The following is a 57,671-nucleotide window of genomic DNA, read 5'->3' on the forward strand; positions in this document are numbered from 1 at the left end:
GTTGGCGTTCGGACGAAGCGAGTTTGATCGCGTCGCGAATTCTCTTGTAGGTTCCGCAGCGGCAAATGTTGCCTGCCATCGCAGCATCGATGTCGGCGTCGTCGGGGCGAGGCGTCGCGGCAAGCAGCGCGGCGGCCGACATGACCTGTCCGGATTGGCAATAGCCGCATTGGACGACCTCAAGATCGAGCCAAGCCTTCTGCACCTTCGCGCCGACGGGAGTCACGCCTATGCCTTCGATGGTGGTCACGGCGCGCTCGCCGAGTTCGCCGATCGATAGCAGGCATGAGCGAACAGCCTTCCCGTCGACATGCACCGTGCAGGCGCCGCACAACGCTGCGCCACATCCGAACTTAGTACCCGTCATGCCCAGAACGTCCCTGAGGACCCAGAGAAGCGGCATCTCGTCCGGCACATCTACGGACTTCCGTTCGCCGTTTAAGTTCAATACCGTCGTCATTCTCACCTCGGTCGTGTATTAGGTCGGGAAAACGTGGATCCCGCCGTTTCCGGCTGCGTGTATCTCGCCAGTCGCAGATTTCGTATGCATAGAAGCCAGGCGATCCGCTGCCCGCAACCATCCACATGTATGATGCACGATGGGGGTGGCTCACTTCGCGCGACGATCCGACGTGCAGTTCGATGTCGTCCTCGACCGAAAGGCCTTGTCGCAGAGCGTTAGCTGCTGGTGAAAGACGACAAGGTATCGGCGGTCGCGGCCGGGTCCTCGACGGCGAGCCAATGCCTGGATTCCGGGATGACGTTCAACGTGACGTTAAGGTACTGGGGTCAAGTCGCTTACGGAGACTAGGCCCGGTCCCTCGATGTCGAGGGCAGCGCGGACCGTGGGCCTGCTACCGACGATATTGAGGAAGCGTGCAAGTCTCGGAAACTCATCGATCGAAATCTTGAAGAAGCGGGTCCAACTTGCGATGACGAAGAGATATGCGTCCGCAGCGGTGAACACTTGTCCTGTTAGAAATGGTCCTGTGAGCTCCCTTTCCACGAAGCCGAGCCTGCTTCGGATACGTTCGATCACCAAATCGCGCATCCCTGCGTCGATGTTCGGCCAGTACAGCGGCACGAAGCTCTTGTGCAGTTCGGCGGCCACGAAGCTCTGCCATTCGATCACCCGATAGCGGTCCATGGTGCCAGCGGCCGGCATGAGATCGTATCGCCCGGCAAGATCGCAGACGTATTGTGCGATGACCATGTTTTCTGTCAGCCGCCCGCCATCGTTCAATTCAAGGAGAGGCACCATACCCCGCGATGCGACAGATCGGTAGTCGGAGCCGTCGGCTCGTGTCTTTATGGTGACGTTCACGACCTCCAGATCGAACGGCTTTCCTATCTCGCGTAGGAGAATGTGGACCGAGAGGGAACTCGCCCCCGGATGAGTGTAAAGCTTCATTTGGAAAGCCCTTTCGGCCTACTGCGTTAGAACGAAGTGATGACGCTTCGTGCGACGGCGCCGCGCTTCAGATCCTCGTACGCCTGGTTGATCTCGCTGATGTTGATCGTGCGCGAGATCAGATCGTCGAGGTTGAAGCGGCCCTGCAGGTAGAGATCGGCGTACATCGGAACGTCGTGTTTGATGTTGCTGGAGCCCATGAAGACCCCCTGCAGCTTCACCTGACGGACGATGACGTCGAGGCCCTGAAGCGCCATTTCCATTCCCGGCCGGTGCAGTCCGATGAGATAGGCGCCGCCTCCTACCCGGGCCATCTGAACCGCCTGTTGCGATGTCGGTACAAGCCCGATGACTTCGAAGGCATGGTCCACGCCGCCGCCGGACAGCTTGCGCACCGTTGCGACTGCGTCGCCTGCTGAGGGGTTGACGAAGTGTGTCGCACCGAACTTGAGGGCCAGAGCTTCTTTTTCAGGCTGGAGATCGATAGCGATGATCTGCTCCGCGCCGGCCAGCTTGGCTCCCGAAATGGCGTTCAACCCGACCCCGCCGACGCCGATCACGACCACTCTGTCACCTGGCCGCATGCCAGCCGTGTTGATCGCGGCTCCGGCTCCGGTGATGACGCTGCAGCCCAGAAGCGACGCCTGGGGAAACGGCAGCTCCTTGGGAACGCGGACCAACTGGTTTTCGTGAATCAGAGCGTATTCGGCAAAGCCGGCTGTCCCAAATCCCGTTGTGACGGGCTGGCCGTTTCTCGTGATGCGTTGACCCTCAGCCGCGGGCCGAAGCGTTTCGTTCGGGCTATCACACTGGAAGCTTCGCCCTCCGATGCAGGGGCGGCAATGGCCGCAAGTCTGGATCAGCGACCCCACTACGTGGTCGCCCACGGCGAAATCATGCACTTCCGGTCCCACTTCCCGGACGATGCCGGCGACCTCGTGGCCCAACACTGCCGGAAGCGGCGTTCCATAATTTGCCTCGGCCAGATGGAGATCCGAATGGCAGAGCCCGCAAGCCTTGACCTCTACCAACACCTCTCGATGCAACGGCTTGCCGATCTCGAGCTCTTCGATATCGAACTTGCCGCTGAAGCTGTTCAGTACTGCCGCCTTCATTTGATGATCCTTCGAGCTGCGCAACGCTACGAGAGCGTTCTGTGGGCTTGAAGGTGGCGTAGGCTCAAGTGTCGCCCACCGATATCTATACAGGCGTATGATGTGACCCAAGCGGTCGGCGGCATTGATGCGCCGCGCCCCGCCCCGCCTATACACGAGTATGGTTCCACTGCGGACGTAGATCGAACAGAGTGAATGTGTCGATCACCGCAGACAGAACATCACGGATGGCAGTGCGGCGGTCGCAACAGTGCCGCTCTAACGGAAGAACAGCCATGTCCTCGGAAATATCGAACGCTCGTTACGCCGATCCCGAGAATCCAGCCCTTCCGAAAATCGACTTCAACCTCGACATCGCGAGGGTCGCGCTGGTGGTGACGGACCCGCAGATCGACTTCCTTAGTCCTGACGGCGCAACGTGGGCCGTATTCCAGGAAAGCATCACCGAACAGCGGACCGTGCCGAATCTGCGCAGGTTGTTCGTCGCGGCGAAGGAGGCTGATATTCCAGTCGTCATCTCGCCGCACTACTACTATCCTCACGACCATAAATGGGACTTCACGGCGCCCGGCGAGGCGCTGATGCACAAGCTTCGGATGTTCAACCGGCGCGATCCGCTCTCGCTCGAAGGGTTCGCTTGTTCGGGAGCGGACTGGTTACCGGAGTTCAAGGATCTCATAGATGACGGCAAGACCATAGTGTGCTCGCCGCATAAGATCGCCGGCCCCCAAACGAACGATACGATCTTCCAGCTGCGCAAGAAGAAGGTGGACCAGGTGATACTTGCCGGAATGGCCGCGAATTTCTGCGTCGAATCTCACCTGCGTGATTTCGTCGAGCATGGATTAGAAGTCGCGGTCGTTAGAGATGCGACAGCTGGAAGCAAGATTCCCGAAGGCGACGCGTACGCGGCCGCCCTTCTAAATTTTCGATGGCTTGCCAATGCTTTGCTGACGACCGATGAGGTGGTCGCGACGCTCGGCACGATGAAGGCTGCCGCCGTATAGGAAAGCGATCGGAGGCGGCGAACGGAGCGGGGTGGCCGATCGGATCCCGCGCAGATCGATGGAGCTGTAGAGGACATCGTGCACGGATATCCTGTTGGCTACACGCGAATTACCGCCGCCATGGCGGAAATCATGAACATTCCAACGGGAATTGCGCCGGGGATGCGAAACAGCAAAGCTTGAAAGGAAAACGATGACTGATGAGGCAGAGGATCGCGGCTCTGGACCGCATTTCAATCGGCGCGAACTCGTGGTCGGTGCCGCGATTGCAGGCGCAACTTTGGCGATTCTGCCCGGCAAATCGTGGGCAGCGGATAAAACTTCGAGACACTCACAAGGAGTAAGACGTATGGGCACGATCAAGGTCAAAGATGGCACAGAGATTTTCTTCAAGGACTGGGGTCCGAAGGACGCTCAACCGATAGTCTTCCACCACGGTTGGCCGCTGAGCTCGGACGATTGGGATACCCAGATGCTGTTTTTTCTGAGCAAAGGGTATCGGGTTATCGCGCATGATCGTCGTGGTCACGGCCGGTCTACGCAGACCGACCTTGGCACGGACATGAACACGTACGCAGCCGACGTCGCGGAACTCGCGGCCCAACTCGACCTCAAGAAAGCGGTCCATATCGGGCATTCGACTGGTGGCGGCGAAGTCGCGCGCTACGTCGCGAGACATGGCAAAGGTCGCGTGGCAAAGGCCGTTCTCGTCTCCGCCGTGCCGCCGGTGATGGTAAAAAGTGCTCAGAATCCGGGTGGCACTCCAATGGAGGTGTTCGATGGTCTCCGCGATTCTCTGGCGAAGAACAGGGCGCAATTCTACCTCGATGTTGCGAGCGGCCCTTTCTACGGCTTCAACCGAGAAGGCGCCAAGGTCTTTCCTGGCACGATCCAGAACTGGTGGCGTCAAGGCATGATCGGCGCGGCAAAGGCCCACTACGACTGCATCAAGGTATTCTCGGAGACCGACTTCACTGACGACCTGAAGGCGATCGCCGTACCGACGCTGATCATGCACGGCGACGATGATCAGATCGTGCCGGTGGACGATGCTGCGCCGCTCTCGGCTAAGCTGGTGAAGGGCGCCGAGCTCAAAATCTACAAGGGATACCCCCACGGCATGCTCACCACCCACGCCGACGTCTTAAATCCCGATCTCCTCGCCTTCATTCGCAAGTAGGCGCTGAGGATCGTTAGGGGGCCCGACTGTCGCGTCGGCGCAAACTGCCGCTACTGGATGGAGAATCCACCACATCGGTCGATTCTCCATCTTAGGCTCGGAAGACAGAAGCATCGAAGACGGGTCTATCCCGACACGGGCGGCGTCGTATTGCGGTCGGCGCCGGGGTTACGGCGGCTGCCGGAAGGCCAATGCCGATGCCGCGATCTGACGTACAGGATCGAAAGTATGCACAAGGGGTCGATAGCGCTGATAGTTGCTCTGACTGTACTGCTCATCGCCGCCGTATGGTACGCGCTGGAGGGGCTTCTCCTCGCCGGCGCCCCGATGCCACGCGAGGGATATGTCGCGATGGCCGTCGGTGTTGTATTTTCCTTCGTCGTCGGCGCCGGACTGATGGCGTTGCTGTTCATCAGTAGTCGACGTGGGTACGACGAACCGCCGCGAATCGAATCGGATCCAGAATAGATACGGCTGCCCGGCCAGCTCACAACTTTTCTATGAAGGCAGCGGCGGTCGAAGCGGACCGATCATGGGCGACGCCCGCGCATCGCCGAACAGCATTCGAACGATCTAGCGAATATAGACCTCCGTATGATTCCGCGACGCAACGGCTTCCGCGATGTTGCGATAGATAATTCGATGATGCCGAACGTAGAGGAAGTGATGACATATTCGACGGATAGGATGACCGCGACCGAAGCGCTCGCGCAGGCTGAAGCGGCTCGGTTAAGCCTCGCGCGTATCATGGCCGTCGCGGGCCACGATCTGAAGCAGCCTCTGCAGATAGCGGTCATGTCGATTGAACGCGCAATGAGCGACACGTTGGGGCAGGTCGCCCAAAGGCGTTTGTCGATGGCGCTTGACGCGCTCTGTCGCTTGGACACTGAATTGAGCGAGTTGGCAAGGTCATCACAGATCGACCGGTCGTCTGATCAATCGATCGAAAAAGTGGCGCTCGGGACGCTGCTTTCCGATCTCGAAGACGATTGGTTTGAATACGCGTCGAGCCGGGATATCGCTTTCTACGTCGAGCCAAGCGCGCTCGATGTTCGCAGCAATCAGGCCATGCTTCGGACCATCCTGCGCAATCTCGTCGGAAACGCGATCAAATTCTCGCCATCTGGATCCTGTGTCGGAGTCAATTGCCGCATCGGCGTCAACGAGGTGACGATTGAGATCAGCGACGAAGGATGCGGAATCCCAGAGCTCGAGTTATCGCGGATATTCGAGGTGTTCGCCCGCGGCGAACGCTCTCACCACACGTGCGGTCTTGGCCTCGGATTGTACATCGTTCGGGAGACCGCGGATATTCTCAAGCATCCGGTGACGGTCAGATCGATACAGGGAGAAGGTTCGACGTTCTCGGTAACCATACCCCTGATGGAGAACTGATCGATCCTACGGGCCGGCCGCGGGGGTGCGGTGGCACGTCTGCGAGCGGGTTCTGGATAGTCGTCAGTTCGTCATCACGGCAGACTTCGATTCCCGGAACGTCTGATCATCCATCGGCTCTTCGCGAAGCAGCGGCAGCACGATGTCGAATACGGCACCTCCCTGCGGATGGTTCGCTCCGGTCAATGTCCCACCGTGGGCTTCGACGATAGTTTTGCAGATCGCCAAGCCTATTCCCATCCCCTCGCGCTTGGTAGTGAAGAACGGATTAAAGAGTTTCGCCAGATGTTCCACATCGATGCCAGAGCCGGTGTCCCTCACGCTGAGATTCACTTCATCCAATTTCGCTGAATAGATCGATATCCTGAGTTCGCGAGTGGCGAGCGGCGACCGCGTCATCGCGTGCACGCCGTTAGTGAGAAGATTCACGATGACCTGCTGCAGCTCCACTCTGTCGCAGAGCACGGTCGAATCTGTACGTCCGAGATCCGTCCGCACGACGACGCCGGCCTCGGTCAGTTCCCGCTCGAGGAGGTTCACCGAGCCGGCCAATACCTCCCGAAGATCGATAGGCTCTGGATGTCGCTTGTGGTGCTTAAGCTGCTCGCGGGTGCGTTGGACGATATCGGCGGCTCTCATGCCGTCTTTTATGGCCCGCTCGGCGGCCCGGGTGGCCGCGTCTATGTTGGGAGGCGAGTGGGCGAGCCAGCGAACGCAGGCCTGCGCGCTCATCACCATGGCGCCGATCGGTTGGTTCACTTCATGCGCGATGGAGGCCGAAACGGCCCCGACGGTAGAGATACGGCCCGCGCGCGCGAGTTCGGCCTGCGCGTTCAGCATGGCCTCCTTGGCAGCTTCGCGTTCGGTGACGTCGATCATCGCACAGGCGACGCGATCGAACGATGCGGCTCCTTCGGGTACCGCGATGAAAAGGATCGCGGTGACCTTCCTTCCGTCGGCCCTCGTCAACGTGACCTGCCTCTCGAATGCCCCGCCACCCTCGGGCATCTTCAGCAGTATGTCCGCTACGACCGACGGGTCCTCCGCCAGATAGCGGTCGATGGGACCTAGGGGCTCATGTTTCGAGGAACAGCCGAGAAGTCTCACCGCCGCGTCGTTGACGTCCCGTATCTCGATCAATCTAGCGATGTCCGTGAGGATCGCCAGGTGCTTCCGGCCCCGTCTCATCATGTCCTTGGCGCCGTTCGCATTGATGTCCATCAAGCGCTCGTAGGCGCGAGACAGATCGAGCTCGCATAGCGAGACGTGGGTCTGCTCGAAGATCGATCGATAGCGCCGCTCGCTCAAGGCCAGATCGCTCGACGTCTGCCGCCGCAGGCTGATGTCGAAGGCTATGAGGCTCACACCGCCGGTAATGGCGAGATAGAAGCCGACCGCCGTCAATCCGCTACTGTCGGCAAGTGCCTGGGAGATGACCGGAGAAAAGGCGCCGCCGAGGATTCCGCCGATGTTGAAGGCGAAAGAAGTTCCCGAGTAGCGAACGCGAGGCGGAAATAGATTGGGAAGCCACGCGCCGAGAGGACCATTGACGAAGCCCATGACGAGCAGGGAAAACGCCAGGAACGCGAAGATGACCAGTAAGGAGCCGCTGCCGAGCATCGGAGCCAGAAGAATCCCCGACAGGATCGTCCCAAGGCAGCCAACGATCAGAATCTTTGCGGGGTTCAACCTGTCCGAAAGCCAGCTCGCCACGACGATGGCTCCGGCCATGAAGAAGATCGCTCCCAATTCGATCAGCAGAAAGGTAGAGCGGGAGTAGCCGAGAACGGATGTTCCGTATCCTAGCGCGAACGCCGTCGCCGTATAGTAGAGCGAAAAGCAGGCGACCACGCCGAACGTCCCCGTCAGAACTTGGCTCGAGTGGTTGCGCATCAACTCCAGAAGTGGAACGCGCGCGGGTTGTGCTTCGGTGAGCGAAGCGGTGAACTCCTGAGTCTCCATCAGATTCGTCCGGACCCAGAGGCCGATCAGCACGAGAAGGACGCTTGCCAGAAACGGTATGCGCCAACCCCAATTTTGGAATTGGTCCGGCGTCAGAACAATGGTCAGCGTAAGGAACATTCCGTTCGCCAGAACGAAGCCCACAGGCGCTCCGAGAGGAGCGAACATGGCATAACGTGCGCGCCATCCGGCCGGTGCGTTTTCGAGCGCGAGTAGGGCAGCGCCGGTCCATTCGCCGCCTAGTGCGAGGCCTTGTCCGAAGCGTAGAACGCAGAGCAGAAACGGCGCAGGCCAGCCAACGACTTGAAACGTGGGGAGGAAGGCTATCGATGCCGTTGAGGCTCCCATCAGAAGGAGCGATGCGACGAGTGTCGTTTTACGCCCGACGCGATCGCCGAAGTGACCGAACACCGCTCCACCGAGTGGCCTGGCGAAGAAGGCCACCCCGAAGCTGGCGTAAGCGCCAATCAGTTCGGCCGACGGAACCGATGCCGGAAAAAACAAGGGACCGAAGATAAGGCTGGCCGCGGTCGCATAGATGTAGAAGTCATAGAATTCTACCGTCGTTCCGACCAGACTCGCGAGGAGCACCCGGGTCGTGGTTTGGCCCGGTGGGTTTGACGGCGCTGTCATTGTTCTGCCCCAGTCGGCCTCGGCCGCGTAGCGGTGGATCGGATCCCGCCCGCGGCAGCGGTTGCGCGAAAGGCCTGTCTGGCTGACGGACCATCCCGTTGTTGGCCGGTGCTGCCCGTCGATCATAGTGACCGCTGTGATGGGGGGACCCCATACCCACGTATAGTGTCGCCTTCTCGGGGTGCTCTTGTAAGTCGTTGGCAAGCTCGCTCTGCAATCCTGGAAAGCCCCTGGCGGCCGGGCAATCACGGGAAACGCCGCACTTATGACGAAAGAGTCCAAGACCGATCCGAACTCCGATCCTCTGGTGATCATCGTCGACGACGACGAAGGCGTCCGCGAAGGGCTTCGGGATCTTCTAGGGTCCGCTCACATAGAAACACTGGTGTTCGAGTCGACGGCGTCTCTTCTGTCCGCCGCTCTGCCCGATCGACCGGGCTGCCTGGTCCTCGATGTTCGTCTGCCCGGGCTCAGCGGCCTCGAGTTGCAGGTCAAGATGACGGAAATGGGCAGCGAAGTGCCGATCATCTTCATGACCGGACATGGCGACGTGCCAATGAGCGTGAAAGCGATGAAGGCGGGGGCGCTCGACTTCCTGACAAAGCCCTTCCGGGACCAGGACATGATCGATGCGGTTGAGAATGCGATCAGCCGGGACCGGGCGCGCAGGCTGCTCGGCGAAGGCTTGTCCGAAATCAAGGCACTGGCGGGCACGCTTACCCCTCGGGAGACCGAAGTCATGGCTGAGGTCGTCAAGGGACTCCTCAACAAGCAGATAGCCTTCAACCTCGGGATCAGCGAAATCACGGTGAAGATCCACCGTGGAAACGTGATGAGGAAGATGAGGGCGACGTCGGTCGCCGATCTCGTCCGGAAGACTGAGGCCATCAAGATCTAGGAACGGGTCAATTACGGCTATCGCATTGCGGGGCCGGATCAATCCGCGGAATATGAACCGCCGTAAAAATTCACTTTGCGGTGGCAGTCGCGGATAAAATTCGCTTCTCGAAGCGACGGTCAAAAAAGGCCTTCCTCGACCAACTGGCTGGCCCGGCGATCCCTTCTTCGTTCCAGTTCAGGCCGGCTTTTGCCGATAACACGATTGTATGATTACCTTCGGCGCAGCCTTCCCCCACATCTTCTTTGTAAGAAGTGCCAATCTACGGCGCGGAAGGAGGAAGAGTGTCAGATCCCAAGAAACCCGTGGCGATCGTGGACGACGACGAGGATATCCTCGATGCGACGTCCAGTTTCCTCGGAGCTGTGGGGTACGAAACGATTCTTTTCAGTTCTGCCGAAGCTTTCCTCGCCTATGATCGTAAATCACAGTTCCTCTGCCTGCTTACCGACGTAAATATGCCGGGAATGAGCGGACTAGAATTGCAGGCCATCGTTCGGGCGACATTGCCGATGCTACCGATCTTCATCATGACGGCACTTTCGGACGACAATGTCAGAAAACGGGCAATCGACGGCGGCGCGAAGGGGATTCTCCGAAAGCCTGTCAACGGAGATGACCTTATCCGCTGCCTTGAAGGGGCGTAAAAGACACCGCCGATGTGCTTTTGCGTTGTTGCGTGCGCCCATTTGCGGAAGACCACTTTCATGAGCCGGAACGACTTAGCCAGCACTCCGTGACGAGATGCGAGACGGCGCAAAGACCGTAGCGGTAGATCTCAGACCGGCGATTCAGCACACCTATACCTTGTGAGGTCGGCACGGAGACCGTTGGCAACCTAGTGACTGCGCTCGGCGGTTTTCTCAGAGCCCGACGCGATGTCCTGGCTTCTACGGGGCTGTCTGCCGTCCGGGGCGACAGCGAGCTTCACGAGCGGCGATCACCAGACGGCTCGGATTGGCAGTGCATCTGGCTCGGAATGGCAGGTAGGACCGGACGACTCTTGAGGCGCCCGATCCTACCTTTAGTTCAGCAATCTTCGACGCCAGTCTTGGGCCCACCTTCGTATCGGCACGCGAGTGGCTTTCTCGCCGATGGTCTCTTTACCGACGCCTGTGCATCGAACAACCACGACGAATCCAGTCTGGCCGACGATGATGGCGTGTACCTCGTGTCCGACATCGTGAGGCCGGCGTTGGCAGCAGATGACGTAGCAAGAGGCATTGCGATCATTGCGACACGGACGATAAGTGCTGCTCGATTTTTCATTGTACTTCCATTCTCTCCAGCGCGATGCGATATGCGATCGCTGTCCTGATGGATCTGATAATAATGGAAGCTCCGACCTTCGCCATCGGCCCATGGTTTGGGAAGTCACATACCAAGACATGATCCGACGGTAACGTTTCTTGCCAAGCTTTAACGTGGATATGAACTAGCCTTCGCCATCCACTACCGATCGTCCGATCTATGAAGCCTTCGCCACTAGATGGCGAACCCACACGAATTATGATGGACGTCTCGAATCGGAATCTCCGTCCATGCATAGTTGCGGATGATAACGTGCTGGTGATCGAGGATGTGCCGTCTCTTGAAGTTCTTACGAGATGGCATTGTCCTATAGTTGTTTACGGTCGTTTCCGACGATGCTCTTTCGATAGCCCTGCCGTTATAGGCAGGGCTTTTTCATTGTGCATTCGATCATGCCGTTCCGGTGCATGAGATATCCCGGAGACCCGCGACTAGTTCCTCGTGTGGTGCCGTTCCGCATACATACCCCACACCTCTGTATGATCCACAGACCTTCGGAAAGCTGCCAAACCGATCACCTAGACGGTCGCGACATCGCGCGCAGTCGCGTTAACGATCATTCGGTGGGCAAGTAAAGGATCGCAAAATGTCTCAAGACCTTCCGACAATCGGAACAGTCACTACGGTCGATGTCGATGGCCTCGAAGTAAGAACGGCGCGAGGCGGGTCGAATGTCGGTGCACCGATATTGCTGACGAGCCCGTGGCCCGAAAGCATCTACGCGTTCCGAGATGTACTTCCCGGACTCGCCGAGGCGGGCCCTTTTGTTGCGCTTGACCTACCTGGCTTCGGAGTCTCGCAAGGACGGGAAGACCTCATGTCGCCGAAGGCGATGGCCAGCTTCATCATCAAATTCACAGAGCAGTTCGGAATGACGAACATGCACGCGGTCGGACCCGACATCGGCGCCCTGGCATTGCTCTTCGCTGCCGCGGACCGTCCCGACCTGTTCAAGAGTCTCGTCGTCGGCAGCGGCGCGACGAGCGTGGAACTTGCAGCTGGCGGGTTGGTAGATTTGATCGCCTCGCCGCGCGGGGCATTTCGCGATGCCGAGGGCGGCGATCTAGGTGTCGGGTTCGTGAAGGGGGCCGCCGCTCGACCGACTCCGTCCCCGGTCATGGAGGACTATCGCCGCTCGTCGGCAGGCACGCGCTTCGAGGAGGCGACGAATTTCGTCAGGGCATACAACAGTGAACTACCCGAGCTCAAAACGCTCCTTCCGACGATCAGCACGCCCGTTCTGGTGCTTGCCGGACGCCGTGATGCGGTCGTGCCACCGGCCAACGGACAGCTGCTGAAAGATCTATTGCCCCACAGCAAGTATGTGCTGCTCGAAGGAGGGCATCTGATCTGGGAGGATGCGGCGGACGAGTACGCTTCCGAAATCTTCGACTGGGTAGCTCATGGCCACCGTGACGTATGAGTGAGCCCCGTCTGCACAATTCCTTGAAAAACGTCGTCAGCAAAGGATCTCCCAGATGACACAGCAATTCGTAACCGTCCCGAACCTCTACGTCGTCGCCTGCGATGGCGTGAAATATGCCTACAGGAAGCTCGAAAAGCCGGGATCGACCCCACTGGTGTTCCTTCAGCACTTCACCGGAACCATGGACGCTTGGGACCCGAGTGTCGTCGACGCGCTCGCGAAAAATCGCACCGTCATCGTGTTTGACAATGCGGGCGTCGGAGCGTCAGGCGGCAGTACGCCCGACACCGTCGAGCAGATGACTGTCGATGCGGAGAACTTCATCCAAGCTCTCGGCCTCGGCGAGGTCGATCTGATGGGTTTTTCCTTAGGTGGCTTCATCGCCCAACTCATGGCCACGCGGGACAAGGTGCCCGTCCGAAAGGTCGTTTCGGCGGGGAGCGCCCCCCAGGGCGGTGAGGAGCATTTGATGAAGGTCGTGGCCGATGCATTCTCCAAGAATGCCCCCGATGTCCGTCTCCCCCTCTTCTTCACCCCAACCGCGAAGAGCCAGGCGGCGGGGCAAGCGTTCATAACCCGTGCAGCTTTCCGAAAGGAAGAACGGGATCCGGAAAGCGGAGAAGAGATCAGCAACGCCCAGGCCAAGGCGATCATCGGTTGGTGCGCCAATAAGGCGGAAGGCAATGCCATGCTCAAGCAGATACGCCAGCCGACGCTGATCGTTCATGGAAGCGACGACACGATGTTTCCAGGGATCAACGCCTACGAGATGTTCAAGAACATGACCGACGCGACCCTGATCATGTATCCGGACTCGGGCCACGGCGCTCTGTTTCAATACTCGAGCGCCTTCTCGTCTCACGTCGACCTCTTTCTCGCAGCCTAACGCCAACGCAAAGCACAGGAATTCAAAAATGGACACCTTAGCAAAGAAGATCGTCGACGCGCACGGAAGCCTCGACGAATGGCATAAGTTCACCAGCCTGACGGCGAAGCTGGAACAGGGCGGCGCGCTCTGGGGATTGAAGGGCCATGGCGGCAAGTTGGATGAGACGTCGGTAACCGTCGGGTTGAAGGAGGAATGGGCGTCTCATTCTCCGTTCGGACCGTTCGACAAAGTCTCGATCTTCCGCCCCGATAGCGTGATCCTGGAAGATGGCGAGGGCCAGGTGCTCGAGGAACTAAAGCATCCCAGGGCTTCCTTCGCCGGTCACTCCTTGGAAACTCCGTGGACCGAACCTCAGCTGGCGTATTTCGCGGGTTTGGCGATGTGGACCTATCTCAACATGCCCTTCATTCTGGCTCGTCCGGGCGTCGTCACGAAGTCGCTCCCGGACTGGAACGAGAATGGCGAGACCTGGCGGCGCCTACAGGTGACGTTCCCACCTGACATCGCGACCCACAGTAACGTGCAGACCCTTTACGTCGACGCCGATGGACTTCTCAAACGTCACGACTACGACGTGGAAATCGCCGGGAATACGCCGGGCGCTCACTACGTATCCGAGTACGTCGAGGTGCAGGGCTTCAAGTTTCCCACCTCACGAAAGATATTTCCTCGCGGTCCAGACGGAAAGTCGTTGCCTGCACCGCTGGTGGTCTCAATCGATCTCTCTGACATCAAGCTCGTCTAACATCTGACCGTATTCTCGTTGGCGTCGCTCCAGCCGGCAACGAGTCGACGGCTGCGTCCTACGATCTTCTGCAGCAGAACCGCTCGCCGATTAGCGGTTCTTCGAGACGCATGGGGCGACCCGACGCAACGAAGGACGGGCACAGAGTTCCGCTTCGAATTCAAAACACATCGACCGAGCGCACGGGCGGCCGGTCTTCAATCAATCATCGTACTATCTGAGGAAGTGATATGTCGCAGTCCACCCGCTTCGTGGAAACGTCCCATGGTAAACTCGCCTACCGCGTCGCAGGTCCCGCTGGCGGCGTTCCGATCTTGCTTGCCAACCGTTTCCGGGGAACGTTGGATGATTGGGATCCCGCCTTCATTGATGCGTTGGCGCAGAACCGGACGGTCGTGGCGTTCGATAGCGCAGGTATTGGCCGCTCCAAAGGTGAGGTGCCCGGTTCGATATCCGGGATGGCCGATGTCGCCGCAGACCTGGTGAAAGTTCTAGGACTCGGCAAGGTCGATCTGCTCGGCTGGTCGTTGGGAGGCATCGTCGCTCAGACCGTCGCGCTGGATCACCCTCAGATCGTACGGCGTCTCATCGTGGCGGGATCGAGCCCGGGCGGCGTTAAGGATGGACCCCAGCAGCATTCAAGAGTACCCGAGGTGATGTCGCACCCTGTCAACGGGGAAGAGGACTTCCTTTTCCTATTTTTTCCGGAGACCGAAACAGCCCGCGCCGCCGGCAGAGCATACTTCAAGCGCGTCGCCGAAGTGTCCGACCGTGGTCCCGCCGTCACCGCGTCGTCTTTCATGAATCAGATCAAGGCGTTCAGCGCGTGGGAGGGAGTGCGCGAGCGCCTTCCCGAGTTGAAGATTCCGGTGCTCGTTGCCAACGGTCAGCACGACGTGATGATCCCCGCATACAGGTCGTACGTCCTTGCGCAGGAAGTCCTGGATGGAAAGCTCATTCTTTATCCAGATGCTGGTCACGCCTTCCTCTTTCAATACGCCGAAGATTTCGCCTTGGAGATTGAGCGCTTTCTTTCCTGATGAGAAGGTCGCCGGTGGTACGCAAAAGCGAGCCGCCGCCCGTAGGCGTTCTCAAATCTCCAGTCTCCATGCACCGTGAGCCGCGGAAGTTACCTCCGACGCCAATCCTCGCACGTGTAGCTCGCGAAGAGTTATAATTGTGTGGTGATCGGCGGCGGGCTTCGGCTTCCCCCGAAAAGTGCCCAAAGGCCGTCTCGGCGCGCACGAAGGACCCGGGAATAGAGTATGCTTCAAGCAATAGAACTTTCGATGTTTCGCGCGGGCGCGCCTCTTATCTGCTCTATGAAGTTTTTGACCGCAGGAGATGCTTCGTCCGACCGGAATAAGGCCGCCACTTCTGAATGGATCGGTTCACCGGGGATTTCGCGGAAGGTAACGCCCGGCAGACGAAGAACGTCGCATGCCACCGTTGGAATGACCGAGATCCCGGCCCTTAATGAAACCTGCGTGAGCACCGAAAAGAGGCTTCCCGGCGCTGCGACGACACGCGGTGCGAAGCCGCCCCGCCGCGCTAATTCATAGGTCCCGGCGGTTTGTTCGGGTGTGATGAACGTCTCGCTTTCGAGTTGCTGCAGTCGAAGCGTATCCGCCACGCTCGCATGTCGGTGACCAGTCGGCAGCGCCAAGCAGAAACGATCGCGCATCAGGACATGAAGGCGCAGCGACTTAGGTATCCTCATTGGCAAGCGAACGAATCCGATGTCGACCTGACTGTCGGTTATCAGCCTTGGCAGCGTCTCCATAGGGACTTCACGGGCATTAAGATCCACGCCCTGCCAAGCCGCCAGGAATTGCCATGTTTGTTCCTGAAGTACTCCCGCATAGGCCGCAGATCCCACGTAGCCAATTTCGACCCGACCAACCTCGCCGCGCCCAGCTCTCTGACCGATACTTACCGCTTTCGCATGCTGTTCGAGCACCTTGCGCGCCTCACACAAGAATAACTCGCCCGCTGACGTCAGCGCCACCGAGCGCTTCGTGCGGGCGAAGAGGCGTGCCGACAGTGTCCGTTCGATCTCCTGAATCTGCACTGTCAGCGTGGGTGCAGCGATGTTCAGCCGCTCGGCCGCCCGCGCGAAATGAAGCTCCTCCGCAAGGACGACGAAGTATCGAAGGTGTCTCAATTCCATCTTGATGGCCTCGCGATTATATTAGTTAAAACCTAATAATGGTACAAAACGCCAGCAATGACGTAAATTCAAATCAGACCTAGAAGGATGGCGATGTACGTCTAAAGGAGCCCGCCCATGCAGCGATCACAGCTATCCGTCATTTCTGCTGTCGTTTTTGCGATGTCCCTCGCAAGTGTACCCGCACGCGCTATCGAGCTTCCGACACGCCCCGTCCTCACTCTCGAGGCGGCAAGAACCGTGGCCGCCGCTGCGGAATCGAAAGCCAAAATGGAAGGTTGGCCCTGCGTGATTTCAATTACTGACGATGCAGGACTGCCAATTTTGCTCACGCGAATGGACAATGCAGCCGTGCCGGCGGGTGTCGAACTCGCTCCGGGAAAGGCTCGGACCGCAGCGCTCTTTCGCCGCGAGAGCGGCGCCCTTGAAGACGCCGTCAACGGCAAACGGCCAGCTGCAATCACCGCGCGCGGCTTTGTTCTAATGCGGGGGGGCGTCCCTATCGTCGTCGGAGGCCGGATCGTCGGCGCCATCGGTGTATCCGCGGATACGCCAGACCACGACGAGCAGATCGCAAAAGCGGGCTCCGTCGCGCTGAGTCAATGACCGATCTGGCTCCAGGCCGCCGGGTCGCCAATCCGTCTTTCATTCTGCTCACGGCGTCCACGGGATGCGCCCTGACAGTGCTCGACACCAATGTTGTCGCGATCATTCTTCCAACGATCGCGCGCGACTTCCGGGCGAGCTTCGCCGATGTCGAGTGGGTGATCAGCACCTATGTGCTGTGCTTTGCATCGCTCCTCTTGCCCGCAGGCGCGATCGCCGATCGGTTCGGGCGGCGACGGATATTCCTCATTGGAATTGCGGCTTTCGCTGCCTCGTCCGTCTTGTGCGGGGTGGCGCTGTCCGCGAAGGCGCTTTACCTCGCACGGGCGCTTCAGGGAGCGAGCGCCGCTTTCCTACTGGCGCCCGCCTTGGCGATCATCGGACATGCCTTTCACGCCGAGGATGAACGTAACCGCGCTTGGGGCATCTGGGGCGCCTTCATGGGCTTCACCATGGTGCTTGCGCCCGTTATCGGAGGGTTAATCGCCTTAAACCTGGGCTGGCGATGGGCATTCCACATCAACGTCCCGATCTGCATCCTATTGGTGACCGCAGCAGCCCTGCTTATCGAGGAGTCGAGCGACGCCCAGGCACGCCGCCTGGACCCGGCGGGAATCGTGTTCTTCACCGCGTCGATGTTCGGCCTGACCTAGGCCTCGTTTTGGTAGGTGTCGGCAACGCGGTGACAGCCGCTGGAGCGCATTTCGGTGCTTGGTCGAACGTCATGATCGGCATGTTGGTGCTGGGAAGCGGCGGCGGTCTTCTTAACGGCGAAACGCAAAAGGCGATCATGAGCGTCGGGCCGCGCGAGCGCGCTGGCATGGCGTCCAGGATCAGCACGACCTCGCGATTTTCCGGAATCCTGCTGGGCTTTGCAGCGCTCAGCGGCATTCTTTCGACAGTGATCCGCCGCCAGTTCGCCGGTCAAAGTCCAGCGATTGGCGACGCGGTCGTAGCTGGATATCTCCCAAATGCTGTTGCGGCACTTACTGGTTCGGCGCGCGACACTGCGATCGAGCACGCAAGGATCGCGTTTTCCCATGGCTTCTCAACCGCGCTACTAGCCGCAGCCATTTTCGCCTTACTCTCATCGCTTGTGATTTACCGGCTGATGCGCGACGCGAGTTCTTAGCTTTGCATCTGGGCCAATCGAAAGTGATCGACCGGTAATGGCGGATAGTGTTGAAAAACTCCAAAAATTGTGAGGCTCGGAAAATCTCGCAAATGCCTCCAGACCAAGATTTTTGCTTCACAGTGCTCGCAGATTCGACACAAGCAACCGTGTTTTTGTGGTTGACGTGCTACCTCAAATAGCTACGAATAAAAACGCACCGGTGGTCCGAAGAATTTTCAGCAATGAAGAATTAGAGTTTTCAACACTATCAGCGCAAAACGCACGGCGGATGCGGGTTGATGATCGCGCGATCGGCGTTGCTAACTTCTCGCCGTGAAGGACGCACGCTGGTAAGTGCTCTTCACAGAGCGTGAGCCACTAACGGGTGGCCGCTTTCAGACTTTACAGCCGCGAAGAAACAGGGAAGCGCAGGTCCGCACGCGGACCTCGATTTCTTTCCGTGACGGTAGCGGCACGCCGCCAAAGATAGCCGCGCGCTGCGGCGCCGAGGCCAGCATACCGATCAGCATGCCTGCGGCCTCGTCGACATCGTCGAGCGCAATGAAACCGCGGTCGTGCTGAATGCGTAGCCAGTCCGAGAGAGAATTCGCGGTGCGCTGCATGCCGTTGCGATAGAACGCGCCGGCTAGATTCGACGACTGGCCAGCCTCCTGCAAAACCATTCGTTGCATGGAGACGACCTCCTCATCCAGCGTTAGGTCAGCGCAGACCATCAGCACGCCGCGCAATGCGCTCTCGATATCGTCATGTGCGACAGTGCGAAGGTTGACCTCAGTCAGGAGGTGCTCTAGCCGGTCGGACACCATGCCCTCGAACAGCGCGACCTTGCTGGGGATCAGCCGGTAAAGCGTCTTGGTCGAAACACCGGCGGCGCGCGCCACCATCTCCATGCTGGTGGCCGCAAAGCCGCTGCCGGCGAATTCATGCCGGGCGGCCTCATAGATCACCTTGCGGGTTTCCGTGTCGGGCCGGCGTTGTGGCCGCCCACGGTCGCGCCGATCATCGATTTCAGCCATGCTTTTATATGATATCTGTCATTCTATTGACTGTTTCAGGATGCACCCCAATTTGGAAAATATCAAGTTTCCTAAATGGCCGGTGGCGAGCTTTTACCACAGGCAGAAGACCTGGAGCGCGCGCCATGAACAGCCATTCCCCGTCATTTCCCGTCGATAGCCCGGTCCCCCGAGACGCCGCCGAGTCGCTGCTACCGGGCGCACCCGGCAAGGTGCGCCCAGATGAATCGACCGCCGCTCCTCCAGCCGCGCAAAAATCCAGCCTCCGCAAGCTGCTGATGATGGGAGCCGCCGTCGCTGTGATTGGCGGGGCTGCATGGTACGGCTGGGATTACTGGAGCGTCGGCCAGTATCTGGTCTCGACCGATGACGCCTACGTCAAGGCCGACAACACCACCGTCGCCCCCAAGGTCTCGGGCTACCTGCATGAGGTGCTGGTCGGCGACAACGAACGAGTGAAAGCCGGGCAGATCGTGGCGCGAATCGACGATCGCGATTTTAAGGTCGCGCTCGATCAGGCCGATGCCGACGTCGTCGCCGCGCAGGCCGCCATCGCCAGCAAGCAGGCGCAGCTCGACGTGCAGCAGGCCGTCATCAACGCCGCCAAAGCCACCCTCGACGTCGACAAGGCCGCGCTGACCTTCGCCGCGCAGGACAGCAAGCGTTACAGCGATCTCGCCGCCAATGGCTCAGGCAGTCTGCAGAACGCGCAGCAAGCGCAGTCACGCATCGCCAGCGCGCAGGCAGTGCTGGCGCGCGACGCCGCCAACCTCACCTCGGCGGAAAAACAGGTCGATCTGCTCAATGCCGAGATCGTGCAGGCCAGCGCCACCCGCGCACGCGCCGTCGCCGTGCAAAGCCAGGCGCAGCTCAACCTCAGCTATACGGCGATCGCGGCGCCGGTCGATGGCGTCGTCGGCAACCGCTCGCTTCGCACCGGACAGTATGTGCAGGCGGGAACGCAATTGATGTCGGTGGTGCCAATCGATGGCGCCTATATCGTTGGCAACTACAAGGAGACGCAGCTCACCGACGTGCGCAAGGGCCAGGCCGTCGACATCGAGGTCGACATGTTTCCAGGCCATACGGTGCATGGCCATGTCGACAGCATCGCTCCCGCCAGCGGACAGGAATTCGCACTGCTGCCGCCGGACAATGCCACCGGCAACTTCACCAAGGTCGTGCAGCGCATCCCGGTGAAGATCGTGCTCGACGGCGGCAACGATGCACCCGTCGAATTGCGGCCGGGTATGTCGGTGATCCCCACCATCGCCACCCACGGCACCTCGCGCGTCAAGCCAGCCGCGGCAACATCCAATAACTCCAACAAGACCGCAGCAAAGGTTTCGGGAGCAACATGCCATGTCAAAACCAGTCCCTACGGCCTCAATCTCCGCGTTTCCAACATCTAGCCCCGCCGCGGTCGATCCCAATCGCGCCAACCTGACCACATGGATCGCCGTGCTTGCCGCCATGATCGGCTCGTTCATGGCGATCCTAAATATCCAGATCACCAATGCCTCGCTGCTCAATATCGAGGGCGGCATTGGCACCGGGGTGGACAACGGCTCGTGGATCTCGACCTCTTACCTGATAGGCGAGATCGTCGTCATTCCACTGACCGACTATCTCAGCCGGGTGTTCTCGTTCCGCATCTACATGCTGGCCAGTGCGACAGCCTTCGCGCTGTTCTCGGTCGCCTGCGCCTTTACCCACGACCTGCCATCGATGATCGCGATGCGCGGCCTGCAGGGCTTTGCCGGCGGCGTGCTGATCCCGATGGCCTTCACGCTGGTGCTGACCAAGCTGCCGAAGCCGCAGCAGCCGGTCGGGCTGGCGATCTTCGCGCTGTCGGTGACTTTCGCCCCCGCGATCGGCCCGACCATCGGCGGCTATCTCACCGAGAATTACGGCTGGCAGAAGATCTTCTTCGTCAACGTGCTGCCGACCATCGTGATGGTCACCGCACTAGCCTTCACACTGGAGAAAAAGCCGATGCAACTCGGCCTACTCAGGGAGGGCGACTGGGCCGGCATCTTCACCATGGCCGTCGGACTGTCGGCGCTTCAGACCGTGCTCGAGGAAGGCAACAAGGACGACTGGTTCGCATCGCCCTTCATCCTGCGCCTCGCGATGGTGGCGCTGGTCAGCCTGGCTGCATTCGTCTGGATCGAGCTCACCGTCGAAAAGCCGCTGATCCGCCTGCGGCTGTTGAAGGGCCGCAACTTCGGCGTCGGCACCGTCGCCATGACCCTGCTCGGCTTCGCGCTGTTCGGATCGGTCTATATCCTGCCGGCCTATCTCGGCCAGGCGCAGGGCTACAATGCCGAACAGATCGGATCCGTGATGGCATGGACCGGGCTCCCCCAACTGATCCTGATTCCGCTAGTGCCGCAGCTGATGAAGCGCTTTGACACCCGCTACATCGCCGTCCTTGGCCTCGCGATCTTTGCTTATAGCTGTTTCATGAACACTGCGATGTCGCCCGACTATGCCGGCGATCAACTTTGGATCCCAAATATCGTACGCGCCATCGGCCAGGCCATGGTGCTGACGCCGCTGACCTCCGTGACCACCGGTGATATTGCTCCGCAGGATGTAGCGGCTGCCTCGGGCATCAGTAACATGCTACGCAATCTCGGCGGCGCCATCGGCACCGCGGTGCTGGCCACCGTGATCACCAAGCGCGAGCAATTTCACTCCAACATCATCGGTCAGTCCGTGACGCTCGGCCGCGAAGAGATTCGAAACCGGATCGGCCAGATGACCAGCTACTTCACGGCGCACGGCGTGCCCGACCCGGCTGCCGCCCGCGAACAATCGATCATCGCGCTCGGCAAGGCGGTGAAGCATCAGGCGCTGGTGATGGCTTTCAGCGACACATTTGCGGTGCTTGGCGTGATGCTGGCGCTTGCGGCTGCCGCCGTTCTGCTGACACGTAAGGTGAGGGGAAGTGGCGCTGGCGCGCATTGAACAGACTTCAAGGTCGTGCCATCGGCCAGACCGCGCCCGCTACAGCAGCCTCACCCATTTATGTGATGCCGGCCATCTGATCATAGCGTACTTGCCGAACCAACTGGCAAAGTCGACTTCCAAGCCCTTCCGGTCAGGCCCGGCGTGTCTTTCAAGCGCGCGACCCGGCAGGCATCATCGCCGGTGTGGCGCCGCAGCTGGTCGAGGCGAAAGAAGCCTACTTGCGGAAGTTAGATCCGGTCCGTGCAGTCGTCTGCGTCAGAAAGGATTTGGATGGAGCATTTCTTGACGAAGTCATGATGCGGCTCAAGCCGGAACCGGAAAGATTGCGTGCCTAGGCCCGCGCGATGCCACGCAACTAAAAGTCCGCTTTCAAATGATTAGAACTAATCTGCCATCGATCCTGATTTTAGGACTAAAAGCCTGGTGCGCGAGGCCGCCCGTTGGTCACGTGACGACTAACCGAGGTGAATGCAAACCATTCCCATCTGCAAATTCTTCAGCGCCTGCATCCCTATGAAATGCAGACGTTACTTCAGCTCGACTTATCTAGCGCAGTCCCTACGGTAGAAGCAGAGACTTCAAACAATTGCGCCTGCGGCTTCCTCGCCGAGAAAGCCATGAAGCGCGGCGACAACCTGCGCACCTTCGCCGATCGCCCCGCCCACCCGTTTGACGGAGCCGGAGCGCACGTCGCCGACGGCGAAAATGCCCGCCACCGACGTCTCGAGTGTCTGCACGGTGCGTCCATGCACGGGGAGACCCGTCGTGACGAAGCCCGCGCGATCGAGCGTGACACCGCAATCCTGCAGCCAATTAGTCGCTGGATCAGCGCCGACGAAGAGAAACAAATTACGGATTTCGGAAGTGGTCTCCTCTCCCGAAAGGCGGCTGCGTGTGGTAACCTTCGCAAGAGCAGCATCGGTGTCTCCTCCTAGAGAGACGACCTCCGTGTTGAAGACCAACTCGATGTTCGGCGTCGCTTCGATACGCTCGATCAGGTATCGCGACATGCTCGCGGCAAGTCCACCGCTCCGGATCACCATGAGAACCTTCCGTGCGAATCCAGAAAGAAAGACCGCGGCTTGCCCGGCCGAGTTGCCGCCTCCGACCAAGACGACTTCTTGCTCAGAGCACAACCTCGCCTCAATGGGAGAAGCCCAATACCAGACGCCTCGTCCCTCGTAATCACTCAGACGTTCAATCTCGGGATGACGATAGCGGGCGCCGCTGGCCACGACGACAGATTTCGCGCGCAAGACCTCGCCGTCATCGAGTCCCAATTTGAAGGTGCCGTCCGTCCTGGAGCAATCGAGCGATTTCACTGTGACGGGGATCAGGATGTCCGCCCCGAATTTTTGCGCCTGATTGAACGCTCGCGCTGTCAGCGCCATTCCGGAAATGCCTGTCGGAAATCCGAGATAGTTCTCGATCCGCGCGCTCGCTCCGGCTTGCCCGCCGAAGGCCCGGGAGTCGCACACCGCGACCGTCAAGCCTTCCGAGGCCGCGTACACCGCCGTCGCTAGCCCAGCCGGACCGCCACCGACAATGGCGACGTCGTAGAGCTTCTCCTTTGCGTATCGGACGATCATGCCAAGGGCATGTGCAATTTCCGATAGCGAGGGATTCCGTAAAACCGAACCGTCCGGAACGACGACCAGCGGCAGATCATTCGGCGAGGGCGTGTAGCGTGCGACGAGATCGGATGCGTCCTTATCAAGGGTAGGGTCCAGCAAATGATGGGGATGGCCATTTCTGGTCAGAAATCCCTGTAGTCTGATCACATCCCTGGAATTGGCGGGACCGATCAGCGCCGGACCGCCCACGGCGCCCTGAATGAGGTTCACGCGACGGAGGATAAGCGCGCGCATGATGCGCTCGCCAAGATCCGCCTCCGCGATCAGCAGCGCCCGCAACCGCTCTGGTGGGATGACGATAGTCTCGACATCTCCTTCGGCATGTCCGTCGATTAGCGCAGCCCTACCCGAAAGTTGTCCGATCTCGGCGACGAATTGTCCGATCCCCTGGTCGGTGACCGGCGTGACGTTGCCGAAGCCGTCCCTTTTGGTGATCGCGACATGACCCGACAGAACGACGAACATGCCAAGCCCGGGCTTTCCGGTCTCGAACAGTAAGTCTCCGTCGGCATAGCGTCGTATCTCGCCGAAGCGCCTCATACGCTCGATTTCCGGGCCGGTTAGAGTTGGAAATGTCTGGTCGTGACGCGGCAACCTGGTGCTCAGCGGCTTCGACGGAACTGATCCTTGCGCTTTTGACGACATTTCTTCCCGATTCTCCGACGCCGCTAACTACCCCAGCAACAGGAGAGTGCGGTCCACTCCGGGAGTTTTGAATCATACGAGTGTCTAGGTTGGCAAAATTGATCGCCGGGCTCTGGTTGCCGTAGTTTGAACTCGCAGTAGTCGGTCGACCGTAAATCCAGTTTAGACGTGTGTGTTTTCGTGCGACGTACTGCGCAACAGTCCCCAAAATCAGATGTAACGGAATGGTGCTCTAAACCACGACGCCGCGGCAGATGACCGCCGCGACGCCAGGGAGGCGATATTCCAAAGGGTCGCCTCCTGTGCGCCCCTTTGCTGCGCCGCATACGTCAGACGTTGATTTTTGCCAGTTTGCGGAGCAGCGCCATTTCTGTCTTCGAGATCAGATGGGCGCCGGTTCCCGTCATCGCCTTGACGCGGTCGTTTTCATAAATGAGACCAAATTCGCGAAGCTCGCGATTATTAGAAATTCTCGAAACGATCTGCCGAACGGCCAGGCGATCCTGATTGCTGAGCTTGCTGTCGTTATCGCGAGAACCCTGCCAAACGTCACCGGCGATAATCGCGTCGATCTCAACGCCCCAGAGTCGGGGTGCTGCCGCTTTGACTATTTGCAACTGTCGCAATGCATCAAGACCCTCTTCGACGGTCTGCATCATGAGGAACCGATCAGAAGCTTCCGGAATTCTGGAAACGATTATGTTGATGCTTTGCGCGCGCGTGCTCTTCGGCTTTCGACCATGTAAGGAGCCACTTGCTTCGGTTTGACGAGCGTCGAGATAAAGTTTGAGATTTGGATCGGCCCGCAATGTTGTTTCATGAGGGCCCGGCCAAAGCTTCTCCCCTTCAACACGCCGACGGAGCTTGACGTATTCGCCTACGGTTCGTGAATTTATTCTCGGTGGTCTGAGTTCGAATTGCGTGCCGTCGTCGCCCGCCTTCCGAGCGAATGTCGCCGCTGCGCCCGAAGCAATATCGTCGCATGCAATCTTCAAACGTCTCAGCGTTTCTAGCGTTCGCTGTCCCCGCTCACTCTCCTGCGCTGCAGCCACCAGTCGCGACATGATCTCCGTCGACGCTTGCGTCTTCTCACCGCGGCTAACCATGGGCTTCATGCTCCAGAACCGAAGATTCGGGCGTCGCAAGCGAAAGCGCCTCGTCAAGGTTACATAACGACGGTACATCCTCAAACAGAAGGTGACCTTCCAGTATCTCCTGTAGTTGACCGTGACTGCTCGAACCCGCAATCAGCCAGTTGCCGAATGCGTCAAATGCCCTTTTGCTTTTGTCCGAAGAAATCGCGAGGAGTAAGTCCTCGCGTTTGTTCATTAACAAGAGTCGGTAGAGTTGATTGTCGCGTTTTTCTTCTGTGCCGATTGGTAGATCTATCTGCATTTCGGGATGCGTACGAGCGAAAACCACAAGGTTATTCTCCAGTTCGAACTGGTGCACGATTCGAAATTGAGCACCGGCATGCTGCTGATCAAATTCCGAAGACTGCGAAATGAGCGTATACACTGAACGTTCGGTGTCGGGATTTGCATCCAGAATCCCTTCGCACAGCTTCAAGGTCTTGCTCTCCGAGGCCCACTCTGCCCATAGAGAGTCTCGAAGTTCACGCTCCCGCCTTGCCTGTGCTCGCAGATGCGCAACCGGCTTGCCGTTGTCCTCCGCCTGATCGGCTTCAGCATTTAAGCGCACCTCGATTTCTTGCGAGTACTTGGCCTCCAGCATCAGCGCATTCACTCTGCTTCCCAGACCATTCAGAAACTTTGGACCTGTAACGCGAAAGCGGCATCGTGAGCATGCTCGTGGACGAAAAACAGGCGCGTGTCGCCCTGCGGAAATTCTTTTCCCGCCGATGCTGCAATCCCCACCTGGACAAAGGCCATGGGCAAAAACATCGGTCGGCGCGGCTCTCGAGGAACGGTGTTCTTGCAGCAATGTGCGCCCAATCGGATCGTCGGCGTCCGGTGATTCTACCGCTTCATCCAATATCTCCTTTGCGAGAGGATCTGGCGAGGCGGCTGTTTCCCCTCGCTTGGTATACCCACTGTTCAATGCTTTATGGATTTCGCTGTACCGGACCTGTCGATAATACCAGGTCATTACGAGGGCGGAATGGCCGACAAGCGCTTGGATATATTCGATTGGTACTCCGGCCTCGTGTAGCACCGTCACCGTAGTCACGCGTATCGAGTGAATATCGAAGACCGGGTTGCCTCCGCGAATGAGCGGATACGGATAGCCTAGCTCTCGCTCGACAATAGGCTCGCAATGCACAAGAAGGTCGTGCCAGTAGTTCGCGACAATGAAGTCGGACACCGGTTGGTGCATATCGTAGTCCGGGTTACGGAAGAGTGGGAAGACGGTCGGAAAAGGTCTGCTGCCTGTATAATTCGCGCTGAGGTCGATCTCCTTCGCGAGGATGGGGCTCTGTATCGGATTGTAGGTTGCTTGTAGGATGGCGATGCGTTCAACATTTGCCGCGATTATTGGGTCGATCCAAGGAACGTCAAATGGATCGCCCGTTTTATTCGTGTTGACGAACATTCCAAGTTCGCGGCGACGTCCTCCTTTTTCCGAAAACTCGAAGAGCCGTATAAATCCTTGTCGTCGAGCGACGGTCGCGGTAGGCGCTGAGTTAGGCTTGTGCATTTTAGTTGATTGATCGACGATCTCCATATCGCCCTCACCAGAATCGAGCCAGCGCGCTTGATACTTGCGCATCCCGCTATGGAGGATGATGTCAATAATGACGGGGGCGAGAGGGAAGAACACGCTCTCATAGATGCCAGTGTGCCGGTTCTTGCACATCTTGAAATGTGGCTTTCTGCGCGTTCCGAGTTCTCGAGCGAACTGGAAGTCATTCCGTCTGTTTTCTCTGACGATGATGTCCATCACTTCTCTGTCGAGCGGTCGCCGAGTCGTCTTTCCGTGTCGAGCCGGTGCCTCTCCCGCGCGATCCATATCGACGTCAAATGGATTCGGCGTCTGGTCGTGAAAATGATCTCGGATTGCGGCTAGCTGAAACGCGTGTGCCATAGTCGAAGGTGCACGGTATGCATTACCCTTTTTCGATTCCGAAAAATGTCTTGCTAGAAAGTTCACATATGTACTGCTGTTGGGCTTCCTGTCGTTAATATGTCTCGATCGAACGACTTCGCGAAAAGATTTTGGTGCATCCTGCTCGCCAAGATGAAGCATGAAGATAAGCCACGTATTAAGCTCTTCCATTTGATTTTTAACGGACTTCGTTCCGAATAGCGGCAGAAGCTCCCGAAACGATTCCGCCCAGTCCCTAATGAAGAGCGGAACCTGACGTACCGTGTGCCCGATGCACCTTTCTACAAGTTTAGTGTTCCGATTTGACGGATTCTCACACCACTCAAATGCGACCACGCCGGTCTTCGCGGTACGGCGCCTTCCGAGAAAGTGAGGAGCCGTCGCCTGCTCGGCAGCCACGAGCCCATGATATTCGCACAAGAGGCGATAAAGGTGGTTGGTGGAAGCTGATCGGAGTTCACCAGACGTGCGATGGGTTTGTGCCCACCTCTTAAAGTAGACCAGCGGCCACTCAACGAGCCCATGTCCTTGGAAGGCTGTGGAAGACTGCGCGATCGTAAGATACACATTCAAAATGTTCGCCGCAGATGTACTGCGCGATGCTTCCATGCGGCTCCAAACAAGATTACCTATTTCCCAGTATCGAGACGGCACTGCCATCCAGCAAGCGACAGGCCGAATCTTTTTTGGATATAGATTCAGAATGTCTGTGATGTGGGATACCGGCTGTAGCCACACGCCTTCTGTAGATAGGTACTGAGAGAACCATGCCCATCCAAAAATGCGGCCGTGACCTTCGCCACTTTCTATTCTAGTTTTCTGCTCATTGAAGAACGCCTCAGTACAACGTGCGATCGTTTCGAGAGCATCAGGCGACGATGTTTCAGTAGCAAGATACTTATCGATCTCCAAATCTCCGACGAGGCTTGATTGATGGAGCTTCAACACATCGTCAAGACAGCAGTTTGCTGACAGAATCTCGGAAATTAAATGCTTCCGGTCGGTCTCTTCGAGTGCATTTAGGATGCCGTCCAAGTTCCGAATATTTTTGCGGGGCTTTCCGTGTGGAGTTTTTGGCGGAACTGCGCGTATGGCGATGAGTCCCTGAATAACGGCGTTTGGTCTAAAGTATGTAAATCGGTCCGAGCCTAATTCTCGGACCAAACCCAACTCGAGGGTCGGGAACCTCCTGATAGTATGAATTGATAGGTCAAGTTTACCGAAGCTGCTCATTGCATCTGTTGCGCTCCTGGTCAGAAGAGAGATCAAAAGTGCACGAAATTTCTTGTTGAAGTCGTGCCAGGCGCCGCGCAGCTGTTTCATTGAAATGGGACGCAACTGGACATATGTAGTTGTACTAAGGTTTGCGCTGTGACCTGATTCATCAGGGTTCCGCTGCAGGTTTGTATCGTTCGCGAATTCGACAATAGAGGTCATTCTTTGTCTACCCTTGCGTAGGCGGATTCCAAGGCTTCTCTCATTTCGGTCGTGTGCCCTCCGGAATAGTCCTGCTGGCTGCTGATGCTCTTGTGGTGCATCATCACTTGAATGAATTCGGCAGGCAATTTTAGTACGTTCTTCAACGTCTCTTTATAGTAGTGCCTCAAACCGTGAATATGACGTCCACTCAGATGCGGCTCGAGGCCCACTCGACGGCACGCGCGGTCGAACGCCTTTGTAAGATTGCTGTACTTCTGCGGTTCGCCGAGCATCTTTCGATCGGTGAGATTGATAAAAAGATAGGGGTGCTGTTGAGCCGCGGTCATGTGGCGGCGCATGGCCAGAGTTTTGACGATCTCTTGAAGGAAAACGTGAGACGGTTGGCGGAATGACCAATAGACCCACGATGCACGCAGTGCGACATTCGTCTCCAGCATACTCTTCCAGCCTGCTCGAAGGGGATGCTTGGGTGGGTAGTGCGAACGTGGAATCAGTCCGTATTTCTTCGCTAGGTAGTCGATACGCCTTAGCGACGTGTCATCGAAAATTCCTGTGAACCGAGAATCTGCCGGGTCGGCGAGAACAACGAGTGGCGCCTTCTGAGTATCGCCGTTGGCAAACTCGCTTATCATGGTGCCAGGCATGACGTCGCAGCACCAGAGGTTCAGAGCTTCGCTAACTCGAATTCCGCCGTAGGCAAGCAGTATCCACAATGCTTTGAAAGCCGGGTTTCGTTCTGCACTAATAATGAGATCGACTTCATCCCGAGGCATCGTTTGACCCGCAGAGGAGCGTCTTGGGAGTGGATTTGCTCGTTCGACAACCAACGGCTTCGCGTGAGGCGCGGCTCCCATCAACTTCCTCCAGCGCTCTCGTTGGCCACGCAAATGGATAAAGAAATCACGCTTCCCCAAAACGGTAAAATCGGGAAATGTTTTGAGACGACCTCTCAATGGGATGAGTGGGATCGTTTCATAGCGGCGATGACAGAACCGAAGATAATCGATGATGGTGCTAAACTCAGTCTCAGCAGTTTTTCTACGAACCGGGAGCCATTGCGGAGTCTCCATATCGAGTTCATCGATGCGATCGCCGACCCGAAACGCTACATAGTTCCAAACAACCATTTGAAGATCATCTGCGGTGAGGGGAATCTGACTGTAAGCGATGGTTGAGAACTGATAGAGCCTACCGATCGTGCGTAAGGCGGCGTGAACGTTCTGAATTTTTGACTCAAGAAGGTCGAGTGCCCATGCGGCTGGCTCCCGAGGAACGTCTACTCGTCCGTCTGGAGTACGAATTATTAGCAGGGGTCGATTGAATGGCGGTTGCTTTGCTTTCGCATTGAGGACGACGAAGGTCGGGATTCCTATTTCGATGTCATCAATGGTCGGAGGAGGTTCGGGGCGTAAACAGTCATGGTCAGTCATGCGACTATCCAGTTAGCGATGGGTCATCGCCAACAAAGTCTGTTCGCTGCAGAAGGGCAAGATGCGCTAACGTGAGCGTTGGGCTGTCGTTTCTTGAATGAACGACTAGATTACGTACTACAGGGAACAGCAAAGGACTGCTTCGAGAACATCCGCCCGAACGAAAGGATTCGATTTGAGAATCAGCGTCCGATGAAATTGTGGATAACAGCTGCGGTGAACCGGGGAAGCTATCGAAGCGGAGCAGAAATCCCGCACCAGGCGACTGGTAGTCGCCGGTCGCCACGAATCGTGGGGCTCGGGTGGCCCTGCAATTTGTCCGAGCCCGTAAGCCGCCGTTAGCGCGCCAAGGAGTTGCGACACCGGTGTTTGCTGCAGCGATCACCTGGCGGACCGCTCTCGCGCCCTACTACGTCGAACTCGGGCTTGATCCGACGGGTGCTCCGCCGACTTCGAACCGAGCCCCCTTTGGCGAAGATTTCTGCGCCATCGTTGAGGAAATCCGGCCCGAGGTCGTCAGTTTCCATTTTGGCTTGCCCGACGAGGATTTACTCAAGCGTGTGAGCGCGACGGGCGCACGAGTCATATCATCCGCGACGACCGTTGCCGAAGCTGTTTGGTCGAGCAGCGCGATGTCGATGCTGTCATTGCGATGGGTCTGGAAGCCGATGGGCATCGTGGCAACTTCCTTACGGATCGGATGGCAACGCAGGTTGGCACTTTCGCGCTGGTCCCTCAAATTGTCGATGCCGTAAATGTGCCGGTTATTGCAGCAGGCGGCATCGCGGACCACAGGGGATTTGCTGCAGCCATGGCCCTCGGTGCATCTGCAGTGCAAAATGATCGCGAACAAAAAGACCGGACATGCTGCCGAGGTTCAAAGCGAGAGGGCTCAAGGATTCGGCTTTGCCGTCGAGGCAAAGATCGAGGAGACGTGGCCCCAGTTGGGGGAACGTCGGTAGGCACAGCAGAAGTGCCGATTTGATGGAAGTTCGCGTTGTGGGTGCAAAGTTTTATGTTCGGCTTTTCGAGTCCGGGAATTTCATCGGGCGTGGTATATCGGGATAGATTCTGCGTGCGCGTCGATAATGCTGACGACCTTTTTTTCGAGCGGAAGGTTTGACTTTTCTTGCGCCCAAATCTGCTTAAAGCGCTCGACGGTTTCGGTCGCAGTATCGAGAACCAGCTTCTCGGGGATCATCGCCTTTGCGGCAAGATGCCTTAGCTCGTCGCGAGTGAAGTCAACCATCTTCTTTGTGCGCGAGTAGTTCAACGCCATCTTGTCGTCTGGAATATAGGGTATCGTGGAGAGAAGGTCGTACGCAGGCGATAGAGCGGGTGTGCGCTTGTCGGAGTAGATCAAGGACCAGTTTTTGAGGTGCATGTCGGTATTCCCGATAAGCGTACTGAAAACCAACCTACGGATAAACTCGGCGACGTCGGCCTCACCAGACTCGATGCCAAGTACCTTCGCAATTACTTTGTAGTTAGCGTGTTTGTATTTGTCGTCTGGAGGCACTCCGAAGACTTGGGCGAAATCCTCGATATGAATTGGGCCATCCGGGCTTCGATCAAAGCGTTTGATCGCCAACGCTTGGCCCTTGAATTCTCCGATGCCCTCGGGCAACCCCTCGATAGCCTTCACGTCAAGTAGCTGAAGGTCGGGTACGTCCATGCCAATGGACTTGGCAATCGTCATCATCGAGTATTCATTTTCCGGAACGCCCGGATATTGATGAGAAGGCAGCTTGACGATCCACGATCCTCCGACGCCCTCGACTGGGATAGTCAGGCCTCCCTTCTTTGCGTCGGTCTTCAAGGCAGAGAACTTCAATTGAACGCCAGCGAGGGAGAACCGCAGCATGTTCTGGCGCTCTTCCGGTCCAATTTCTTCCTCGACTTGAGGGGGGAGCGCCTCACCATCCGCAGGAACTACCGAAAGCGCGCCCGGGAGATCTTGGCCAAGCATCCAGAGGAGAAAAAACTCGCGCTTCTCGTTAACCCCCGCTCGCTCTGCGATGTAACGGCGAAGCGCTCCTTCCGGAAGAAGGTTCGAAAAGAACGGAGGTAGCACCTGCTGGATTGGTTTGAATGCTGTAAGCAGTCTGCCGAATTGATCTTTGAATGCGAGACTAAGGGTCGGGCGATTTTCGTCGTCTAGCTATCTCGACGCATTCTGCCTCAGAACGAATGCGTTTGCGCTGGAAGGCATGAAAACGCCTCCGAGAAAAGAGGTATTCTTGTAGTGACGCCAGATTTTGCCGATGAGCGCGTGTCCAGAAGTTGCGTTCCAACGTCCTTCCAGATCGCATAGACCGTGCAGACGAACCGCATCAGCGATGATAGGAGTTCGAGATACGGTCACAGCGGCGGCAGGAGACGCGAAGCGTGCGGCGGGGAATTTCCGACAACCGTCGTCGCTGGATAGGGATCGCGTTTGAACGCGCGATTGCGTGAGTCTTTCAGGACGGCGTCCCAATGCTCGGCGAGCATCTCCGTTGGTGGGGCTGGACCCGCGGCGGTCTTCCGGACGGCCTCACCGGCTAACTTTGCCATCTGTTCGGTGACCCGATGAGTCATTCAACGATTTGAGCTCTAGCGATCGCCTCCTCAATGCGCTCGCGCGTCGGAGCAGCTAGTCTCTCCACCTGAAGGAGGCGCGCGTACACCAGTGGTGGGTCTTCTTCTTGCAGAGCGTTTCGGTTCAGTAGAATAAAATCCGAAAGTTCTGCGAGTGAGATTTCGGATAGGTTTCGCCGGTGATCAGGGGCATGCGGTGCGCGAAATGCGAGGCGATTAGCAACTGTTCCAGGCATCCAGAGAAATGAGCCCGAGGTTTCCTCCGTCCGCTCATAGCCTTTCAGATGGCGCGCGATCTGCTCGCGGATGCGTGCTCCGGTCCTGAGCCATCCATGAGCGCGCGCGATGCGCTGGGCGAGGATGTCCTCGCGCACCGGCGCTTCGGCTTCCATGACGGCATCGATCATGGATTGCAGGCTCGGGCGATAGGAGAACTCGAAGAAACGCTCGGGATCCGCTTTGATGCCGGTGAGATCAACCATCCGGAATGTCGCTCCCGAGCGGGCTTCGACCTCGATCAGCGACGCAATCCGTTGCTCCCCGACAGGCCCAGGACCAGCGGTCGCCACAGCTACGCCGCAGGTTTCGTCCGCGAGACCGTCCGGTGCATTGCTGGTATCCACGTCGTCGGGCGGCATGTCGGTTTCATGCGGGATGTCGGCTTCGCCGGAGATCGCCACGCGTTCGGCTTCGGCGAAGGTCGCCCGGCTCGCCTCCAGCGCCGCGTTCAGCGCGTCATGAATGCGTTCCGTCGTTTCCGCGGCATTGAACCACCAGTCGGTCGACCAGATACGCAGGATGTTCCAGCCTAGGCCACGCAGAACCTGCTCGCGGACCTTGTCGCGATCGCGTGCGGTGGCCGAACTGTGATAGGTGGCGCCATCGCATTCGATCCCGGCCAGATACAGTCCCGCATGATCGGGATGGCGGATGCCGAGGTCTATCCGGAAGCCGGAGACGCCAACCTGCGGTACGATCTGCCAGCCGCGCGTCTCGAGCGCTGCAGCGACGGCTTGTTCGAAAGGTGATTCCATGTCGCCGCGCGAGCCTGAATCCTGCGCCGGAAGCGCGATCGCGCCACGCACGGCATAGTCCAGAAACGCCTTGAGATGGCGTACGCCGAGCGCCTTGCTGCGGTTGAGATCGATATCGTCGGCGCGCAGGCCAGAGAACACTTTCAGCTCGGTTCGCGCGCGGGTCACCGCGACATTCAATCGCCGCTCGCCGCCTTCGTTGTTAATGGCGCCGAAATTCATAGGAAGTTTTCCGGCGGCATCGCGGCAGAAAGTGATCGAGAAATAGATCACGTCGCGTTCGTCCCCCTGAATGTTCTCGAGATTCTTGACGATCAGGGGCTCTATACGGTCGTCGGAAAAGAACCATTCGAGGTCGGGATTGGCGCGCAGCGTGTCGTCGAGCAGATCCTGAATAAGCGCCTGCTGCTGGGCGTTGAAGGTGATCACGCCGATGGTCGGACGATTCGCTTCCGGCAAAGCGAGCCAGGATTCCAATTTCTTGCGAATATCGCCCGCAATCGCACGTGCCTCCTCGCGATTGGTACGGCTTTTGCCACGGTCATAGAGACCGGTTGGTACAAGATTCAGGGAAACCGCGCGGTCGTCCGTTACTGGGCTTGGGAAGGTTATGAGGTGATTGTCGTAATAGTGCCAGTTCGAGAACGCGATTAGCGATTCATGACGGCTGCGATAATGCCAGCGCAGATGCCGAACCGGCAGTCCAGATGCCTTTGCTTCGTCGAGAATGCTCTCAAGGTCGCGGTCGTGTTCTGGGATGCTGTCGTCGTCATCATTGGCGCGGCCGAAAAAATTGGTCGGCGGCAGCTGCTTTGGGTCGCCGACGATGATGGTTTGCTTGCCGCGCGCGATCGCGCCGACCGCATCCCAGGTGGCGATCTGGGAGGCTTCGTCGAAAATCACGACATCGAACAGAGCCTGATCGGTCGGCAAATATTGCGCGATCGAGAGCGGTGACATCATCACGCAGGGCGCCAGCTTGCCGAAGGTCTCCGGCATCGCCGCAACCATTTCCCGGATCGATCGGCTCGGCCGCTTGAGGCCCATCTGATGGCGGAGCTGTCCGAGCTCCGACTGTCGGGACACGGATTCCGAAGACGGCAGGCCGTGCGCCAGCGCGCTGACTATCCTGTCGCTGGCATGGCTTCGCACGAGATCGTCGATGGCCCTGAAATCGACAATAGCATTTTCGTGCTCAAAGCGCCGGAAATTGCGCAGCTCTGGGCTCTCGTCGATCGTCTGCGGTAGCCACCAGCGCGCGTAGCCCAACCGGAAGGCGGCGATACTGCGGCCCGGTGACACCGCGCCGCTTTCGATATCGTCGACCAGGGGTGCGAGCCCGCGTGCGATCGCGCGTTTGCGAACTGCGCACCAGGACGACCAATCTCGAAATAGCGTACGCGCATGTTCGAGTTCGTCCATCTGTTGGGAGAGGTTGCCGAGGAAGTCGTCGCTTCTGCCGTCGATCGGTAAACCGGCAATCGCCTCGAATGCGTCGATAGCTTCCTGTAGATCCTGGTAACGGGCCAGATAGTCCTTGGCGGCAGAAATTTGCGGTTGGTTGATCTGTCCTTTGAGGCCGCCCGCAATACTGGCCGCGACCTTCTGAACGTCGCCGGCAAACTCGCCGAGCTGTACCAGGGACGTCCGGAACTGCTCCGCCCTCTGCATGTGGACGCTCAGTGCCTTGCAGTCGGTCTCGAGTCCTGCAAAACGGAGCGAGGTTTGCGCGACTGCGTTGCTGTCGATCGCTCGATGGGTGGCCTGCAACTTGCGAAGCGGCGCCAGATCATTGTCCGGATTGGCCGTTTTAGTGCCGGCATAGGACCCAAGCAGGCCGCGGACGCGTCGTGCTAACAGCCAGGATTTCGGCCACATTGCCGCATTGGCCTCGTGCCAATCGCGCTCGATCTCGGCGAGCGGCATGCGGGACACGACGTCAGCAGCATAGCGCGCAGACAGGCCAGTCTCGGTCCGGCGATAGGTCGCGATCGCAGAATCGAGTTCAGCGAGGGCGCGCGCCAGCGTGGCAAAGTCGCGATGCAGGATGATCGTCAAGTCCTCCCCCGCGGAGGCGACGAGGTCCCGGGCCAAGTCGGTGAAGTATCGCAGTCCGTCGGCGCGGCAATCCCGCAGGCCATCGAGGCCGAGGCGCGGGCTGATCGCAATCAACGCGGTTTGTGCCGCGGCCGCAGCGCGGCCAAGGGTACGTGCCGCGGCGATCAGCTTTTCCTGCCAGCCACTGGTCCATTCCTCGACATGCACCAGACGCAAGATCGGGCGAACGGTGACAGCCGCATAAGTTCGACCGAGGCGGTCAGCGAGATCTTCTAGGTCGGCATAGCCGGCAGCATCATGGACACCCTTGCTCTCCCATTGCAAGCTCGGTGCATGGTCGTCATGGCCCAGTGCGGCCATGCCAATCGCGAGATAAGGCGTCAATCCGTTCGGCGATTTGTGGTGCAAGGCCGCGACATAGGCATTCAGCTCATCGCGGCGGATCTGCAGGCGGTCATTGAGTGTCACCCACTGTGCGCCGATCTGCGGCCCGCGCTTCTCCCAAGAGTTTTTCAACTGATTGAAGAACTGCTTGCGATCGGCCTTGCTGGAATGGAGTTCGAGACAGTGATCGCCAAGGCCGTGCTCGCGCAGGCGGCGATGAACAACGTCGAGAGCAGCGGTTTTTTCGGCCACGAACAGCACCGTCTTGTGGCCGGCAAGGCACATCGCGATCATGTTGGCGATCGTCTGACTCTTGCCGGTGCCGGGCGGGCCGACAATGACGAAATCGCGTCCCTGCGCCGCGGCGAGGCTGGCCGCCACCTGGGACGAATCCGCAGGCAGCGGCATCACCAGGTCGGCGGAAGCATAGTGGCGATCGATGTCGTTTTCGTCGGGAAACGGTTGATCTGCTCCGTCGAATGCGCTTTCGGGATTGTCGATCAGATGTTTGACGACGCGGTTCTGCCGCAATCCTGCGATCCGGTCGGTGAGATCCTTCCACATCAGATACTTGGCGAAAGAGAACGTCGATAGAGCGATATCATCGACGACCTCGAAGCCGGGCACGTCGCGCACCGCACGGCGCATATGCGTCAGCACCTGCGCGACATCGACGCCGTTCTCGTCTGCTGGCAAACCGTCGCGGAAGTCCGGCAGGCTGAGGTCGAAATCGCGTCTCAAGAACTGCAGCAGCGTCGCATTGAGCCGCGGTTCATCCTCGTGAAACTTGAGACGAAAGCGATCGGACGCTCCTGATCGCTCGAGCTTGACGGGCAGGAGGAGGATCGGCGCCCGATACAGCCGCTGGTCGGTCGGCGTCTTTCTCCATTTCAGGATACCGACGGCGAGATAGAGGGTATTGGTGCCGCCTTCGGTCAGATCGTTTTTGGCCGAGCGAAACAGTTCGGTCAGGCGTGCAGAGAGGTCCTTGGCATCGAGCATCGACGAGAGTTCGTCTCGCCTCAGCGCCTCGGCGGCGAAGGTCAGGTGCAGATCCTGACCACGCTGCTCGCGATGCAGCACGGCATCGCGCTCGCCGAGCGGATTCTGCTGTGGAAGGGAGATCAGCTTGATGGCTGCGCCATCCGCCAGCCGATCCTCCAGATAAGCGACGTCTGGACAGAGAAACGGAACCGTGCGCTTGCCTTCGGCGAAATTCAGAAGCCGGTTGCGCAGCGACAAATCGAGCAGCCGCGATTGCCAGCGTTCGATGCGGCCCGCCGCCGTGGTCGGCTTCACGTCCACGATATCAGCCGGTGCGAGTATGTCCGGCTCCGCAGGCAGCGGGACCTCCTCGAATGTGCCGACCTCTTCAATGTCGGTCCGGACGCGGGCTTCATGAGACGCCAGTGGCATGATGCCCGATGACCGCGATCGAGCGATATCGACTGCGGCGGTGAAGGGGTGCGCAGCGCCTTCGTCAAGCCCGGCTTCGCCGTCTTTTTTGGCCTGCTCGAACATCATTGGCGGCCGATGCGTGACGCCGGTGGTCTCGAACACCACGAGTTCGCGCGCCGCAATGCCCTTGCGCAGCTCGGTAACGTCGTCCTCGATCGTCTTGGGCAGGGTACGCTTGACCAGCCAGACGCCGGCCAAAGCATGCCCATCCATCAGCACCATCACGGCATTCAATCCGACGGCTTCTAGTGCCGCAGCGAAGAGCAGGGTCGTGTCGAGGCAGGTTGCTATCGTGTCTTGAGCAATCTTGCTCGGCCCGCGAATTTTCTGCCCGCGCGTTTCAAAGCTCGCAGGCGGCTCCGCATAATGGAGCCCAAGTCCCGCGACCGCCGAGTAGATTGCTGCGGCCAGCATGTAAGCGCGCTTGGGGTCATTGCTCTGATAGCCGTCGAGGGCCGACGAGTGACCATGTGCGGCAAGCCGCTCTGCTGCCGATTTCAGGACGCGGAAGACGGCGGGATCGTTCGGCATGACGAAGGCCGGAAGCAGCTGCGCCATGTCCGATACGCCGCCCCACTCATCGCGGGCCAACAGGCGCACCGGCACGATCGTCTCGGTGAGCAGGTCTTCACCCTGCATCAGGCGCAGCCGGATGTCACCGATCTCCGCTTCGTCAAGGCCTGCGAGATAGGCAGCATCCAGATCGATGCGGCGGTCAGTCAGGGCGATCTCGTCGCCTGGGAGCAGCCGGTCGATTGTCCACGTTTTCGGCCTGAGGAATGGAGGGCTGGCACTCAGTTCGAGCCTGAGGCGTTCGGCCGCGTCCCCGGTCGGGTTGCGGATGGCGATGCTCCGGATGACCGGAATGGAGTTCTGGTGCGATGCAAAGGTGAATTTTGTCGCAAGATCGGACACTATCGCGATCTCGGGAGCTCCCGGCGTTTCGATCAAAATATCATTTATCCCGGTGTTCAAGTGCGAGTCGTTCATTGCGCCGCCCAGTCTTCGTTTGCAATCATTCCGATATTGTGGGCTTGATCGCAAGTATGGTTTCAACTTTAAGGGGTGGTGCCGCCTCTGCGCGTTTCGCCGCAACTCCGGCATCGCTTGCGTGACGTCGATCCACTCTCCCGAAATGCCAATTCCCCATGCGCTTCACATTCATTCATGCCGCCGATCTCCATATCGACAGTCCGCTGGCCGGGCTGCGCTTGAAGGATGAGGACGTGGCGCGGCGTTTCGCCGAGGCGGGGCGGCGAGCTGTACAGGCGCTTGTGGATGAAGCCATCGCCAGTAAGGCGGCCTTCCTGATCATTGCCGGCGATGTGTTCGACGGTGACTGGAAGGACGTCACTACGGGGCTTTTCTTCGTCAGCGCCATCAGTGCGCTGCACCGTGCCAAAATTCCGGTTTTTATCGTCAAGGGCAATCATGACGCAGAAAGCCTGATGTCGCGCGACCTCCCTTATCCGGACAGCGTCAGGGTGTTTCGTGCCAATGCGGCGGAAACAGTCGTGCTCGATGACTATCGCGTGGCGCTACACGGGCGGAGTTTTCCGAACCGGCTGATCGGCGACTTCGTCGACAACTATCCCACGCGTCGCGAGGGCTGGCTCAATATCGGCGTGCTGCACACCTCGCTCGACGGCACTCGCGGCCATGATGGCTATGCACCCTGCAGTGTCGATGACCTCAGGCGGTTCGGCTACGACTATTGGGCGCTGGGCCATATCCACGCCGCCGAAATCGTGGTGCGCGATCCATGGATCGTATTCCCCGGCAACCTGCAGGGTCGAAATGTGCGCGAAACCGGTGCGAAGGGCGCTATGCGCGTCACCGTCGAGGACGGCCGCATCATCGATGTCACGCCGGTGGCGCTGGACGGTGCACGCTGGGCGCACTTGACAATCAATGTCACTGACGTCGCGGACGAGAAGGACCTGTTGGACCAAGTGTCGGCGGAACTGTCCGAGGCGCATACCCAGAGCGAGGGCCGCGCGCTGGCGGTGCGTGTCACGTTGACGGGCGCGACGGCGTTGCATGACGCGTTTGTGGCGCGGCGTGAACTGCTGCAAGACGAGTTACGGGCCGGTGCGCTGCATCTGGCGTCCGACTGCTGGGTCGAGCAGCTCAAAGTGAAGACGTCTCGGCTGGCGCGGCCAACTGCGGTGGTGCCTGATGCGGATAGCGTCGATGTTGGGGCGTTGCTCGGCGAGACCGCTCAGGATCCGGCCTTCGCGGCGGCGTTGGCGGAGCTGGTCGAGACCGTGAAGGCGAAGCTGCCGCGTGATCTGCAGGATGAGTTCGCGGCGTCCGACATGGTCGCGGCGCTGGCCGACGATGCACAGGCGATACTAGCGGGAGAACTGCTGTGAGGATCGAGCAGCTGGCGCTGGAGCGCTACGGCATCTTCACGGACCGCATACTCGTCTTCGACCCGCAGGCGTCGCTGCATGTGGTGCTCGGCGCCAACGAGGCCGGCAAGACATCGGCGCTGTCGGCGATCGGCGACCTTCTGTTCGGTTTCGGCGGCCGCACCGATTATGATTTCCGGCATGATAGTAAGCTGCTGCGCGTTGGCGGCACTTTTCGCCGCGCCGATGGCAGCGTCATCGCGGCACGCCGGCGTAAGGGCAACAAGAACACGCTGCTCGATGTCGATGACCAACCGCTGCCGGACGATCCGTTCGCGGCGCTGCTCGGCGGCATCTCGCGTGCTGCCTTCAACCAGGAATTCGGCATGACCGCGCAATCGCTGCGCGAGGGCGGCATTGAGCTGCTAGGCGCTGGCGGGCGGCTCGCGGAGACGCTGGCGGCAAGTTCGGCGGGGATGGCCGCAGTGTCGCGGATCAAGGACCGGCTGCAGGCGCAGGCGGATGATCTGTTCACATCGCGGAAGTCGGCTAGCAAGCCGTTTTATCTTGCTGCAGACCGGCGTGATGTCGCCGACAAGGCGCTGCGCGAGGCGGTGGTGACGCGCGAGGCACTGCGGCAGCTGCAGGCGGCGGTGACCGAAGCGGGCGAAGGATTGGAAAAGCTGCAAGCAGCGCATAAGACGAGCGGCATCATGCTGGCGCGCTGGCAGCGAACCCTGCGGGTGCGCTCGCCGTTGGTGCGGCTCGATGCAATCGCGGTCGAGCTGAACTCGTTGGCGGACCTGCCGGTGGTGGCCGAGCAAATGCTGGCGGACTGGCGCAGCGCGCTCGATGGTCTGACCGCGTTGGATGCCGAAATCACTGCGCTCGATGCTGCCGCTGCGGTGGATGCCGCCGAGATCGCCACCTTGACCGTGGATCATGCGCTGCTGGCCGAGGACGCGGTGATCGAGGCACTGCGGGAACGCGTCGGCGCCGTGCGCAAGGCAGCGACCGACCTGCCGCGGCGGCGGTATGACCGCGATGCTGCCGAAGCGCTGCTGGAGGATTGTGCGCGACGGCTCGGGCTTGCTTCGCATGCAGAACTCCGTGCGAGACTGCCGACCGATCCCGCACTGGCAGACGCGCGCGAGCGCATCGAGGCGATGCGGCGCGATTTGCAGGCGCTGGACGAGGCCGAGGCGCGGCATGCGCGGGTCATTCAGGAGCGCAACGCGTTCGAGACGCAGGAGAGCGCGGCGCAACTTGTCAGCGATATCGAGCCGCTGCGGCAGCGTTTTGCAGCGCTTGGCGACATCCCAGCACAGGACGAGCGCCTGCATCGCGAGCGCGCCGCGCATGCGGTGGAATTGAAGGCGCTTGGCGATGCCGTGGCCGCGCTCGATCCGATGCCGGGTTCTTTGGAGCGCCTGCGTGCATTGCCGGCGCCAGACCGCGCCACGATCACCCGATTTGCCGGCGCCATCGAGGCGAGCGAGCTTGAGCTGAAGCGGCTCGCTCAGGTGATCGCCGCACTCGATGACGCGATCGCCGCGACCCAGCTCGAACTGGCGCGGTTGTCGCAATCCGGCGCCGTGCCGACCAAGGCGGGCCTCGTGCAGGCGCGGCAGATACGGGATGCGCGGCTCGACGCGTTGCGTGCCGATGTCGACGGCGCGCGTGATGCGCGCGCCGCTGGGCTCGACGGTGTGGCGGAGGCGTCGCGCGCCATTGATGGCATCACGGACCAGTTGCTCACGGATACCGAGCGGGCGACGCGGCAGGAGGATGCGCAGCGCCATCTCGCCGACGCCCGCGATGCGCGCGAGCGCGAGGTGGCGAAGCGTGCCGGCGTGCAGCGTGCGTTGGACGAGACCGGCGAGGCGTGGCGACAGACCTGGGCGGCATCCGGCCTGCAGCCGCGCGGCGCTGCCGAGATGCTGCGCTGGCGCGAGCGGCTCGATGAGATCATAGCACGGCTGGAGAAGGTCGATCTGCAGCGCGTCGGAATCGACGCACTGGCTTCCGCGCTGGACGCGGGCAAGACGGCGACGGTCAGCTTCCTCGAAGGGACGGGGCTGCGGCCCGATCCCGCGCCGCCAGCGGTTGTCCTGTATCGCGAGGCGAAGGGACGTTTCGAGCAGCTGCAGGATGCATGGGCTGACGCGAAGGCGCGAGTCGTGGCAAAAACGCGGATCGCGCGCGACGTGGCCGAAGCGGCCGATGCGCGCGACCGGATCGCAGCGCGGATTGCGGAGTTGCGGCGGCATTGGCCGCAGACGATGCAGGCGATCGGGCAGCCTTTGGAAGCTACACCGGCACAGGCTAACGCCGCACTGACGGTGTGGAGCGCCGTCGGCGTGCCGCGCGCCAGCCATGAGCGCGAGGGCCGCAGCGTCGATACGATTGTGGCCGATCTGCAGGCATTTGATGCGGATGTCGCGTTGCTTTGTGCGCGGATCGCGCCGGATCTGTGCGATATGCCGGCGCAGGAGGCGCTGTCGCGCATCGCGGAGCGCCTCGCCGAGGCGCGCCGTGTCGGCGAAACGCGAAAGCGGTTGCAGGGCGGGGTGGAAAGGCGCGCGGGGGGCCTTAGTGCGCTGGTCGCGAAACGTTCTGCGAGCGTGTCCGCGCTCGATGAGGCATGCCGGGTGCTTGGCGTGGCCGATACTGCGGCACTCATCGCACCGCTGACGCGGCTTGCCACGCGCCAAACGTTGCAAAACGAACAGGCCGCGCTGCGGCGTCAACTCGGCGAGATTGCTGATGGTCATGACGAGGGCGCGTTACGCCGGGAGCGCGAGGGAATCGATCTCGACGGTTTGCGTGCCGGGATCGACAGCGAGACGGTGCATCAGGCACAGTTGTTGAAGGACATTACCGACGCCTCGGCAGCGCATCGTCAACGGCAGCAGGAGCTGGACGTACTGACCAAGGGCCGCGACGCTGCCAGCGCTGCAGCCCGCCGCAACGAGGCCGAAGCTGAGATGTTGACCATCGCGGAAGGTTGGCTGCTGCGCTCAGCGGCATCATTGCTCGCGCGCAAGACCATCGAGCTGCATCGTGCCAAGGTGCAGGACCCGACTATCGCGCGGGCCGGCGGATTGTTCGCGCTGGCGACGGCCGATGCCTTTGCTGGACTGACGATCGACTACAGCGAGCAGGATCAGCCGATGCTGGTGGCGCGCCGCGCCGAAGGCGAACGGGTCTCCGTGTTGGGCCTCAGCGAGGGGACGCGCGACCAGCTTTATCTCGCGCTGCGGCTCGCCTTGATGGAACGACGGACCTCCGAACCGATGCCGTTCATTGGCGACGACCTCTTGGCAAGTTTCGACGAGACACGCACGCTCGCAACGCTGCGGTTGCTGGCAGCGACGGGGCGGCAGCGCCAGATGATCGTGTTTACGCATCACAGCCATGTGGCGGATCTAGCGGCGTCTCTAACCGATTGCGTTGTGGATTTAATCACCTTGTGAAGTCGAGCGCGTTTTAGGCTTGGACATCTAAGCTCGGAGCATGAAGGTGTCTCGCTTCGCCTTCCGCCATCCGCGATAGGCGGATGTGCCTCGTGGCGCAACGCGGACGTTGAGGGCGGATATCCGCATAAGTTTCTCGTAGTGGGCCGCAATCGGAATCGTCGAGCTTTGCCAGATCGCTGCGCAGATTTATCCCGAAGCGCATCTCCCGTTCTCCAATTGGCCGAACACCTTAATCGGCTCGGGAGAGCATTGACGGAAATGATGCCCTGAGGGAAGAATTTCTGCTCCAAACTTTGCGCCAGCACGCTGCGGCCACCGTTGAGTTTCCTCCTCGGAATCAAAGAGGTCAGTGGCGAGAGCGCATATCTCCGCACGCCGAAACTCAGGAGGAATGCTTGCTGCCATAGGGACGCCCCAGTCGGTACCAGCGTGACATCGTGCGAGCCACCCCCGTATCCTCCATCAGCAGGTAAAGATCGCTCGTGACGATCGACCGCCCGGCGCCCGGCAGCGTGGGGTGATCCCAAACCGTTCCGGTGAGGCAGGCTGCACTGCGAGATGTCCGCATCCAGTTGTCGAGAACGGGAGCGTCTTTGCTTATGTTAACATGGCCATCGGCGAACAGCATTAGATCTGTCGCGAGCCGTTGAAGGCGATCAACCTCCGATGCCAACGCGAGAAGGTCCGCAGGACGTCCGTTTTTAATTTCGAACATATCTTTTCCGGAAGTCATGCAAACGAACTGGCCGCGGGGCGGCGATCCGTGATCAGACGCAAAGCTCTGACACCGATTGTGCCACAGCTACTGCCGTTGCTTCGACAGTTCGGCTGCAAATGTAGTGGGATGTGTTGACGAGATCGTCGAGGTGCTCTTTCGAAATATCGGCGATCCCTCGCTTCAATATTCGTGGACCGGGCAGGCCAGCCCGCATGGGACCATCAAACCGCTCCACTTTCGCCGCGACGGCATGATCATCCAAATCCTCGGGCCAGGCGACCGGCAGAAGCCAGCCACGGTCGAGGGAAGCAATTGGAGGTCGCGCGTTATACCGCGGGCGCGCAGTTCGGCGATGAAAGCGGAAGCGTGGATCTGAGGCCGACGCCAGATGGGTCTGAAGGTCTCGGTAGTCTCGAACCGCCACTTCGATCTCGACAGCCGCGTGCCTCATGGGAAACAGCACCACGGATGTTGGGTTGTCAAAGACCGTCTCCCAAACGGTTCGTTTGACCATATCGATGACGACCGTCGAACATTCCGGATGGGCCGCGATTGTATGCCGGATCGCTTCCGGCGTCGCGACGTGCTCCGCAAGGGCGGCCGTCGAGAACGGGACGCCCGTGGCGAATGCGATGACCGGTTGAATGCCTGACATCGTTACCTGTAAGTGCAACGGTCGGTGCCCGAGGGCGGCGAGTCCCGTGGCTAGGATCACGCTCGATGCCGTCCGACCGGAACCACCCTTGGACCCGAGAAACAGAAACGTGCGCATCGCGAATCCTTTCGATTCGAGGAGTGCGTTGAATTCGATGTCTTTCACTGCTCCCTTATCCGCCAAAAAACAATAGTATTAGGCAAAAAAAGGCGGCTAGCCGCCAATTGTTGACAAGACTTCATTCCGCTCGAAATTGGGCGAATGGCTGTGGATCCAATACTTCTGTTTATGGCTCGGATCGGTCTCGGTCTCGAGCAGGACGGTGTCGCGAAAGCGGCAGGGATCAGCCTGCGTTCCCTTCAACGGCTTGAGGCCGATGCAGCGCATACGACGACTACCTTAAAGAGCTTGCGTGCAGTCCGGGCAGCGTTGGAAGGCCATGGCGTCAAATTCCTTGGAGATAGCGAAACGCATGGCCCCGGCCTGCTGTTTCCGCTCGGTTTTCCGGCTAACCGACCGAGAGCGACGGAAAAGCCATTGCGGCTTCGCAGTGTGACCCGGAATCCGCAGGATAAGAAAACAAAGCCTCGGACCGAGACGCATTCATCCGTCCGAAAGAAAACAATTCCGGATTAATAGAGGCCGTTTGATCGGGTGCCGCTTGGAGGCGATGGACGACCGAGAGCGAGTGCGTTGCCAACTTGAGTTGGGCGTATGGCCGACGGCTTTCATGTCCAGCGGCGCGAAACGCGGCGAACTCGCGACGCCACGACGCGAACGCCTGAACGGTCCGTCATCGGACGAGCCGCGATGAACTACGATCTTAGCAAGCTGGGATGGAAGGCGTTCCAAGATCTCTCTTCGGCGATAGCATCCGAGATCCTTCGTCGGCCAGTACAGACGTTCCTGAGCTCAAAGGACGGTAGACGTGACGCGGCCTTTCTAGGTGACGCGTCCGAACCAATCCCGCCTTTTCGCCCGGTCCGTCGGAACCGGCCCGGCCGCAGTCGCTCAGTTCCTGACACATGTGCGTCGACATCCGGGTATTCCACGCGAAAATCCGATAGCCGAAATCTTTGCTGTGATCGTTTGCAAAAAAAACCAACGGGGCTTTCGGCAGCCTTCAAGATTTAGGCTTCTGCGTAGAGACCTGATAGAGCGTTCTGATCCCCCTTACGGGGGCATGGTGTTAGCCTGCAACATGGGAACTCTACTCACACGATTCAGATCGAGCATGGAACGGCCCTGCTTGCTTGCAACTGGGGGGAGCCGCTGCGCAGGGCCGTCCTCCTCTTCCGGCACAGAACCTCACGATTCTAGAGCGACACTAAGACTACAAATATGGTGGGGTAGATTAGGCTACGACGTGAAGGCGCTGCGCACCATCATCCGCATGCGCAAGCAGGACGCCAACGAGCGCGCTGAGCAAGAGACAATCCTGGAGACCTATCTGCAGGCGCTCGGGATGCTCGGCTAATTCCGCGAGTGTTGCGTCTTTGGTTGGGTGGCTGATCCGGTAGGGAGCCACCCAATTGAAAGTCATTCAATTGAAGGTTGCACAAGCTGTGGTCTTCCGTCGGTAACGGAGAGCGGCCTGCTCAGATCCCGCCAAGACATTGACGCGTGATGAAGGGGCGTTGCTGGAAAATAATGCGCGCAAAGCCTCTGCGTCGGCGGCCTCGTCTTCGGCAATCAGAACGGCCGCTCGGTCGCCGATCGCTTTGATGCCCTCGGAGTATCAGTAGCGCGGGTCGTGGCGTGATAATACCGGCGAGCCGCTTATTGAGGTTGCTCCAGCCGCCGGCGTTTCCCTCTCTGATCGCCGGAGATGTCGGCATACTGGTGCCAAGAGCAAAAGGTTTGCAACGAGGTTTCGATAGCGTCCTCCAGCAAATCGAAAGAGTGATCGGATCTCTTAGCCTTTCATGGCGTAAATATTCGATGAGATCAGCCAGGCCGTCTTCTAATTGCCCAATGTAGTAGGCGCTTATGCAGTGCCTTCGGTAACCGCGTAAATTTTTAGTTGCAAACAGCCAAGAAGTGGAACTTGAAGAAATTTCTGACGTTCCAACTCAATGATCTGTGAGGGTCAGAGATGACCGATCAGCAACTGCTACATAAAATACTAGTTCATTGCGCAATGGGTGCATTCTTGGGGTGCACGTTCTCCGGCACTATGATGTTCCTGAATATAGCGCGGGCCTGTGATCTGGTATTGGGCAGCGCCACGCCTTTGATGACCGCTATTGTAATAGTTGGAGGAAGCTGCGTTTATTTTGCATTTGGCGCAGCTGTTACGGGATTTCATTTCATTTTTATGGACGCCCCCGCCGGTCCGTGACTATTCAGTGTCCCTTGAACCGGTAGCTGCCCATCCTGGAATGCAAACTCATTGGAAGTATTTAAACCTAACGTCGATAGCTAAGAGCTGTTGGCGTTTGCAAGGTGATCATTCTGAAAGAATCTACGGACGGCGGGCAGGGAAGTGATGCGTCCATAGGAAGAATGGGCGAACGCAATAGCAATCCGACAAAAAGCAAACGCGGCCTGAAAGATACTGTTGATCGAAAGTCTCCGGTGAAACCGACGGTTCGAACTCAAAGTGCCGATTGAGTTTCGTGATCTCAGCCACGATTGACGTCGAAACACTTTCCAGCAGCGTCTCCTTCCCAAGCCAGAGAAGAGGTTGGCAGAGCCACGAGTGTGCCCGAGCTTGACCTATCCGGAATTCGAGTCTCTTAGGATTTTGCTTCTTTGCGGGCAGGATTCGAGCAACGCGTGCGTACGCTGCGATGTGCGATCACGGCACCGGGCGCAAAGGTGAGGCTGGTCGCGCGGGCAAGGGCTAGCGATATGATCGATGCGGGAAGTGAACTCGTCAATCGATGGTTGCGGCGCGTTGTCGGCAAGGCCGAACAACGCGTTGTAGCGCTGCGAGGTCTGTGCCGCTTCCGGCCTTACGCGCCACAGCGATCAGCGCTATCGCACATCAAAATGTAATATCCCCAGTAAGCCACACGCAAGAGGTGCAGGCTTCATTGCCACACTATTACATGTCGAGCGCAATGCTCCACGCGACCCAAGGCGTTGCAAGTCAGCAATTGAGCTAACGTTGCGCTTTGCGGTCTAAGGCGCTGGCAAGACATCGGCTCTACAAACGAAGCATAGCAGGACTGCTTTGTCGCATCATCAGATTTTGGCCACCCGTTCCACCACGCCACTCTTATTTCAGACAACCCTCAATATTGGAGCGTCGCCGGTCGCGATACTGGTCATTCTTCCGTGCGACGGCACCGCCGTCAGAACAAGAGATGTCATGTCGAATATCATCCATCTCGTCACCGCCGGACTCGCTTCACCCGCGACCACATCGGTTGCGGCATCATCGCCCTTCGCGCGGCATATTGCCGTGCTCTTGATGCAAAGCGAATGTCTGCGAATGGCTGTCTCCGAGATAGGCGATTATCTGCAATCATTCGCAAGCACCGTACAGAAAGTGAGAGATCCGGCGACGCTGGCGGAGTTTCAGCTCAAAATCAACACGCTACGCTGCCAGCTGCTGCTGGCCTCGCTTGAACTCGACAAACTGACCCGAATGCAAAGCCAACTGACACCGTCGCCAGCGTCGCGTTGCGGTGTTCATTCTGCCCATCATGCTTGATATTCATCAGTTCAACTCTGCCGGAGTCCATTCCCATGAAGCTGCGCCTTACGATCGCGCGTGCAATTTCCATATTCGGCCTGATCATCACGTTCGGCCTCGCCGCGGTGATTGGCACCAGCGTTTACGGGTTATCGCAGCTCAAGGTTGGGGGACCGCTGTATGACCGGTTGAAGCTCGGCAACGACCTGATTGCCGATATCCTGCCGCCGCCCGAATATGTCATCGAGGCCTATCTCGAAGCAACGCTGGCGCTGCAGGATCCTGCATCGCTCGGAAGCCGCAGAGAGCGGCTGGCTTCATTGCGCAAGGACTACGACGACCGCCGCACATTCTGGCAAGCCTCTTCGCTGACGCCGGCTATCAAGACGCAACTCGTGCAGGTGTCAGATCGCGACGTCCAGAAATTTTGGCAGGCGACCGAGCAGCACCTGCTTCCCGCGCTGGCACGCGGCGATAGCGCTGCCGCGCAGCGTGCTTATACCGAGGTCACCACCGCATATACGACGCACCGTGCTGTCATAGATGCGATCGTAAAGCAGACCACTGATGACAACTCCGCCACCGAGGCAGCCGCTACCACGCGGGTTGGATCAATCTCGCTGACGCTATGGATCGTCTCGCTGCTGGTGTTCGTCGTGATCGGCGCCGGAATCCTTGGCGTGGCGTTAGGCGTCGTCCGTCCGATTACCGCGATGACGGATGCGATGGCGCTGCTGGCAGCTGGTTATCTCGATACGGTGATACCAGCGCTTGGCCGTCGCGACGAGATCGGCGACATGGCTGGTGCAGTAAAGATCTTCCGCGACAATGCAGAAAGGGTGCGCGAGCTAGAAGCCGAGCAGGGGGCGAGCGCGTTGCAGGCCGGACAGGAGCGCCAGGCGGCGATGGCTCAGGTCGCCGACGGTTTCGATCTGGCAATCGGGCAAATCGTGCGGAAGGTCTCGGCCGCCTCTTCGGACATTGAAAGTGCGGCGGGTGGACTGACGCGTTCGGCCGAGACGACGCAGCAATTGTCGGCCTCGGTGGCGGCAGCGTCGGCGCAGTCATCGGCTAATGCGCAATCGGCGGCGGCGGCATCCGAGCAAATGGCGTCATCGGTGCTGGAGATCGGCCGGCAGGTGCAGCAGGCACAACTGATCTCGCAGGCCGCGGTGCGCCAGGCAGAGCAGACCAATGCGCGGATCGGCGATCTTGCGCAGTCGGCGAATCGGATCGGCGAGGTGGTGAAGATGATCAAAGCCGTTGCCGAACAGACCAACTTGCTGGCGCTGAACGCGACCATCGAGGCAGCTCGAGCGGGCGAGGCGGGCCGTGGCTTTGCGGTGGTGGCAGCGGAGGTTAAGGCGCTGGCGGCGCAGACCGCGAAGGCGACGGAGGATATCAGCGAGCAGATCACGCAGATGCAGACGGCCACCGGATTATCGGTGAGTTGCATCCACGAAATCGGGCAGACTATCGACCAGATCTCGGAGATCTCTAGCGCAATTGCCGCCGCCGTGGAGGAACAGGGCGTTGCGACGCAGGAAATCTCGCGGAGCGTGCAGCAGTCGGCGGAGGCAGCAACCGACGTCGCCCGCAGCATTGTCGATGTCAGCCGCGGAGCCGGCGACACAGAAGCAGCGTCATCGCAGGTACATGGCCTGGCGCAGTCGCTGCTGCATGAGAGTGGCGAACTCGGGCGGTCGGTGGCGGTATTCCTGGCGCAAGTCCGCAAAGCGTAGGTGGTTATTATCCCATTCTGCTAACTCACAATTTCCAGCACGCCCTTCGCGTGCGCTGGAAGACAGAAAGAGTGGTTACAAACGTCGCCGGGCATGAGGCGTTCGGGCGCATGAGGTATCGAGCTCAGTAACTAGTGTTGCTGCTTTCTGCCAAAGGGTGACGGCGCGACCCGCGGTCTATTTCTGCCGCAACCCAGCACTGGACTTCAGGACAGCATTAATCAGTGTTAAGGGCGTCGCTGAGGTTGGACCGTGGCTGGGCGGAGCCTGCGGCCCAGAATTCGGAATTTCAGCGACACCTGCGAGCGCAAGTCTGCAGCGCCGCTTTTCGCCGAACTTATCGGATAGCGGGCTCATTCGATCGCAACAGAGATTCCTACTTCTTCTGACCAGTGGAACACGGCCATGCATTCTGCAGAGCCTCATTCAGCAGCGCGATGGTTTCGCTTTTGCGCTTTTGTGGATTGAGCATGAGGAAGTCACAAAAGATATCCGCGGCCTGATCCGCCTTGAACCGCGAGGGTGGACAGTAAGACATCACCAGCTTCCATGATCGCTTGAGACCGGCGATCTCCGACGATCCTCCTTCAAGAGCCTTTTCGAGATCTGACATGATGGCCGTTGTGTCGCTCTCGGCATTGTCCAGAGCGCCCTCGACATACATCGAGACCAGATCTCGGTGCGATCGATTGCAGAGTTCTGCCATGCGGATGCCGTCTGCATGTGCGTGCGACATAAACAAAATCATCGTGCTTAGAATGACGCGAATGAGACGGCTGAACCGCGGGGACGTCGATATGCCTGTTGATGTCAGCATGGTCAGAAAATCGGAGCAGTGCCGCTTGGTGCCGCCGGTTACGTGCATCCGGCACGAAGGAAGCGCGATCCTCGGATCGGCGGTGAGATGCATTCCCAATATCGATCTCCCTAGTTCTGTGCCGCGCGCGAGCGAGCAGTCCATCGCCATTCTAGAATTTCACCCATATCCTCGCCATGTTCGCGAATGTAGCGACCATGTTCGATCAGGCGATCGCGATATCGTTGCCTTGCAAGCGCGCCAGCGACCGCGAGTGCCGGCAGCAGCTCGATAGCCTTGATGGCGAGATGGAATCGATCGAGGCCATTCAACACCACCATGTCAAACGGAGTGGTCGTCGTTCCTTCCTCCTGGAAGCCATGCACATGAAGGCCGTCGTGATTGGTGCGGCGATAGGTGAGGCGATGGATCAGGCTGGGATAGCCATGATAGGCGAAGACGACCGGGCGATCGCGCGTGAACATACTATCGAAGTCGTTCCCGTCCAGACCGTGCGGGTGCTGGGACTTGTCCTGCAACGTCATGAGATCGACGATGTTGACCACACGGATGCGCAGGTCCGGAAAGTCCTGCCGCAGAAGATCGACTGCGGCAAGGCTCTCGAGGGTCGGGACGTCGCCGCAGCAGGCCATCACGATATCCGGCTCACAACCGATTTCCTCGGTTCCTGCCCAGCTCCAGATGCCGGCGCCAGCCTCGCAATGCGTGATGGCCTCGCGCATCGTCAGCCACTGCGGCGCCGGCTGCTTGCCGGCGACGATGACGTTGATTCGATCATAAGTGCGAAGGCAGTGGTCGGTGACCCACAGCAGCGTATTGGCATCCGGCGGATAGTAGATGCGAACGATGTCGGCCTTCTTGTTGGCCACCATATCGACGAAGCCTGGATCCTGATGGCTGAAGCCATTGTGATCCTGTCGCCAGACATGAGAGGTGAGGAGATAGGTCAGGGATGCAATCGGCCGTCGCCATGGCAGCGTCCGCGACACTTTCAGCCATTTGGCGTGTTGATTGAACATCGAGTCGACAATGTGAATGAAGGCTTCATAGCAGGACATCAGCCCGTGGCGGCCGGTGAGCAGATAGCCCTCAAGCCAGCCCTGGCAGAGATGTTCGCTCAGGACTTCCATTACCCGGCCATCACGAGCCAGGTGCACGTCATATGGCTTGATGTCCTCCATCCAGACCCGCTCGGTGACATCGAAGACCGCATCGAGCCTGTTGGATGCGGTTTCGTCCGGACCCATGATGCGAAAATTTCTGGTCTCGGCATTTAGCGTGATCACGTCGCGCAAGAATGTTCCCATGATGCGCGTCGCTTCGCTATCGACCATGCCGGGCTTAGGCAGGTCGACCGCATATGAGCGAAAATCCGGCAGCTTCAGCTCGCGCTTCAACAGACCGCCATTAGCGTGCGGGTTTGCGCCCATGCGACGCATGCCCTCGGGGGCAAGGGCCTGCAATTCCGGGAGCAAGCGCCCGGCCTCGTCGAACAGCATGTCAGGCCGGTAGCTCAGCATCCACCGTTCAAGCAGCATCAGATGGTCGGCGTTGGTGCGGGGGTCGGAAATCGGAACCTGATGCGAGCGCCAGAAGCCCTCGACCTTCTTCCCATCGACCTCCTTGGGGCCGGTCCACCCTTTCGGACTGCGCAGGATGATCACCGGCCATTTCGGACGCGCTCCGCACACGCCGCTGCCGCGCGCTTGCTCCTGAATGGCGCGGATGCGATCGAAAGCATCATCCATCGTCGCCGCCATCTTGCGGTGCATCTCCGAAGGATCGCTGCCTTCCACGAAGAACGGCTCGTAGCCGTAGCCCTCGAACAGGCTTCGAAGCTCATCGGTGGCCAGACGCCCGAGCACGCTCGGGTTGGCGATCTTGTAACCGTTGAGATGGAGTATCGGCAGCACGGCGCCGTCATGCACCGGGTTGAGAAACTTGTTCGAATGCCAGGATGCCGCCAATGGACCCGTCTCCGCTTCGCCGTCTCCCACGACGCAGGCGACGACAAGATCGGGGTTGTCAAATGCGGCGCCGAACGCGTGCATCAGCGCGTAGCCAAGTTCGCCACCTTCGTGAATCGAACCTGGTGTCTCGGGCGCTGCGTGGCTCGGAATTCCTCCGGGAAACGAAAATTGCCGAAACAGCTTTTGCAGTCCGCGGGCATCGCGCGTGATATCCGGATAGATCTCGCTATAACTTCCTTCGAGATAGCTATTGGCAACCATCCCGGGGCCTCCGTGGCCGGGGCCGCAGATATAGATCACGCTCAGATCGCGCTGACGGATGACCCTGTTCAGGTGTGCATAGATGAAATTGAGGCCCGGGGTCGTTCCCCAGTGGCCCAGCAATCGTGGTTTGATATGATCTGCGTGCAATGGCTCCCGCAGTAGAACGTTGTCGAGCAGATAGATCTGCCCGACCGAGAGATAATTCGCGGCACGCCAGAAGTGATCGATAAGCTCGATATCGCGAGCGCTTAACATCCGCTGCTCCATTTCAAAGAAGTCCTCATCAAGCGGACGCCGCATCCATTAGGCTCATGGCCGGCGGGAGAAAATCCCGGTGCGGAATAACTCCGGTCAGCTCATCGTCGCCAAGGACGGGAACGCGTCTGACATTGTGGCGCTCCATCAACCTAAGGGCATCCTTAGTAATTGGCCTTTTCCAACCGTCAGCTGGCTAGCTCATCACCTCGCGCACCTTCTTGTTCACGCCGATGAAGTCGACCGCAGACCGACCGTCACGCATGAGCCGTGTCAGCGAAGAGCGCTTGCATAGATCAATCTGTCGTGCGCTACGCAGGGCGATGACGCCCGCCTGCTCGAACTGCGTGAGCGTCCGAGATACCGTCTCAATCGTGATGCCGAGGTAATCTGCAATATCTTGACGCGACATCGGAAGGTTCACGGTGCCGAGATTGTTGGTACGGCGGGACATTTCGAGCAGGAAGTGAGCCACCCGTTCCTCTGCGCTTCTCACTAGCAGGATCATATGGTCCTGCATTCGGCGAAGTTCCTCAGTAACCAAAGTCCATAAATCCCGAACGTTGTCGGGAGTGGTCCCGGTGCGGTTCAGGACGGTGTTCAGCTTGATGACCGCGATCTGGCTTTCACAGATCGCTTCGGCGGAAGACAGGTGCGTGTCGCCGGATTCCAGTCCGAACAGATCCCCGGGGAGATAAAACGCCCCGATTTGGCGCCGGCCGTCGTGCAGGATCCTGTGGGCGCGGACCGCGCCGGAGACGACCTGATAGATGTACGTCGCTGGGTCATCTTCTCCGAATATCTCGGCATTCCTGGCAAAACATCTGGTCGCACCCAAAAGTTGCGGCCGACCGACATGTGGCGAATTGAACGTCGCGCCGCTCGGAAAATGTGAAAGAGCGGCGGCATTGGTCACCGAGTTCAGCATGGACGGCTCCTCTGGGTCTGATTTCGTCACCAGACTGTGTGCCGACCCTCGCTGATTGAATATTCGGATAATTCCCCTAGGTAGTCCTACGGAGGAGGATCAAGGATGGCCGGCTCCGGCGCTGCTGCCGGACGAGCTGGCCGTCGTGATGGGGCCATCAGATTTATCTGACGCAGATGTCGCTGCGCCGGTTAGACGAGAAGCCATCCGCCCGCGGGCGCCCGCGATACGGGTCTCGACGGTTTCAGCGAACAAGTCCCAGCGATCTGTTTTGGGAGTTCGCAGAATGCCGCTTCGGGATCCTCGAGTGCCTGACCGGCCGATGAGCTCTCCATGAAAACGCATCTTGGCAGGTCGCCCGTTCGTGACCGATATCGTTACAAATGCGTTTAGGAAGCCAGATGTTGAAGCTGGTTATGTGAGCCCCTTGATGGCTACTGTCGCTTCTTTCCTGCCGGGCCCCATCATCCCGGCGACGCTTTGTTTTGACCGATGCGCTGCAAATTTCCTGGCGATCTAAACTCGTCGGTTGATGCTCCACCCGACGGCAAGCACTCCGAATACGACAATAAGTGTGACGGTTACCAGCGTCTCGATGACGCTGAAGTTCAATGCGTCTCGAGCGACAAACAGCGAGGTTATCGCTGCGGATGCGATCGATAAAACACGGAAAACCCACGCCATGATGATGATCCATCCTTAACCGGCTATATCCTCGGCGGACTCGAGATAGAAGCCAGACCATGTGTCGACGTAACACAAATGATCATGAACTTCCTTGACGCCCGCGACGTTGCGGGCAGCAACGAGACAGGCCTCGCGCGCGCGCGCGTCTACGATCAGGCCACTCAGATGTGCGATGCCGCGGCGCACGATTACCTGCAGACCGATTGGTCGCCAGTCCTGAGCCTCGATCGTGCGAATGATCCGCTCTCTCATATGATCGTCGTCGGCGGTAGGGTCGGGTACATCTCCGGCCATGCTGGCGACGGCTTGCATCAGATTGGCGCGCGTGATGATGCCTACCAACCTACGTCCGTTGACGACAGGTAGTCGCTTGACGTTCTTCTTCTCCATCAGTGCGACGACGTCGGTCAGGGGCATGGACTCGGTGACAGTGATTGGGTCGGAAGTCATGACGTCTGAGACCGCGCGGCCTCGCTCATGGACAAAATCGTCTGCAACGGAGCCGGGGCTCATGAAAAACTGTAGCCAGCGGGGACGCTTTCGCTGCGTGCCGATCTCGGCGCGACGAAGAAAGTCGCGCTCCGATACGATGCCAACGAGATTTCCCGACATGTCGAGAACTGGAAGTCCGCTGATGTGGTGGTCGAGCATCGTCTTTGCCGCCACTTCGACGGTCGTGTTTGGGGAAACCGTCAGAACGTTTCGTGTCATGATCTGATGTGCACGCATGTCCATCTCCTACTGTGTCGAATATACGATTTGACGCCGCTCTCCTGGCGTTGATCTCGCGAAGCTTTCGTTCAAGCTTCACTCAAGCGTCTTCAGAAAGGTCAGAAAATCGTTGATCTGGTCCGCGTCGAAGCTGAATTGGGGCATGCTCGGATGCCCGGTCACTATGCCCTCGGCCAATGCTTCCTGCAGTGTTTCAATCGGATAACGTTCGTGAAGCGTCCGGAAGGGTGGCGCAATCCGCAATGGACTGGGGCTCACCTTGTCTATGGAGTGGCATTTCATGCAGTATAAACGCGCGATGCTTCTACCTTGTGCGACGCTAGCTGCAGAAAGCGCAGAGGAGCCCGTCGAAAGAAGAACGAGCGCGAGCAGTGCTGATACGAAAATCGATGCCAACATGGTACTAGCCTTCGGTCTTGGCTTGATGGCATGCTTTGCCGTCGACGTTGATTGTGACGTTGACATTAGTGAGACATCAATGTCGGGATTGTCATCGATTCCAGCATGTCCCGAGTGACGCCTCCGAGAATGCGCTCCTTGAGCCGCGAGTGCCCGTAGCCACCCATCACCATAAGGTCTAGGCTTTCGTCCGCCGCTATCGACAGGATCGTCGGTTGAATGTCCGCCTGCCCGGCGGATGTTTCGATAACGTCTGCTTGAAGTCCTTGTCGGGCCAGGTGAGCCTTGAGTGCTTGCACCGAGGCCTCAAACGGCGCTGTGTTGTTCACTGAGATCAATGTTATCTTCCGAGCGCCGGTCAGCAACGGGGTCGCGTCGCGCATCGCGCGAGCGGCCAAGCGACTACCATCCCAAGCGATGCCGATATTGGCACGTCTCAGAACACCTTTGTGCGTGTAGGGCACGAGAAGAACGGGGCCCCCGGAATTGAATAGAACCTCCTGCGAGATCGTGTTGTCGAACGTATCGCTGTCCGGATCCTGCTGTAGAACAACTGTCAAATCATACAGCCTGGCCAATGCACTCACCGCAGCAGCGGCATCGTAAGGAACGGCGGTTCTCGGCATACAGCGACAGGGAACGCCTGCGGCCTGAGCCTCGACCGCGACGATCGACAGAGCGGCTTCGGCTCTCGCCATCGCTCGCTCTTGCTCGATCTCGAAGATGGCAGCAACTGCAGTCCCGCCCTCGGTGGCGAGGCCGATGCTGGTCGTCTCATATCCAAAGGCAATAGCGTCTAGTCCGGTGTCGAGCGATGTCGCCAAAGATATCGCTGCATCGATTAGCGGACGAAATTCGCGCTCGGTTGGAATGTTGACGAGAATACTCTTCATAGCCTTGCTCCTGGCAGCTTGAGGCTGGCCCGCTGGCGGACGTCCATAGAAGACACCAGTTTGAGATGGCTTGTTTTGATCTAACGCAAGATTGTCCGGACACGGGCGCGCTATCGGTCGGGCAATCGATCAATCGCGAAAGCGGTTCGCATCTTGGGTCGTCTGATAAAGGCGACATAAGCGAGGATGATGATCATGAAGGTCTCTGACATCATGCGAAGTTCCTTCGCTGTTATTGCTCCCACGAAGCTCGTTCTCGAAGCTGCCAACATTCTGCTGGAGACCAACCAGAGGGTGCTCCCCGTGGTCGACCACGATGGGGCGATCATTGGAGTTGTTTCAGAAGGAGATTTCCTTCACCGGGCTGAGCTGGATGTGCAGCCGCGTCCGGGAAATTGGCTGGAGGAGTTTGTTGGCGTGGTAGAAAATATGCCGGCAACGCGCCGGATGACCGGGCGAACTGTCGGAGAGATCATGACCCGTATAGCAGTATGCATCGATGCGGATGCCACTGTGGACGAGGCCGTCGCG

General features: G+C 59.0%; 41 protein-coding genes and 3 pseudogenes (2 of these 44 running past the window's edge). 23 read left to right on the forward strand and 21 right to left on the reverse strand.

The genetic code is table 11. The annotated features are described in order from the left end of the window. The 3 genes from CIW50_RS18545 to CIW50_RS18555 form a co-directional block, all read right to left on the reverse strand. Positions 1–460, reverse strand: partial view of a (2Fe-2S)-binding protein gene (locus tag CIW50_RS18545; protein WP_149532681.1) — the 5' portion only. 5 nt of this gene lie to the left of the window's left edge; the window shows 460 of its 465 coding nt (coding positions 1–460); its start codon is at positions 458–460; its stop codon lies beyond the left edge, outside the window. A gap of 315 nt (positions 461–775) precedes the next feature. Beyond that, the gene (locus tag CIW50_RS18550; protein WP_149532682.1) at positions 776–1,411 is read right to left on the reverse strand and encodes a glutathione binding-like protein; all 636 of its coding nucleotides are present in this window, start codon (positions 1,409–1,411) and stop codon (positions 776–778) included. A gap of 26 nt (positions 1,412–1,437) precedes the next feature. After that, on the reverse strand, positions 1,438–2,526 hold the full coding sequence (locus CIW50_RS18555) for a Zn-dependent alcohol dehydrogenase (RefSeq protein ID WP_149532683.1): 1,089 nt from the start codon (positions 2,524–2,526) through the stop codon (positions 1,438–1,440). Positions 2,527–2,801: 275 nt separating this feature from the next. Here CIW50_RS18555 and CIW50_RS18560 point away from each other — a divergent pair, with 275 nt between their 5' ends. The 4 genes from CIW50_RS18560 (at position 2,802) to CIW50_RS18575 (ending at position 6,108) form a co-directional block, all read left to right on the forward strand. Then, positions 2,802–3,533 carry a cysteine hydrolase family protein gene (locus tag CIW50_RS18560; RefSeq protein ID WP_149532684.1) on the forward strand — a complete coding sequence of 244 codons (732 nt, stop codon included), beginning with the start codon at positions 2,802–2,804 and terminating at the stop codon, positions 3,531–3,533. Positions 3,534–3,882: 349 nt separating this feature from the next. Then, positions 3,883–4,713: an alpha/beta fold hydrolase gene (locus CIW50_RS18565; protein WP_149532854.1), complete on the forward strand. Its 831-nt coding sequence runs from the start codon at positions 3,883–3,885 to the stop codon at positions 4,711–4,713. 228 nt (positions 4,714–4,941) lie between these two features. After that, positions 4,942–5,181: a hypothetical protein gene (locus CIW50_RS18570; protein ID WP_149532685.1), complete on the forward strand. Its 240-nt coding sequence runs from the start codon at positions 4,942–4,944 to the stop codon at positions 5,179–5,181. A gap of 219 nt (positions 5,182–5,400) precedes the next feature. Then, positions 5,401–6,108 carry a sensor histidine kinase gene (locus CIW50_RS18575; RefSeq protein ID WP_246664342.1) on the forward strand — a complete coding sequence of 236 codons (708 nt, stop codon included), beginning with the start codon at positions 5,401–5,403 and terminating at the stop codon, positions 6,106–6,108. A gap of 63 nt (positions 6,109–6,171) precedes the next feature. On the opposite strand, the gene CIW50_RS18580 is transcribed toward CIW50_RS18575, so the two are convergent. Next, positions 6,172–8,829, reverse strand: a complete 2,658-nt coding sequence (locus CIW50_RS18580; RefSeq protein ID WP_246664343.1) for an MFS transporter — start codon at positions 8,827–8,829, stop codon at positions 6,172–6,174. A gap of 139 nt (positions 8,830–8,968) precedes the next feature. Here CIW50_RS18580 and CIW50_RS18585 point away from each other — a divergent pair, with 139 nt between their 5' ends. The 6 genes from CIW50_RS18585 to CIW50_RS18610 all read left to right on the forward strand — a co-directional run bounded on the left by CIW50_RS18585 (position 8,969) and on the right by CIW50_RS18610 (position 15,012). Then, positions 8,969–9,601, forward strand: a complete 633-nt coding sequence (locus CIW50_RS18585) for a response regulator transcription factor (RefSeq protein ID WP_149532686.1) — start codon at positions 8,969–8,971, stop codon at positions 9,599–9,601. A 284-nt stretch (positions 9,602–9,885) separates the two neighbouring features. Next, entirely contained in the window at positions 9,886–10,248 is a 363-nt protein-coding gene (locus tag CIW50_RS18590; protein ID WP_149532687.1) for a response regulator transcription factor, read from the forward strand. Between the two features lie 1,250 nt (positions 10,249–11,498). Then, entirely contained in the window at positions 11,499–12,335 is an 837-nt protein-coding gene (locus CIW50_RS18595; protein WP_149532688.1) for an alpha/beta fold hydrolase, read from the forward strand. Between the two features lie 55 nt (positions 12,336–12,390). Then, entirely contained in the window at positions 12,391–13,224 is an 834-nt protein-coding gene (locus tag CIW50_RS18600) for an alpha/beta fold hydrolase (RefSeq protein ID WP_149532689.1), read from the forward strand. A 28-nt stretch (positions 13,225–13,252) separates the two neighbouring features. Beyond that, on the forward strand, positions 13,253–13,972 hold the full coding sequence (locus CIW50_RS18605; RefSeq protein WP_149532690.1) for a hypothetical protein: 720 nt from the start codon (positions 13,253–13,255) through the stop codon (positions 13,970–13,972). A gap of 230 nt (positions 13,973–14,202) precedes the next feature. Next, positions 14,203–15,012: an alpha/beta fold hydrolase gene (locus tag CIW50_RS18610; protein WP_149532691.1), complete on the forward strand. Its 810-nt coding sequence runs from the start codon at positions 14,203–14,205 to the stop codon at positions 15,010–15,012. 230 nt (positions 15,013–15,242) lie between these two features. On the opposite strand, the gene CIW50_RS18615 is transcribed toward CIW50_RS18610, so the two are convergent. Next, complete coding sequence (locus CIW50_RS18615) at positions 15,243–16,142, reverse strand: LysR substrate-binding domain-containing protein (RefSeq protein ID WP_149532692.1); 900 nt, start codon at positions 16,140–16,142, stop codon at positions 15,243–15,245. Between the two features lie 117 nt (positions 16,143–16,259). Between CIW50_RS18615 and CIW50_RS18620 the strand changes: the two genes are divergently transcribed. The 3 genes from CIW50_RS18620 (at position 16,260) to CIW50_RS29550 (ending at position 17,880) form a co-directional block, all read left to right on the forward strand. Continuing rightward, entirely contained in the window at positions 16,260–16,748 is a 489-nt protein-coding gene (locus CIW50_RS18620; RefSeq protein WP_149532693.1) for a GlcG/HbpS family heme-binding protein, read from the forward strand. Beyond that, positions 16,745–17,401, forward strand: a complete 657-nt coding sequence (locus CIW50_RS29545; RefSeq protein ID WP_246664344.1) for an MFS transporter — start codon at positions 16,745–16,747, stop codon at positions 17,399–17,401. The genes CIW50_RS18620 and CIW50_RS29545 overlap by 4 nt, the downstream gene beginning before the upstream one ends. A gap of 71 nt (positions 17,402–17,472) precedes the next feature. Further along, positions 17,473–17,880: a hypothetical protein gene (locus CIW50_RS29550; protein ID WP_246664345.1), complete on the forward strand. Its 408-nt coding sequence runs from the start codon at positions 17,473–17,475 to the stop codon at positions 17,878–17,880. 377 nt (positions 17,881–18,257) lie between these two features. On the opposite strand, the gene CIW50_RS18630 is transcribed toward CIW50_RS29550, so the two are convergent. Continuing rightward, positions 18,258–18,899, reverse strand: a complete 642-nt coding sequence (locus CIW50_RS18630; protein ID WP_149532694.1) for a TetR/AcrR family transcriptional regulator — start codon at positions 18,897–18,899, stop codon at positions 18,258–18,260. A 125-nt stretch (positions 18,900–19,024) separates the two neighbouring features. Here CIW50_RS18630 and CIW50_RS18635 point away from each other — a divergent pair, with 125 nt between their 5' ends. Continuing rightward, positions 19,025–20,311, forward strand: a complete 1,287-nt coding sequence (locus tag CIW50_RS18635; RefSeq protein WP_149532695.1) for an HlyD family secretion protein — start codon at positions 19,025–19,027, stop codon at positions 20,309–20,311. Then, positions 20,262–21,872, forward strand: a complete 1,611-nt coding sequence (locus CIW50_RS18640) for a DHA2 family efflux MFS transporter permease subunit (protein ID WP_172980379.1) — start codon at positions 20,262–20,264, stop codon at positions 21,870–21,872. Before CIW50_RS18635 ends, CIW50_RS18640 begins: the two co-directional genes overlap by 50 nt. Positions 21,873–22,453: 581 nt before the next feature. Here CIW50_RS18640 and CIW50_RS18645 read toward each other — a convergent pair. The 4 genes from CIW50_RS18645 to CIW50_RS18660 form a co-directional block, all read right to left on the reverse strand. Then, positions 22,454–24,154 carry an FAD-dependent oxidoreductase gene (locus tag CIW50_RS18645; protein ID WP_149532696.1) on the reverse strand — a complete coding sequence of 567 codons (1,701 nt, stop codon included), beginning with the start codon at positions 24,152–24,154 and terminating at the stop codon, positions 22,454–22,456. 329 nt (positions 24,155–24,483) lie between these two features. Further along, entirely contained in the window at positions 24,484–25,269 is a 786-nt protein-coding gene (locus tag CIW50_RS18650) for a hypothetical protein (protein ID WP_149532697.1), read from the reverse strand. Continuing rightward, entirely contained in the window at positions 25,253–28,657 is a 3,405-nt protein-coding gene (locus tag CIW50_RS18655; RefSeq protein ID WP_149532698.1) for a VPA1269 family protein, read from the reverse strand. The genes CIW50_RS18650 and CIW50_RS18655 overlap by 17 nt, the downstream gene beginning before the upstream one ends. Beyond that, complete coding sequence (locus tag CIW50_RS18660) at positions 28,654–30,090, reverse strand: tyrosine-type recombinase/integrase (RefSeq protein WP_149532699.1); 1,437 nt, start codon at positions 30,088–30,090, stop codon at positions 28,654–28,656. Before CIW50_RS18660 ends, CIW50_RS18655 begins: the two co-directional genes overlap by 4 nt. 371 nt (positions 30,091–30,461) lie before the next feature. Here CIW50_RS18660 and CIW50_RS18665 point away from each other — a divergent pair. Next, positions 30,462–30,928: pseudogene (locus tag CIW50_RS18665) on the forward strand (NAD(P)H-dependent flavin oxidoreductase); the annotation flags it as partial. 204 nt (positions 30,929–31,132) lie between these two features. Here the strand turns inward: CIW50_RS18665 and CIW50_RS18670 are convergent. After that, positions 31,133–32,251: pseudogene (locus tag CIW50_RS18670) on the reverse strand (type II toxin-antitoxin system HipA family toxin); the annotation flags it as partial. Positions 32,252–32,666: 415 nt separating this feature from the next. Continuing rightward, positions 32,667–38,594, reverse strand: a complete 5,928-nt coding sequence (proA, locus tag CIW50_RS18675; protein ID WP_149532701.1) for an anti-phage protein ProA — start codon at positions 38,592–38,594, stop codon at positions 32,667–32,669. 158 nt (positions 38,595–38,752) lie between these two features. On the opposite strand from proA, the gene CIW50_RS18680 reads away from it, so the two are divergent. Both CIW50_RS18680 and CIW50_RS18685 read left to right on the forward strand, forming a co-directional pair. Next, positions 38,753–39,979 (forward strand): metallophosphoesterase family protein, encoded by a 1,227-nt coding sequence (locus CIW50_RS18680; RefSeq protein ID WP_149532702.1) that lies wholly within the window; start codon positions 38,753–38,755, stop codon positions 39,977–39,979. Further along, a complete protein-coding gene (locus tag CIW50_RS18685) occupies positions 39,976–43,434 on the forward strand; it encodes a YhaN family protein (protein WP_149532703.1) in 3,459 nt (1,152 codons plus the stop codon). The genes CIW50_RS18680 and CIW50_RS18685 overlap by 4 nt, the downstream gene beginning before the upstream one ends. A 385-nt stretch (positions 43,435–43,819) precedes the next feature. Here the strand turns inward: CIW50_RS18685 and CIW50_RS18690 are convergent, their stop codons facing one another. After that, entirely contained in the window at positions 43,820–44,152 is a 333-nt protein-coding gene (locus CIW50_RS18690; protein ID WP_149532704.1) for a DUF6634 family protein, read from the reverse strand. A gap of 52 nt (positions 44,153–44,204) precedes the next feature. Further along, the gene (locus tag CIW50_RS18695) at positions 44,205–44,975 is read right to left on the reverse strand and encodes a ParA family protein (RefSeq protein ID WP_149532705.1); all 771 of its coding nucleotides are present in this window, start codon (positions 44,973–44,975) and stop codon (positions 44,205–44,207) included. Between the two features lie 1,192 nt (positions 44,976–46,167). Between CIW50_RS18695 and CIW50_RS18700 the strand changes: the two are divergent. The 4 genes and pseudogenes from CIW50_RS18700 to CIW50_RS18715 all read left to right on the forward strand — a co-directional run. Beyond that, a pseudogene (locus tag CIW50_RS18700) lies at positions 46,168–46,287 on the forward strand (GapR family DNA-binding domain-containing protein); the annotation flags it as partial. A 618-nt stretch (positions 46,288–46,905) separates the two neighbouring features. Continuing rightward, complete coding sequence (locus tag CIW50_RS18705) at positions 46,906–47,151, forward strand: hypothetical protein (protein ID WP_149532706.1); 246 nt, start codon at positions 46,906–46,908, stop codon at positions 47,149–47,151. A 975-nt stretch (positions 47,152–48,126) separates the two neighbouring features. Further along, positions 48,127–48,471: a hypothetical protein gene (locus CIW50_RS18710; RefSeq protein ID WP_149532707.1), complete on the forward strand. Its 345-nt coding sequence runs from the start codon at positions 48,127–48,129 to the stop codon at positions 48,469–48,471. Between the two features lie 35 nt (positions 48,472–48,506). Continuing rightward, positions 48,507–50,195, forward strand: coding sequence for a methyl-accepting chemotaxis protein (locus tag CIW50_RS18715; RefSeq protein WP_149532708.1), 1,689 nt, complete (start codon positions 48,507–48,509; stop codon positions 50,193–50,195). A 376-nt stretch (positions 50,196–50,571) separates the two neighbouring features. Here the strand turns inward: CIW50_RS18715 and CIW50_RS18720 are convergent, their stop codons facing one another. The 7 genes from CIW50_RS18720 to CIW50_RS18750 all read right to left on the reverse strand — a co-directional run bounded on the left by CIW50_RS18720 (position 50,572) and on the right by CIW50_RS18750 (position 57,140). Next, entirely contained in the window at positions 50,572–51,105 is a 534-nt protein-coding gene (locus CIW50_RS18720) for a Rap1a/Tai family immunity protein (protein ID WP_149532709.1), read from the reverse strand. A 17-nt stretch (positions 51,106–51,122) separates the two neighbouring features. Continuing rightward, on the reverse strand, positions 51,123–53,501 hold the full coding sequence (locus CIW50_RS18725; RefSeq protein ID WP_246664346.1) for a phosphoketolase family protein: 2,379 nt from the start codon (positions 53,499–53,501) through the stop codon (positions 51,123–51,125). 28 nt (positions 53,502–53,529) lie between these two features. Beyond that, positions 53,530–53,673, reverse strand: a complete 144-nt coding sequence (locus CIW50_RS29880; RefSeq protein ID WP_502707507.1) for a CBS domain-containing protein — start codon at positions 53,671–53,673, stop codon at positions 53,530–53,532. Positions 53,674–53,697: 24 nt separating this feature from the next. Then, entirely contained in the window at positions 53,698–54,429 is a 732-nt protein-coding gene (locus CIW50_RS18735; protein ID WP_149532711.1) for a helix-turn-helix domain-containing protein, read from the reverse strand. A 699-nt stretch (positions 54,430–55,128) separates the two neighbouring features. Beyond that, complete coding sequence (locus CIW50_RS18740) at positions 55,129–55,845, reverse strand: CBS domain-containing protein (RefSeq protein ID WP_149532712.1); 717 nt, start codon at positions 55,843–55,845, stop codon at positions 55,129–55,131. A 78-nt stretch (positions 55,846–55,923) separates the two neighbouring features. After that, positions 55,924–56,247, reverse strand: coding sequence for a c-type cytochrome (locus CIW50_RS18745; protein WP_149532713.1), 324 nt, complete (start codon positions 56,245–56,247; stop codon positions 55,924–55,926). Between the two features lie 65 nt (positions 56,248–56,312). Next, positions 56,313–57,140: a universal stress protein gene (locus CIW50_RS18750; protein ID WP_149532714.1), complete on the reverse strand. Its 828-nt coding sequence runs from the start codon at positions 57,138–57,140 to the stop codon at positions 56,313–56,315. A gap of 195 nt (positions 57,141–57,335) precedes the next feature. On the opposite strand from CIW50_RS18750, the gene CIW50_RS18755 reads away from it, so the two are divergent. Further along, a protein-coding gene (locus tag CIW50_RS18755) for a CBS domain-containing protein (protein ID WP_246664347.1) crosses the window boundary here: on the forward strand, positions 57,336–57,671 show its 5' portion. Its footprint extends 123 nt past the window's final position; only the first 336 of its 459 coding nucleotides appear in the window; the start codon lies at positions 57,336–57,338; the stop codon falls past the right edge of the window.

The sequence above is a fragment of the Tardiphaga sp. P9-11 genome, assembly GCF_008329525.1.
Lineage (GTDB): Bacteria > Pseudomonadota > Alphaproteobacteria > Rhizobiales > Xanthobacteraceae > Tardiphaga.

Coding starts and splice junctions, on each gene's coding strand:
- CIW50_RS18550 (WP_149532682.1), bottom strand. CDS start 1,411: ATGAAGCTTTACACTCATCCGGGGGCGAGTTCCCTCTCGGTCCACATT.
- CIW50_RS18555 (WP_149532683.1), bottom strand. CDS start 2,526: ATGAAGGCGGCAGTACTGAACAGCTTCAGCGGCAAGTTCGATATCGAA.
- CIW50_RS18560 (WP_149532684.1), top strand. CDS start 2,802: ATGTCCTCGGAAATATCGAACGCTCGTTACGCCGATCCCGAGAATCCA.
- CIW50_RS18565 (WP_149532854.1), top strand. CDS start 3,883: ATGGGCACGATCAAGGTCAAAGATGGCACAGAGATTTTCTTCAAGGAC.
- CIW50_RS18570 (WP_149532685.1), top strand. CDS start 4,942: ATGCACAAGGGGTCGATAGCGCTGATAGTTGCTCTGACTGTACTGCTC.
- CIW50_RS18575 (WP_246664342.1), top strand. CDS start 5,401: ATGACCGCGACCGAAGCGCTCGCGCAGGCTGAAGCGGCTCGGTTAAGC.
- CIW50_RS18580 (WP_246664343.1), bottom strand. CDS start 8,829: ATGATCGACGGGCAGCACCGGCCAACAACGGGATGGTCCGTCAGCCAG.
- CIW50_RS18585 (WP_149532686.1), top strand. CDS start 8,969: ATGACGAAAGAGTCCAAGACCGATCCGAACTCCGATCCTCTGGTGATC.
- CIW50_RS18595 (WP_149532688.1), top strand. CDS start 11,499: ATGTCTCAAGACCTTCCGACAATCGGAACAGTCACTACGGTCGATGTC.
- CIW50_RS18600 (WP_149532689.1), top strand. CDS start 12,391: ATGACACAGCAATTCGTAACCGTCCCGAACCTCTACGTCGTCGCCTGC.
- CIW50_RS18605 (WP_149532690.1), top strand. CDS start 13,253: ATGGACACCTTAGCAAAGAAGATCGTCGACGCGCACGGAAGCCTCGAC.
- CIW50_RS18610 (WP_149532691.1), top strand. CDS start 14,203: ATGTCGCAGTCCACCCGCTTCGTGGAAACGTCCCATGGTAAACTCGCC.
- CIW50_RS18615 (WP_149532692.1), bottom strand. CDS start 16,142: ATGGAATTGAGACACCTTCGATACTTCGTCGTCCTTGCGGAGGAGCTT.
- CIW50_RS18620 (WP_149532693.1), top strand. CDS start 16,260: ATGCAGCGATCACAGCTATCCGTCATTTCTGCTGTCGTTTTTGCGATG.
- CIW50_RS29545 (WP_246664344.1), top strand. CDS start 16,745: ATGACCGATCTGGCTCCAGGCCGCCGGGTCGCCAATCCGTCTTTCATT.
- CIW50_RS29550 (WP_246664345.1), top strand. CDS start 17,473: ATGATCGGCATGTTGGTGCTGGGAAGCGGCGGCGGTCTTCTTAACGGC.
- CIW50_RS18630 (WP_149532694.1), bottom strand. CDS start 18,899: ATGGCTGAAATCGATGATCGGCGCGACCGTGGGCGGCCACAACGCCGG.
- CIW50_RS18635 (WP_149532695.1), top strand. CDS start 19,025: ATGAACAGCCATTCCCCGTCATTTCCCGTCGATAGCCCGGTCCCCCGA.
- CIW50_RS18640 (WP_172980379.1), top strand. CDS start 20,262: ATGTCAAAACCAGTCCCTACGGCCTCAATCTCCGCGTTTCCAACATCT.
- CIW50_RS18645 (WP_149532696.1), bottom strand. CDS start 24,154: ATGTCGTCAAAAGCGCAAGGATCAGTTCCGTCGAAGCCGCTGAGCACC.
- CIW50_RS18650 (WP_149532697.1), bottom strand. CDS start 25,269: ATGAAGCCCATGGTTAGCCGCGGTGAGAAGACGCAAGCGTCGACGGAG.
- CIW50_RS18655 (WP_149532698.1), bottom strand. CDS start 28,657: ATGACCTCTATTGTCGAATTCGCGAACGATACAAACCTGCAGCGGAAC.
- CIW50_RS18660 (WP_149532699.1), bottom strand. CDS start 30,090: ATGACTGACCATGACTGTTTACGCCCCGAACCTCCTCCGACCATTGAT.
- proA (WP_149532701.1), bottom strand. CDS start 38,594: ATGAACGACTCGCACTTGAACACCGGGATAAATGATATTTTGATCGAA.
- CIW50_RS18680 (WP_149532702.1), top strand. CDS start 38,753: ATGCGCTTCACATTCATTCATGCCGCCGATCTCCATATCGACAGTCCG.
- CIW50_RS18690 (WP_149532704.1), bottom strand. CDS start 44,152: ATGTTCGAAATTAAAAACGGACGTCCTGCGGACCTTCTCGCGTTGGCA.
- CIW50_RS18705 (WP_149532706.1), top strand. CDS start 46,906: ATGACCGATCAGCAACTGCTACATAAAATACTAGTTCATTGCGCAATG.
- CIW50_RS18710 (WP_149532707.1), top strand. CDS start 48,127: ATGTCGAATATCATCCATCTCGTCACCGCCGGACTCGCTTCACCCGCG.
- CIW50_RS18715 (WP_149532708.1), top strand. CDS start 48,507: ATGAAGCTGCGCCTTACGATCGCGCGTGCAATTTCCATATTCGGCCTG.
- CIW50_RS18720 (WP_149532709.1), bottom strand. CDS start 51,105: ATGCATCTCACCGCCGATCCGAGGATCGCGCTTCCTTCGTGCCGGATG.
- CIW50_RS18725 (WP_246664346.1), bottom strand. CDS start 53,501: ATGTTAAGCGCTCGCGATATCGAGCTTATCGATCACTTCTGGCGTGCC.
- CIW50_RS18735 (WP_149532711.1), bottom strand. CDS start 54,429: ATGCTGAACTCGGTGACCAATGCCGCCGCTCTTTCACATTTTCCGAGC.
- CIW50_RS18740 (WP_149532712.1), bottom strand. CDS start 55,845: ATGCGTGCACATCAGATCATGACACGAAACGTTCTGACGGTTTCCCCA.
- CIW50_RS18745 (WP_149532713.1), bottom strand. CDS start 56,247: ATGTTGGCATCGATTTTCGTATCAGCACTGCTCGCGCTCGTTCTTCTT.
- CIW50_RS18750 (WP_149532714.1), bottom strand. CDS start 57,140: ATGAAGAGTATTCTCGTCAACATTCCAACCGAGCGCGAATTTCGTCCG.